Annotated in this window: 49 protein-coding genes, 2 pseudogenes and 2 riboswitches (1 of these 53 running past the window's edge); of the genes and pseudogenes, 17 read left to right on the top strand and 34 right to left on the bottom strand. The window is 64.9% G+C overall.

Translation table 11 applies throughout. From position 1 onward, the window contains the following. The 3 genes from AP428_RS31815 to AP428_RS31805 all read left to right on the top strand — a co-directional run. Positions 1-270 carry the end of a CaiB/BaiF CoA-transferase family protein gene (locus AP428_RS31815; protein WP_011549086.1) on the top strand. The gene continues 951 nt to the left of window position 1, outside the view, so the window shows 270 of its 1,221 coding nt (coding positions 952-1,221); its start codon lies beyond the left edge, outside the window; its stop codon occupies positions 268-270. Continuing rightward, positions 270-1,103: a shikimate dehydrogenase gene (aroE, locus tag AP428_RS31810; RefSeq protein WP_054928651.1), complete on the top strand. Its 834-nt coding sequence runs from the start codon at positions 270-272 to the stop codon at positions 1,101-1,103. Before AP428_RS31815 ends, aroE begins: the two co-directional genes overlap by 1 nt. A gap of 177 nt (positions 1,104-1,280) precedes the next feature. Further along, on the top strand, positions 1,281-2,513 hold the full coding sequence (locus tag AP428_RS31805; RefSeq protein ID WP_054928644.1) for an MFS transporter: 1,233 nt from the start codon (positions 1,281-1,283) through the stop codon (positions 2,511-2,513). Between the two features lie 113 nt (positions 2,514-2,626). On the opposite strand, the gene AP428_RS31800 is transcribed toward AP428_RS31805, so the two are convergent. The 3 genes from AP428_RS31800 to AP428_RS31790 all read right to left on the bottom strand — a co-directional run bounded on the left by AP428_RS31800 (position 2,627) and on the right by AP428_RS31790 (position 6,029). Then, a complete protein-coding gene (locus tag AP428_RS31800; RefSeq protein WP_231691725.1) occupies positions 2,627-3,553 on the bottom strand; it encodes a class I SAM-dependent methyltransferase in 927 nt (308 codons plus the stop codon). A gap of 187 nt (positions 3,554-3,740) precedes the next feature. Continuing rightward, positions 3,741-4,643, bottom strand: coding sequence for an NAD(P)-dependent oxidoreductase (locus AP428_RS31795; protein ID WP_011549090.1), 903 nt, complete (start codon positions 4,641-4,643; stop codon positions 3,741-3,743). 57 nt (positions 4,644-4,700) lie between these two features. Beyond that, positions 4,701-6,029 carry an MFS transporter gene (locus AP428_RS31790; RefSeq protein ID WP_011549091.1) on the bottom strand — a complete coding sequence of 443 codons (1,329 nt, stop codon included), beginning with the start codon at positions 6,027-6,029 and terminating at the stop codon, positions 4,701-4,703. Positions 6,030-6,424: 395 nt separating this feature from the next. Here AP428_RS31790 and AP428_RS31785 point away from each other — a divergent pair, with 395 nt between their 5' ends. From AP428_RS31785 to AP428_RS31775, 3 genes are all read left to right on the top strand, one after another. Continuing rightward, positions 6,425-7,345, top strand: a complete 921-nt coding sequence (locus AP428_RS31785) for a LysR family transcriptional regulator (protein ID WP_054928643.1) — start codon at positions 6,425-6,427, stop codon at positions 7,343-7,345. A 302-nt stretch (positions 7,346-7,647) separates the two neighbouring features. Next, positions 7,648-8,751, top strand: coding sequence for a tartrate dehydrogenase (locus AP428_RS31780; RefSeq protein ID WP_011549093.1), 1,104 nt, complete (start codon positions 7,648-7,650; stop codon positions 8,749-8,751). A 3-nt stretch (positions 8,752-8,754) separates the two neighbouring features. After that, a complete protein-coding gene (locus tag AP428_RS31775; protein WP_011549094.1) occupies positions 8,755-10,203 on the top strand; it encodes an aldehyde dehydrogenase family protein in 1,449 nt (482 codons plus the stop codon). Between the two features lie 279 nt (positions 10,204-10,482). On the opposite strand, the gene AP428_RS31770 is transcribed toward AP428_RS31775, so the two are convergent. The 3 genes from AP428_RS31770 to AP428_RS31760 form a co-directional block, all read right to left on the bottom strand. Beyond that, complete coding sequence (locus AP428_RS31770; protein WP_011549095.1) at positions 10,483-11,421, bottom strand: PLP-dependent cysteine synthase family protein; 939 nt, start codon at positions 11,419-11,421, stop codon at positions 10,483-10,485. Positions 11,422-11,467: 46 nt separating this feature from the next. Beyond that, the gene (locus tag AP428_RS31765) at positions 11,468-11,998 is read right to left on the bottom strand and encodes an MAPEG family protein (protein ID WP_226135358.1); all 531 of its coding nucleotides are present in this window, start codon (positions 11,996-11,998) and stop codon (positions 11,468-11,470) included. Positions 11,999-12,097: 99 nt separating this feature from the next. Continuing rightward, positions 12,098-12,964, bottom strand: coding sequence for an NmrA family NAD(P)-binding protein (locus tag AP428_RS31760; protein ID WP_011549097.1), 867 nt, complete (start codon positions 12,962-12,964; stop codon positions 12,098-12,100). A 210-nt stretch (positions 12,965-13,174) separates the two neighbouring features. Here AP428_RS31760 and AP428_RS31755 point away from each other — a divergent pair, with 210 nt between their 5' ends. Together AP428_RS31755 and AP428_RS31750 are read left to right on the top strand one after the other, a co-directional pair. Further along, on the top strand, positions 13,175-14,095 hold the full coding sequence (locus tag AP428_RS31755; protein ID WP_011694939.1) for a LysR family transcriptional regulator: 921 nt from the start codon (positions 13,175-13,177) through the stop codon (positions 14,093-14,095). Between the two features lie 61 nt (positions 14,096-14,156). Next, on the top strand, positions 14,157-15,209 hold the full coding sequence (locus AP428_RS31750; RefSeq protein WP_054928642.1) for an RNA-guided endonuclease TnpB family protein: 1,053 nt from the start codon (positions 14,157-14,159) through the stop codon (positions 15,207-15,209). A gap of 69 nt (positions 15,210-15,278) precedes the next feature. On the opposite strand, the gene AP428_RS31745 is transcribed toward AP428_RS31750, so the two are convergent. Next, positions 15,279-16,241 (bottom strand): GlxA family transcriptional regulator, encoded by a 963-nt coding sequence (locus tag AP428_RS31745; RefSeq protein ID WP_011549100.1) that lies wholly within the window; start codon positions 16,239-16,241, stop codon positions 15,279-15,281. A 77-nt stretch (positions 16,242-16,318) separates the two neighbouring features. Here AP428_RS31745 and AP428_RS31740 point away from each other — a divergent pair, with 77 nt between their 5' ends. Then, complete coding sequence (locus AP428_RS31740; protein WP_227745889.1) at positions 16,319-17,317, top strand: SDR family oxidoreductase; 999 nt, start codon at positions 16,319-16,321, stop codon at positions 17,315-17,317. 167 nt (positions 17,318-17,484) lie between these two features. Here the strand turns inward: AP428_RS31740 and AP428_RS31735 are convergent, their stop codons facing one another. From AP428_RS31735 to AP428_RS31720, 4 genes are all read right to left on the bottom strand, one after another. Continuing rightward, positions 17,485-18,225, bottom strand: a complete 741-nt coding sequence (locus AP428_RS31735) for a GntR family transcriptional regulator (protein ID WP_011549102.1) — start codon at positions 18,223-18,225, stop codon at positions 17,485-17,487. Further along, complete coding sequence (locus AP428_RS31730) at positions 18,222-19,604, bottom strand: aspartate aminotransferase family protein (RefSeq protein ID WP_011549103.1); 1,383 nt, start codon at positions 19,602-19,604, stop codon at positions 18,222-18,224. Before AP428_RS31730 ends, AP428_RS31735 begins: the two co-directional genes overlap by 4 nt. Before the next feature lie 10 nt (positions 19,605-19,614). Further along, positions 19,615-20,949 (bottom strand): glutamine synthetase family protein, encoded by a 1,335-nt coding sequence (locus tag AP428_RS31725; RefSeq protein ID WP_011694940.1) that lies wholly within the window; start codon positions 20,947-20,949, stop codon positions 19,615-19,617. 500 nt (positions 20,950-21,449) lie between these two features. Continuing rightward, entirely contained in the window at positions 21,450-22,214 is a 765-nt protein-coding gene (locus AP428_RS31720) for an SDR family NAD(P)-dependent oxidoreductase (protein ID WP_011549106.1), read from the bottom strand. Positions 22,215-22,355: 141 nt separating this feature from the next. Here AP428_RS31720 and AP428_RS31715 point away from each other — a divergent pair, with 141 nt between their 5' ends. Continuing rightward, positions 22,356-23,273, top strand: coding sequence for a LysR family transcriptional regulator (locus AP428_RS31715; protein ID WP_011549107.1), 918 nt, complete (start codon positions 22,356-22,358; stop codon positions 23,271-23,273). A gap of 134 nt (positions 23,274-23,407) precedes the next feature. Here AP428_RS31715 and AP428_RS31710 read toward each other — a convergent pair. The 8 genes and pseudogenes from AP428_RS31710 to AP428_RS31675 form a co-directional block, all read right to left on the bottom strand. Beyond that, positions 23,408-23,749, bottom strand: a pseudogene (locus AP428_RS31710) (LysR family transcriptional regulator); the annotation flags it as partial. A gap of 60 nt (positions 23,750-23,809) precedes the next feature. Then, positions 23,810-24,547: a transporter substrate-binding domain-containing protein gene (locus tag AP428_RS31705; RefSeq protein ID WP_011549109.1), complete on the bottom strand. Its 738-nt coding sequence runs from the start codon at positions 24,545-24,547 to the stop codon at positions 23,810-23,812. A 216-nt stretch (positions 24,548-24,763) separates the two neighbouring features. Further along, positions 24,764-25,675, bottom strand: coding sequence for an ABC transporter ATP-binding protein (locus AP428_RS31700; RefSeq protein WP_011694942.1), 912 nt, complete (start codon positions 25,673-25,675; stop codon positions 24,764-24,766). A 45-nt stretch (positions 25,676-25,720) separates the two neighbouring features. Next, positions 25,721-26,695, bottom strand: a complete 975-nt coding sequence (locus tag AP428_RS31695; RefSeq protein WP_011549111.1) for an ABC transporter permease — start codon at positions 26,693-26,695, stop codon at positions 25,721-25,723. 63 nt (positions 26,696-26,758) lie between these two features. Further along, on the bottom strand, positions 26,759-28,630 hold the full coding sequence (gene atzF / locus AP428_RS31690; RefSeq protein ID WP_011694943.1) for an allophanate hydrolase: 1,872 nt from the start codon (positions 28,628-28,630) through the stop codon (positions 26,759-26,761). Further along, positions 28,627-32,244 carry an urea carboxylase gene (gene uca, locus AP428_RS31685; RefSeq protein WP_011549112.1) on the bottom strand — a complete coding sequence of 1,206 codons (3,618 nt, stop codon included), beginning with the start codon at positions 32,242-32,244 and terminating at the stop codon, positions 28,627-28,629. Before uca ends, atzF begins: the two co-directional genes overlap by 4 nt. Before the next feature lie 88 nt (positions 32,245-32,332). Next, positions 32,333-32,989 carry an urea amidolyase associated protein UAAP2 gene (locus AP428_RS31680; RefSeq protein WP_011549113.1) on the bottom strand — a complete coding sequence of 219 codons (657 nt, stop codon included), beginning with the start codon at positions 32,987-32,989 and terminating at the stop codon, positions 32,333-32,335. An 11-nt stretch (positions 32,990-33,000) separates the two neighbouring features. Next, a complete protein-coding gene (locus AP428_RS31675) occupies positions 33,001-33,756 on the bottom strand; it encodes an urea amidolyase associated protein UAAP1 (RefSeq protein ID WP_011549114.1) in 756 nt (251 codons plus the stop codon). A gap of 57 nt (positions 33,757-33,813) precedes the next feature. Continuing rightward, positions 33,814-33,945: riboswitch (guanidine-I (ykkC/yxkD leader) on the bottom strand. Between the two features lie 432 nt (positions 33,946-34,377). Further along, positions 34,378-34,502: riboswitch (guanidine-I (ykkC/yxkD leader) on the top strand. Between the two features lie 139 nt (positions 34,503-34,641). On the opposite strand from AP428_RS31675, the gene AP428_RS31670 reads away from it, so the two are divergent. Beyond that, the gene (locus tag AP428_RS31670) at positions 34,642-35,664 is read left to right on the top strand and encodes an ABC transporter substrate-binding protein (protein ID WP_011549116.1); all 1,023 of its coding nucleotides are present in this window, start codon (positions 34,642-34,644) and stop codon (positions 35,662-35,664) included. Positions 35,665-35,811: 147 nt separating this feature from the next. Here AP428_RS31670 and AP428_RS31665 read toward each other — a convergent pair whose 3' ends face one another. The 7 genes from AP428_RS31665 to AP428_RS31650 all read right to left on the bottom strand — a co-directional run bounded on the left by AP428_RS31665 (position 35,812) and on the right by AP428_RS31650 (position 41,481). Next, positions 35,812-36,612 carry a phosphodiesterase gene (locus AP428_RS31665; protein ID WP_054928649.1) on the bottom strand — a complete coding sequence of 267 codons (801 nt, stop codon included), beginning with the start codon at positions 36,610-36,612 and terminating at the stop codon, positions 35,812-35,814. A 294-nt stretch (positions 36,613-36,906) separates the two neighbouring features. Further along, positions 36,907-37,482 carry a GNAT family N-acetyltransferase gene (locus AP428_RS36395; protein WP_011549118.1) on the bottom strand — a complete coding sequence of 192 codons (576 nt, stop codon included), beginning with the start codon at positions 37,480-37,482 and terminating at the stop codon, positions 36,907-36,909. 266 nt (positions 37,483-37,748) lie between these two features. Continuing rightward, positions 37,749-38,234, bottom strand: coding sequence for a GNAT family N-acetyltransferase (locus AP428_RS36390; RefSeq protein WP_227745890.1), 486 nt, complete (start codon positions 38,232-38,234; stop codon positions 37,749-37,751). 141 nt (positions 38,235-38,375) lie between these two features. After that, positions 38,376-38,807, bottom strand: coding sequence for an NUDIX domain-containing protein (locus AP428_RS36385; RefSeq protein ID WP_011694945.1), 432 nt, complete (start codon positions 38,805-38,807; stop codon positions 38,376-38,378). A 279-nt stretch (positions 38,808-39,086) separates the two neighbouring features. Beyond that, positions 39,087-39,614 (bottom strand): 2'-5' RNA ligase family protein, encoded by a 528-nt coding sequence (locus AP428_RS36380; RefSeq protein WP_078041965.1) that lies wholly within the window; start codon positions 39,612-39,614, stop codon positions 39,087-39,089. A gap of 79 nt (positions 39,615-39,693) precedes the next feature. Beyond that, positions 39,694-40,260 (bottom strand): nucleotidyltransferase family protein, encoded by a 567-nt coding sequence (locus AP428_RS36375; RefSeq protein WP_082409482.1) that lies wholly within the window; start codon positions 40,258-40,260, stop codon positions 39,694-39,696. Between the two features lie 258 nt (positions 40,261-40,518). Next, a complete protein-coding gene (locus AP428_RS31650) occupies positions 40,519-41,481 on the bottom strand; it encodes a LysR family transcriptional regulator (protein ID WP_011549123.1) in 963 nt (320 codons plus the stop codon). Positions 41,482-42,295: 814 nt separating this feature from the next. Between AP428_RS31650 and AP428_RS31645 the strand changes: the two genes are divergently transcribed. After that, positions 42,296-42,529: a hypothetical protein gene (locus AP428_RS31645; RefSeq protein ID WP_011549124.1), complete on the top strand. Its 234-nt coding sequence runs from the start codon at positions 42,296-42,298 to the stop codon at positions 42,527-42,529. 138 nt (positions 42,530-42,667) lie between these two features. Here the strand turns inward: AP428_RS31645 and AP428_RS31640 are convergent. Further along, positions 42,668-43,766 (bottom strand): annotated as a pseudogene (locus AP428_RS31640) (ATP-binding protein). 395 nt (positions 43,767-44,161) lie between these two features. Here AP428_RS31640 and AP428_RS31635 point away from each other — a divergent pair. Then, complete coding sequence (locus AP428_RS31635; RefSeq protein WP_041489517.1) at positions 44,162-45,277, top strand: alpha/beta fold hydrolase; 1,116 nt, start codon at positions 44,162-44,164, stop codon at positions 45,275-45,277. A gap of 47 nt (positions 45,278-45,324) precedes the next feature. Here the strand turns inward: AP428_RS31635 and AP428_RS31630 are convergent, their stop codons facing one another. The 6 genes from AP428_RS31630 to AP428_RS31605 all read right to left on the bottom strand — a co-directional run bounded on the left by AP428_RS31630 (position 45,325) and on the right by AP428_RS31605 (position 51,890). Beyond that, positions 45,325-47,094: a histidine kinase gene (locus tag AP428_RS31630; protein WP_054928641.1), complete on the bottom strand. Its 1,770-nt coding sequence runs from the start codon at positions 47,092-47,094 to the stop codon at positions 45,325-45,327. 83 nt (positions 47,095-47,177) lie between these two features. Further along, complete coding sequence (locus AP428_RS31625) at positions 47,178-48,596, bottom strand: HD domain-containing phosphohydrolase (protein ID WP_011549127.1); 1,419 nt, start codon at positions 48,594-48,596, stop codon at positions 47,178-47,180. A gap of 121 nt (positions 48,597-48,717) precedes the next feature. Then, on the bottom strand, positions 48,718-49,173 hold the full coding sequence (locus tag AP428_RS31620) for a GNAT family N-acetyltransferase (protein ID WP_011549128.1): 456 nt from the start codon (positions 49,171-49,173) through the stop codon (positions 48,718-48,720). 257 nt (positions 49,174-49,430) lie between these two features. Next, entirely contained in the window at positions 49,431-49,835 is a 405-nt protein-coding gene (locus AP428_RS31615) for a hypothetical protein (RefSeq protein ID WP_011549129.1), read from the bottom strand. A gap of 170 nt (positions 49,836-50,005) precedes the next feature. Continuing rightward, on the bottom strand, positions 50,006-51,244 hold the full coding sequence (locus AP428_RS31610) for a dicarboxylate/amino acid:cation symporter (RefSeq protein WP_063828185.1): 1,239 nt from the start codon (positions 51,242-51,244) through the stop codon (positions 50,006-50,008). Beyond that, positions 51,228-51,890, bottom strand: a complete 663-nt coding sequence (locus AP428_RS31605; RefSeq protein WP_011549131.1) for a GntR family transcriptional regulator — start codon at positions 51,888-51,890, stop codon at positions 51,228-51,230. The genes AP428_RS31610 and AP428_RS31605 overlap by 17 nt, the downstream gene beginning before the upstream one ends. A 150-nt stretch (positions 51,891-52,040) precedes the next feature. On the opposite strand from AP428_RS31605, the gene AP428_RS31600 reads away from it, so the two are divergent. Continuing rightward, complete coding sequence (locus AP428_RS31600; RefSeq protein ID WP_011549132.1) at positions 52,041-52,505, top strand: GNAT family N-acetyltransferase; 465 nt, start codon at positions 52,041-52,043, stop codon at positions 52,503-52,505. Positions 52,506-53,264: 759 nt separating this feature from the next. Beyond that, positions 53,265-54,431 carry a porin gene (locus AP428_RS31595; protein WP_011549134.1) on the top strand — a complete coding sequence of 389 codons (1,167 nt, stop codon included), beginning with the start codon at positions 53,265-53,267 and terminating at the stop codon, positions 54,429-54,431. 32 nt (positions 54,432-54,463) lie between these two features. Here the strand turns inward: AP428_RS31595 and gcvA are convergent, their stop codons facing one another. After that, a complete protein-coding gene (gcvA, locus tag AP428_RS31590; protein ID WP_172593409.1) occupies positions 54,464-55,408 on the bottom strand; it encodes a transcriptional regulator GcvA in 945 nt (314 codons plus the stop codon). Positions 55,409-55,546: 138 nt separating this feature from the next. Between gcvA and AP428_RS31585 the strand changes: the two genes are divergently transcribed. Both AP428_RS31585 and AP428_RS31580 read left to right on the top strand, forming a co-directional pair. After that, positions 55,547-56,767: an MFS transporter gene (locus AP428_RS31585; RefSeq protein ID WP_011549136.1), complete on the top strand. Its 1,221-nt coding sequence runs from the start codon at positions 55,547-55,549 to the stop codon at positions 56,765-56,767. Further along, entirely contained in the window at positions 56,764-57,660 is an 897-nt protein-coding gene (locus AP428_RS31580; protein WP_054928640.1) for an oxidoreductase, read from the top strand. The genes AP428_RS31585 and AP428_RS31580 overlap by 4 nt, the downstream gene beginning before the upstream one ends. The last annotated feature ends 11 nt before the right edge of the window (positions 57,661-57,671 follow it).

The following is a 57,671-nucleotide window of genomic DNA, read 5'->3' as shown; positions in this document are numbered from 1 at the left end:
TGCGCGAAGGTGCAGCGCATCGACGAGGTGTTGAACGATCCGCAGATCCAGGCCCGAGGCATGGTCGTCGAGCAGCAGCATCCACGCTACGGCACGCTGCGCCTGCCCAACCTGCCGTTCCGGTTTTCCGATTGCGATACGACGATTCGCGAGGTCGCGCCCGATCTCGGCCAGCACAACGCGGAAGTCGCACGGTCCCTCGGGTTCGATGCGGCCGAAATCGACGCGATGCAGGCCGACGGCGTCCTCTATTCAAAAGTGAGCCAATGATGACCGACCAATACGCGGTGATCGGCAATCCGATCGGACACACCAAATCCCCGCTGATTCACGGCCTCTTCGCGCAAGAGACGCAGCAGGACCTCCGCTACACGGCGATCGAGGGCCCGCTCGAGCCGGCAGGCGCTTTTGCTGCCACTGTTCGTGCGTTTTTCGACGGCGGCGGCAAGGGCATCAACGTCACCGCGCCGTTCAAGCTCGACGCATTCGCGATGTCGGACGAACGCAGCGAGCGGGCGCAGCTCGCGGGCGCGGCCAACGCGCTCAAGTTCGACGGCGGCCGCATCCTGGCGGACAACTTCGACGGCATCGGGCTGGTTCGCGATATCGAGGCGAACCTCAATCTGCCGATGGCCGGCAAGCGCGTGCTGGTGTTCGGTGCGGGCGGCGCAGCGCGCGGCGCGCTGCTGCCGTTTCTCGACGCCGGCCCGGCGGAACTCGTGATCGCGAATCGCGACGTCGACAAGGCGCGCTTGCTGGCCGCGCAGGTCGCCGGTCGCGGCCCTCTGGTTGCCGGCAGCTATGCCGACCTCGCGCGGATGGGACGTTTCGATCTGGTCGTCAACGCGACGTCGGCCAGTTTGACCGGCGATCTGCCGCCTGTCCCGCCGAGCGTGTTCAGTCCGACGGGAACCGCCTACGAACTCGCCTATGGCAAGCGGCTCACGCCGTTTCTCCGGCTCGCTAAAAACGCGGGCGTGCACGGGATCGCGGATGGTGTCGGCATGCTGGTCGAGCAGGCGGCCGAGGCGTTCGCATGGTGGCGCGGCGTGCGGCCCGCGACCAGCGCGGTGATCGACCGGCTGGCCGTGCCGTTCGACTGAACACGCGATGGGGATCGGCATGCAGGCGATCCCGATGCGCCAAGGCATCGATCGCGACAGTGTCGGCGGGCGCGATCCGGTAGACTCGGCGGGCGCGTCCATACGAACGAGCTGCGCCGAGCAATCTCGCATTACCGCTGTCCTCCGTCCACGCCCGATACCGTGCCGAACACCGTCATGCCGGACACCACGCGCCCCGCTCGCCTGAACTTCGCGCTCATGTTGCCGCTGCTGCTGGCGGCCCAGCCGGTGGCGACCGACAGTTATCTGCCGGCCCTGCCTGAAATCGCCGCGACACTGGGCTCCGCCAGCGTCAGTCTCACGGTTTTCGCATTGATATTCGGTGTCGGACAATTGCCGATGGGCGGTCTTTCCGACCGAATCGGCCGCCGCCCCGTCTTGCTGACCGGCCTTGCGCTCTATGCGCTGAGTGCATTGGCGGCGGCGCTCGCATCGAGCGCCGCGATGCTGGTGGCCGCGCGTGCGATGCAGGGCTTTGCGATGGCCGCGATCCTGGTATGCGCGCGTGCGACGGTACGCGACCGGTACTCGGCGGGCGACGGCCCGTACGTGATGGCGCGCGGTTTTATGGGAATGGGGATGATGGCGTTCCTTGCCCCGATTCTCGGCGCGTATGTCACGCAGCACGCGGGCTGGCGATGGGTACTCGCGGGGATGAGCCTGTATGCGTTCGGCTTGCTCGTCATGTGCTGGTACGGCTTCGAGGAAAGCGCCGCCAGAATCGCGCCGGGCCGGAACTCGACCGGGGACGTGCGCGAGATATTCGGCAATGCCCCGTTCAGGGTATGGACGCTGCTGGCCGCGTCGACGTACACCGGCATGTTCTGTTTTCTGCTGCTTTCTCCGACGATTTACATCCGGCAGCTCGGCATCTCGCCCCAGCGATACGGCTGGATTCCGGCGAGCGGGACGCTCGTCTATGTCCTCAGTACCGTTGGCTGCCGGCACTTGCTGCGACGTCAAAGCATGCTGCGAACGGTGCGGCAAGGCGCGACGCTGAGCCTGTCAGGCGCGGTGATCCAGGCATTGGGGTGCGCGCTGCTTCCCGGCAGCATCTGGCCGCTGCTCGTCGGGCACGGCGTGTATTGTCTCGGGCACGGAATCCATCAGCCATGCGGGCAGGCAGGCGCGGTCAGCGGCCTGCCTCATCTTGCCGGCCGCGCGGTATCGTGGTCCGGCTTCATCATGATGTTCTTCGCTTTCAGCGTGGGGCAGACGGCGGCGGTTTTCACCGATCCGCGCTATCAGTCGGGCGCGTGGCCAATGGTGGTGCCGATGCTTGGCGTCGGCGTTACGCTGGTTACGATCGCGTTTGTGTGGTTGCCGAGAATCGGTGGCGCGAATTTGGGCGCGGCAGCGGTTCCGGCGCGGGCGGTAGATGGTCGGTGAGTTGTGGTGGGAACTCGGTGGAAAGCGGCGGGATGGGTGTCCAGCGCGTCTCTTGTGACCGCCAAATGGACTTGGTGAACGTGATGCTCGACAAGGACGCTGCGAGCGAGCATCTAGGCAGCAGTGGCCTGAACAAGACGCAGGCCCCATCCAGTTTGCAACGTACCGTCTTCGCCTTGCAGGGGCGCGAACGCCGACAACAGTTCACTTTTGAACTGCGCGCGCGCCGCTTCCGACATCCGGTCGGCATCGTAGGTGTCCAGCATGTCCAACCACAGCTGCTCGGGTGTAGGTGTCCAGTCGATTTCGATGTCTTCAAAAGACACATCAACAAAATCGGGCTTGAGTAGTTCTTGCCACCCCGCTTCACTGCGCGTGCGCGCATCACCGAGTCGCAACTCTGTGAGCCGATCCTTCGCGATTGGCTTGAAGATGTCCAAAAAAACTTCGCCGACCTTGCCAGTCAAAAAGCTCCGTCCGACGATAGCGGAAAAGCTGCCGCCGTCACACAATACCCGGCGAATCTCTCGAACAACTTGTTCGATATCGTCCATCAACATGAGAGCCATGTGCGACAGCACGTAGTCTACTGAGCCGCTATCGAGTGACATTGCTTGTGCACGCTCGTTGAGCAATCGTATTTCGTGCGGCAATATTCCCCGAGCCACGCTTAACTCGCCATCGCTCATGTCTATGCCAATTAGCTTCGTTGCTGCATTCCCCCTGTCGTTCAGAATTTGCAGCAATGGCCCGTCACCGCATGCCAGATCGAGCACAGTCCGCGACATCGCATCGTTCGGTACACGATTCGCCAGTGCGTGATAGGAGGACGGGTATGCTGCCTGCGCAGATCGTGCAGGCCGATTACCGTAGGCTCGACGCGTTACTCCTGCCCGGCGGCGGTGAAAATCTTTCAAATATATTTCTGCGTACGAGGTCATTCTCGCGCCATTCGATTGTTCGCTAGTTGGGAGCACTTGTGACTCTCGAGCCTGAGCCCCGAGCGGATTGTCGACGAACCAGATCACGATGTCGAACATCTCAAAATGACCGGCAGCCACCACCGGCGCCGCTCGACCGACAACTTCGGACCGTGGCTATACGGCTCGGCGTCCAGCTGTGTGACGGGGCAGTCGATGTCGGCGGATGGCGTGCTCACCATGCGCTGAGCACGCTGCCCCCTCCCGACGTCGATCCAGCCCCACACGAACGGAGCCACACAACGCATCAACGCGACGTACCCTCGTCGCCCACGCCCCCCACCATCAGCACATCCGACAACTTCAACACCGGACAATGCGCTCCCGCGCCCGCAACGGCATCACGATACGTCTCCGTAACAGCCGCCGCGATCCCATGAGCCGCGTCGACACCTTCCGCCATCGCCGAGTAGTACGACAGGTCCTTGAGCGCGTTCGCCATATGGAACGGCAGCGCGGACGTGTCGCCGGTCTCCAGAAACGGACGCAGCCGGTTCAGCGCGGCGCCGCCGCCACCGCCGTTGGCGAGCACGTCGGCCAGCACCGCGACGTCCACGCCCGAGCGCTTCGCGCACGCGACGGCTTCCGACAGCAGCGCGATGGTCCCGAGCGAAACATAGTTGTGCAGCAGCTTCATGCTGTGGCCGGCCCCGACATCGCCGACACACGTGATGTTTTCCGCGAAGCACGCGAGCACCGGCCTGATCTCCGCGAACAACCCGGGCGGCGCACCGACCAGCAGGTTCAGCCGGCCCTCGTGCGCCTCCTTGGCGCCGCGCGTCATCGGCGCGTCGACGAAGCGCCCGCCTGCCGCTTCGACGAGCCGCGCCATTCTGACGGTCGATTCGGGAACGGCGGTCGAACAATCGACGACGATCGCGTTGTCCCTCAGGCCGGCCAACACGCCGTCGTCACCTGTGAGCACCGCTTCCACTTCGGGGGACCCCGTCACGCACAGGATGATGACGTCCGCTTGCGCAGCCAGTTCGCGCGCGGTCCGCACGGTCCGTACGCCGTCGCGCAGCAGCTCGTCGAGCGGCTGATTGCCCGGATGCTCGACGACCGTGAGCGGATAACCGTGCTTCAGCACGTTGCGCGCAATACCATGCCCCATCAAACCCACGCCGATCAGGCCAATCTGCTGTTTCATGTCGTTCCCGTCAAAAGATCGCAACGCGGTGCAGCACTGCGGCGAAATGGATAGTCGTTACCGGTCGACGAGCCGCGCCGGCAGCAGCATCGTGAGGACGATGCCCAGCAACAGGCACCCGACCATCACGAACAGCGGCGCGGCAAGACTGCCGGACGCCTGCTTCAGGTAGCCGACCGCATAGGGCCCGAAGAAGCCGCCGAGGTTCCCGAACGAGCTGATCACCGCGATGCCCATCGATACCGACGCGGTGCCGAGCGCCGCGGTCGGCATGCTCCAGAACAGCGGCGGAAACGAGATGAGCCCCGCGTTCGCGATGCAGAGGGCGAACATGCCGAGCCACAGCTGATCGTGCCAGACGACCGACAGCCCGAGCCCGGTCGCGCCCATCAGCAAAAGCGCGGCGACGTGCAGCCGCTGCCGGCCGCACCGGTCCGCGCTGCGTCCGAACAGGACCATCACGACCACGGCCACCGCATTCGGCAGCGCGGCGAGCAAGCCGATGACGAAATCGCTGCCGATGCCCATCTGCTTGATCATCGTCGGCGCCCAGAATGTATAGCCGTAAATCGCGAACACGTCGAGAAAGTAGATCACGCAGAACGCCCACACGAGCCAGTTCGAGAACAGGCCGCGGTGATTGACCGACTCGGTCGTCGCACGATCCTCCGCCAGCACGCGTGCCAGGACGGCGCGCTCCGCTTGCGAGAAACGCTCGCTGCGCGTGACGTCGTCGTCGAGGCCCTTCCATACATACAGCGCAGCCACGAATGCGGGCAGCGACTCGAGAATGAAGATCCATTTCCAGCCCGGGATCTGCATCGCCCCGTCGAAATACTGCAGGATGAAGCCGGTCAACGGCGAGCCGATCAACCCGGCCAGCGCGAGCGCCGCATAAAACATCGACAGGATTCGCGCGCGCCGCCGCCCCGGGAACGAACGGGCCATGTAGAGCACGATGGCCGGGATGAAGCCGGCCTCGGCGACGCCGAGCAGAAAGCGCATCACGTAGAACTGCATCGGCGTGGACACGAACGCCGTCAATCCCGACACGACGCCCCACGACACGACGATCCGCGTGATCCAGCGGCGCGGCCCGACGCGCACCAGCAGCATGTTGCTCGGCACCTCGAAGATCACGTAACCGAGAAAGAATATCCCTGCACCGAAGCCGAACACCGCGTCCGAAAAGCCCAGATGCTCGCTCATCTGCAATTTGGCGAAGCTGACGTTCACGCGATCGATGTACGACGTGACGTACGCGAACATCAGGATCGGGAGAATTTGCACGGCGAGCCGACGAAAGATCCGGTCCTCCTGGGCGAGATCGTGCGCCGATGCCGGGGCCGCGAGGTCGCCCGGGTTGCAGGCCGCGTCGATTTCCACGTTTGTCTCCGAAAGTTCATGGATGCCCCGCGTGCATGCTTGCGTCGTCACGCGTACAGTCGCTGTCGATATAGATGTGTGCGACAGGGGACGGTTCGAATCTACCGGCCGCCCCGCCCACCCGATATGCGAAATCCTTCAAGTGGCACTTCGAATATCTCGAACGCACGCGCGGGCCGCCATCGTACGGTGCAATGCACAAGCCAACGGAAAACGGATTCCGGCCGCCGATCGCGCGCACGGCACGGGCCTTCGCGGCGCGACGGCGGCGTTGCGGTGTGCGGCGCACCATTCGCGGCCGATCAGAGCGAGTCAGGGTTAGCACCACTTCGCCCAATACCGTCGCGCGCAGCGATGAATGACATACTTGCCGCAGTTTCAATCGGAGCCCGCGCTTGTTCGATCTCACGTCCCTCGCCCTGTTCGTCCGTGCAGCCGAGCTGGGCAGCCTGTCGCGCGCCGCGCAGCAGTCCCACATGTCGCTCTCCACCGCGAGCCGCCGGATCGCGCTGCTCGAGCATCATTTTCGCGTGGTGCTGCTGAACCGCACGGTGGCCGGCGTCGAACTCACACCCGCCGGCGAAGCGCTGTTGCGCCACGCGACCGACCTGCTGCTGCGCACCGATGCGATCTACAGCGAACTGTCCGACTATACGAAAGGCGCGGTCGGCCGCGTCCGCGTGTTCGCGAACATCTCGGCGATCAGCCAGGATCTGCCCGATCAGTTGCGCACCTTTTCGCAACGCTATCGCGACATCAAGCTGCAGATCAGCGAGCTGAGAAGTTCCGACATCCTGCAGGCACTGCGCGAAGGCCGCGCGGACGTCGGCATCGTCACGTCGCGCACCGCGCCCGAGGGCATCCACCTCGCGCCTTACTGCATGGATCGGGCCAGCGTGGTCGTCCCCGACGACTACCCACTCACCGGCGATTCGATCGATTTCAGCGCGTTGCTCGACCACGATCTGGTCGCGCTCGACGACCGCTCGGAACTCACGCGTGCGCTCGTCAGGGAAGCGGCGCTGCTCGGCAAGTCGGTCCGCTTCCGCGTGCAGGTGCAGAGCTTCGAAGCCATGTGCCGGCTGATCGCGGCAGGGCAAGGCATCGGTATCCTGCCCGAGCGCGCGGTCGCGCTGTTTCGCGAACCGATGCGCCTGCGCTTCATTCGCCTCAACGTTCCGTGGGCCAATCGCGTCATGTCGGTCGGCATTCGCGCCGGCGCCGTGCCGCTGCCGACGCGCAAGCTGTTCGAGTTTCTCGCCTCGTTCGCACCGCCTTCGCTCGTCTCCGGTGAAGCCGGGCAATCGAACGACTGACTGCGCCGCCACGCGTGTGTGCGCGCCGGCGTGTTGCAGATTTTCGAAGGTCCCGTTCACGAATCCGCACTTCCTGCCGATGCCGGCGACGCAGTAGATTCGACGGACAGATTCAATAGTCCGCCGGTTACCGCAACGGAAGAGACACGGGAGACATGCCGACGCGATCCGAGGGGAATCGGATGCAGCGTTGCGTATCAAAGGCCGCCGCGCAGCAGTTCGACGCGGCCCGGCTCGCGCAGCTCCCCGTGTCTGCCCCTCCCGTGCGGGACGCCAGCTTCATCATGGAGGCTTCCCGCAACATGAAGAACCCGCACCGCATCGCGGTCATCGCCGGCGACGGCATCGGCAAGGAAGTGATGCCCGAAGGCCTGCGCGTGCTGCGCGCCGCCGCGGCCCGCTTCGACATTCCGCTGGCGTTCGACGAGTTCGGCGACTGGTGTACCGATCACTACGTTCGCCACGGCACGATGATGCCGGCCGACTGGGCACGGCAGATCGGCGCGCACGACGCCATTTTCTTCGGGGCCGTCGGCGCGCCCGATATCGTACCGGACCACGTCGCCGTGTGGGAATCGCTGATCAAGATCCGGCGCGAGTTCGATCAATACGTGAACCTGCGCCCGGTGCGCCTGATGCCGGGCGTGCCCGCGCCGCTCGCCGGGCGCCAACCGGGCGACATCGACTTCATCGTCGTGCGCGAGAACACGGAAGGCGAGTATTCGTCGGTGGGCGGCCGGATGTTCACCGGAACCGACCGCGAGATCGCCGTGCAGCAGTCGGTTTTCTCGCGCGTCGGCGTCGACCGCGTGCTCAGGTTCGCATTCGAACTCGCCCGCTCGCGCCCGCGCAAGCAGCTGACGGCGGCGACGAAATCCAACGGCATCTCGATCACCATGCCGTTCTGGGACGAACGCCTCGCGGAAATGGCCCGGTCGTTCCCGGACATCGAAACGCGCAAATATCACATCGACATACTGTGCGCGCACTTCGTCCAGAATCCGGATCGCTTCGACGTCGTCGTCGCCTCGAACCTGTTCGGCGACATCCTGTCCGACCTCGGCCCCGCGTGTACCGGCACGATCGGCATCGCGCCGTCGGCGAACCTGAACCCGGAGCGGCGCTTCCCTTCGCTGTTCGAGCCGGTGCACGGCTCGGCGCCCGACATCGCGGGCCGCGGCATCGCGAACCCGATCGGCCAGATCTGGTCGGCCGCGTTGCTGCTTCAACACCTCGGTCGCGGCGAATCGCGCTACGAAGCCGCGGCCGCCGAAATCGTCGCGGCGATCGAATCCGTGCTCATCGCCGGCCCGCGCACCCGCGACATGGGCGGCACGGCCAGCACCGAAGAACTGGGCGCCGCGATTGCACACACCATCGCGAATCCCGCATCGATCGAGGAATGACCCATGCAATTTGATCACTACATCGGCAACGCCCGCGTCGTACCGAATACCGGCGAGCGGATCGACGTCGTCGACCCGAGCACCGGCGAACCGTTCGCGACGATCGCGCGCGGCGATGCGACCGACGTGCAGCGCGCCGTTTCCGCCGCACAGCGCGCGATGGGCGACACGCTCGACGGCCCGTGGGCGAAGCTGTCGCCGGTCGAACGCAGCAACCTGCTGTTCGCGTACGCCGCGGCCGTCTCGCAGCATGCGGACGAACTCGCGCAGCTCGAAGCGCGCGACACGGGCAAGGCGCTGAACACCGCCCGTACCGATGCCGCGGTGCTCGCGCGCTACCTCCAGTACTACGCCGGATGCGTCGACAAGCTGCACGGCGACACACTGCCCTACACCGCCGGGTTCACGGTATTGACGGTGCGCGAACCGATCGGCGTGACCGGCCACATCATTCCGTGGAATTACCCGATGCAGATCTACGGTCGCTCGGTCGGCGCGTCGCTCGCCGCCGGCAATGCGTGCGTGGTCAAGCCGGCGGAGGACGCGAGCCTGTCCATTCTGCGGCTGGCGGAAATCGCGGCCGAGGTCGGCTTTCCGGCCGGCACCGTCAACGTCGTCACGGGGCTGGGCGGCGAAGCCGGCGCGGCCCTATCGGCCCATCCCGGCATTCGTCACATCTCGTTTACCGGATCGACGGGAACGGGCGCGCTGGTCGGCCGCGCGGCCGCCGAGCGTCACTGCCCGGCAGTGCTCGAGCTGGGCGGCAAGTCGCCGCAATTGCTGTTCGACGATGCCGATCTCGATCAGGCGCTGCCCGTCATCGTCAACGCGATCGTGCAGAACGCGGGGCAGACCTGCTCGGCCGGCAGCCGCCTGCTCGTCCAGCGCACCGTCTACGAACGCGTGCTCGATCGTCTCGCGCAGCAATTCGAGCGGCTGCGTTCGGGGCCGCCGTCGATGAATCTGGAGATGGGGCCGCTCGTCAATGCAAAGCAGCATGCACGGGTGCGGGCCATCGTCGAGCGCGCGCAGGCCGACGGCATTCGCGTGGCGGCGCGCGGCACCATCGCGGCCGGCGCATCGGGCGCAGGCTACTACCAGGAAGCGGTGCTGTTCCGCGACGTGCCGCCCGACAGCGAGCTCGCGCAGGAAGAGGTATTCGGCCCGGTGCTCGCGGCCATGCCGTTCGACGACGAAGACGCGGCGGTCGCCCTCGCGAACGGCACGCAGTATGGCCTCGTCGCGGGTGTCTGGACCCGCGACGGCGCCCGCGCGCTGCGGCTCGCGCGCAAGCTGCAGGCCGGACAGGTCTTCATCAACAACTACGGCGCGGGCGGCGGCGTGGAACTGCCGTTCGGCGGCGTGAAGGCAAGCGGGTATGGCCGCGAGAAAGGCTTCGAGGCATTGCTCGGCTTTACCGCGCTGAAGACCATCGCGATCCGGCACGATTGATCGCGGCCACGCTGCGACGGCCGTTCGGGCCGTCGCCGGAGAATCGCCATGTCCCGACTGACCATCGTGGGCGCCGGCCGCGTCGGCCAGACGCTCGGCAACCTGATCGTCGCGAACCGTGTCGTCGACGTGGGGCAAATCTACGCTCGTGACATCGCGCGCGCCGCCGTGGCATTCGTCGGCGCCGGCCGACCGGTCGATGATCTTGATCGGGCCGAGCCCGCCGACATCTGGCTGCTGTCCGTACCGGACACCCGGATACGATCCCCCCAAAAGCCATCAGCCCATCGTCTGCGCGAACGACTTCAGATACTTCATGCCCGTGTCGCACATGATCGTCACGATCGTGGCGTCCGGGCCGAGCCGTTCGGCGAGTCGCAATGCGCCGGTTACGTTGGCGCCGGTCGACGTACCGCAGAACAGCCCCTCCTCCGCGGCCAGTCGGAACGCCATGGCTCTTGCGTCCTCCGTCGAGACGCGCTCGAGTTCGTCGGCGATGCCGTCGCGCCAAAGCGGCACGACATAGCCCGCGCCGATCCCGTCGATCTTGTGCGCGCCGGTCGATCCACCCGACAGCACCGCCGATTCGGCCGGCTCGACACCGGCGATCCGGATGCGTGCGTCATGCTCGCGCAAGCGCCGCGAAATCCCGCGCAGCGACGCAGCCGTGCCGACGCTCTGGACGAAACCGTCGAGACGGCCGCCGGTCTGCTCCCAGATTTCGTCGGCCATCTTCGTATAGGCGTCGAGCTGATCGGTGTTTTCCATCTGCGCGGTGATGTATGCGCCCGTCTCGCCGGCAATCCGATGCGCCTCGCGAATCATGTCCTTCGTCAGCTTCCCGGTTTGCTTGCCGTTGTCGCTCGGGACGAGCGTCAGCTCCGCGCCAAGCAGGCGCATGTGATCGAGCTTCTCCTTCGAGAACGCATCCGACGAGACCAGATGCAGCGGATGCCGCTTGACGGCGCACACCAGCGCGAGCGACACGCCCGTGCTGCCACCGGTGTACTCGACCACCGCGCCGCCGGGCTTCAGACGCCCATCGCGCTCGGGCGCTTCGATCATCGCGAGCGCGATCCGGTCTTTCATGCTGCCGGTCGGATTCTGACTTTCGAGCTTGACGAACAGACGCGCGCCGTTCTTCGGGACAACGTGTCGTAACGGGACGAGCGACGTGTTGCCGATCGTGTCGAGGATGCTGCCGGGAGTCGATTTCATGTGGACCTCTGAAGTGAGCGAACGGGCAAGACCCGGCGGGTAGCCGTCAGGTCGCATGACCGAGCAGCGCGACAGCGAACGTGAGCGTTGCCGCGAAGCCGGTCAGGAAAGCGATCGTGCGAACAACCGGAATGCCAGCGGCGTAGACGACGTAGTGAACCAGCCGCGCCCCGAGATAGAGCCTGGCCGAGAACACCGTCGCCGGGCTGCTCGCACCCGTCATTGCGCACATCAATACGAGCGGGGCGAACACGGCAAGATTCTCGATCGCGTTCGCATGCGCACGCCGTGCGCGCTCCGCCCACGGTGGATCGGGCGGATGGGACGGATCGGGATTGCTCAAGGCCGCCATCAGGCCGCGTGTCATGATTCTGGCCAGCATGTAAGGAATCCACATCAGCAGCGTCGCGATCGCGGTCAGCGTCAGCAGGTGAAGTTCTGGCGAAAATGTCATCGGATTGGCCTCTGTCGGACTGAGCCGCAGGCGGGATCTGCGGATGCCGGAAATGCTTCGCAGTCTAGACTCGGGACGAGGCCGCTCGCCATAGTCATAAATGACATTAATAGCGACATTCACGACAGCCATTCGACATGAAAGCCACTATCCGTCCGACCGGAAAATCCGATGCATGGGCGGGGTAGCGCAAGCGCGCCACGCGCCGCCCGCTGCATTCAATCAGACCGTACGCGACACGAGCTCGCCCAGAACCGTGTCCAGTGCGACATGGCCGTGCAGGATTTCTTCAGGATCACTTTCGAAATCGATCCAGCCTTCGTTGAAGCCGTCCAGCATGCGCATGCGGGGGAGCGGATGCTTCATGCCCTGCGCGCGAAACAGCGCTTCCCACGTTCGTCTGTCGACGGCTTCCGCGCGCACGTCCCGGCCCAACACGCGAGCGAAGGCCAGCGCGAGATCGTTGGGGCTCACCCGGCACGGGCCTTCGAGCTCGACGACACGCACACCGTGCCACGTCTGCTGGAGCAGTTGCGCCGCCACGCGGCCGACGTCCGCGGTGGCGACCATCGGCACAGGCTTGTCGAGCGGCTGCAGGTAACTGGCGACGACGCCCTCGTCGCGCGCGGACGCGACATCCCACGCGGCGTTCTCCATGAACCAGCCGGGCCGCAGGAACGTCACCGGCATCGGCATCTCGCGCAGCGCCTGCTCCATCAGCGCGAGTTGCGTGAGCAGATTGGGCTCGTCGGCCTGCGCGCCGATCGTCGACAGGCACACGACCCTGTCGGGGCGCGCCTTCAGCAGCGCGGCGGACACGGCCTCGATCACTTTCCGCGCTTCGGGAAACCCCGGCGCCGGATCGAACACCGGCGGCAGCAGGATGAAAACGCCCGTCGCGCCGGCGAATGCGTCGGCGAGCAACGCCGGGGCTTCCATGAAAGCCGTTGCGATCTCGCACCCGCGCGCCGCCCATGCCGCTGCCCGCGTCGCGTCGCGCACGACCGCGCGCACGGGCCGACCCGAGGCCAGCAGTTCACGGGCCAGTGCGCCGCCGACCTTGCCGGTAATTCCTGTGATTGCATACATTGCTCGTTCTCCATGTGTGAATACGTGGGTCGCATTCTGGACAAACGCCGACCAAAACAAAACGACATGGATGGCATCAGATAAGTGACAACGCGTCATCAATTCGGCATGATCGACACGGACGCCCGGCGTGGCTACGCTGTGCGGCGTCGGCGTGTCGGCCTTCAGTGGGTCGTGCGCGATCCGCCACCCGTATTCAGTCGAACCACCATGAGATCCAGTAGCGAGAAGCTGTCAGGCAGCATCAGCGTGTTCGCCGCCGTCGTCGATGCCGGGACGTTTTCGGCTGCCGCCGACGTCATCGGCATGACGCCGCCGGGCGTCAGTCGAGCGATCGCGCGGCTGGAAAAAAGGCTGAACATCCGGCTGTTCAACCGAACGACGCGGTCGGTGTCGCTGACCGAAGAGGGCCGCCGCTTTTACGAGCAGGTCATGCCCCATCTCGCCGGGCTGGAGGAAGCCGCCGCGGCGGCCGCGGGCGGCGCCTCCGCGGTGCGCGGCAAGCTGCGAATCAATCTGGATCCGGTCGTCTACCGCGCCATTCTCGGGCCACGGCTCGATGCGTTCATGGACGCGCATCCCGAACTCGAAATCGAGCTCATCGCGCGAGACAGCCTGGGCGACCTCGTGATGGACGGCTTCGACCTCGCCGTGCGCTTCGGCGAACCGCGGGCATCCAGCCTGATCGCGAGAAAGCTGCTCGATACCGGCGTCGTGACGGTCGCGGCGCCCTCGTACATCGCGCGCCGGGGACGGCCGGCCAAACCCGAGGACCTCGAAGACCGGCACCACCGCTGCCTGGAATTTCGCAATCCGGAGACCGGCAAGCCGTTCGCGTGGGAATTCCATCGCAAGCGCAAACGCATCGTGGTCGACACTCGCGGACGCCTCACGGTCAACGATCCGGGCGCGCTGCTCAACGCGTGCCTCGCCGGCTCCGGCATTGCGCAGATGCTGCTGCTCGGTGCCGAGCCGCTGATCGCCGACGGCCGGTTGATCAACCTCTTTCCCGAATGGGCCGACGAGCGGTATCCGCTATACGCGTATTACCCGTCCCGGCATCACGTGCCGGCCAAGACCCGCGCATTCCTGGATTTCATCAGAATTTGCTCCGAGAAACCCCGCCATTGATGCCGGGAAGGAAAGGAGTGCTGTTGACAGACAGCTTCTTCCACGGGTTAGGATCACCTGCATGATCCTCGTCTACCGCTACCGCGTGAAGTCGCTCAACGGACTGCTTAACAAGCAGAGCCGCGCGGTGAACTACGTCTGGAACTTCTGCAACGACACGCAGAAGCACGCGCTCAAGTGGAGCAAGAAATGGCCGACCGGATTCAACCTGAACGTGCTGGCGACCGGCAGCAGCAAGGAACTCGGTATTCACTCCGGCACGGTCAACGCGACGTGCGAGCAATATGCGAAGTCGCGCAGTCAGCGCCGTCGGCCCTACCTGCGCTATCGCGGCAGGAAATCGTTGGGCTGGGTGCCGCTGAAGGGGCGTGACCTGAAGCGCGAGGGTGACGCGTTCCGTTTCGCCGGCAACACGTTTCGGGTGTTCAACAGTCGACCGCTTCCCGAAGGCAAGATCAAGGACGGCACCAACTTTGCGCAGGATGCACGCGGCAACTGGTTTCTCAACATCGTGATCGAGATGCCCGATGTGCAGGCCCGCCCGATCCGTTCCGGCGTCGGTATTGATCTCGGCCTGAAAGACTTCGCCACACTTTCGACCGGCGAGAAGCTGCCCAATGACCAGTTCGGTCGACGAGCGGCGGAAAAGCTGGCGAAAGCGCAACGGGCGCGAAAGCACAAGCGGCATATCGCGAAGCTGCACGCCAAGGTCGCGAATGCGCGTGCCGATTTCCAACACAAGCTCGCGCTCGATCTGGTGCGGCGCTTCGATTACATCGCGGTCGGCAACGTGTCGGCTGTCAAACTCGCCAGAACCAGGATGGCGAAGAGCGTCTACGACGCGTCCTGGTCGTCCTTCCGAAACAAACTCCGTTACAAAGCGGTCGCGCACGGGGCCACGTTCGAGGAAGTGGACGAAAGCGGTTCCACCCAGTCCTGTTCGTCGTGCGGGTCGAAAGACAGCGCGACGCGGCCGAAAGGTATCGCGGGACTGCGAGTAAGAGAATGGGCCTGCAGTGACTGTGGTGCCGAGCATGATCGTGATATCAACGCTGCGCTGAACATTCTCCGATGCGGACGTGCATCGCCAGGTGTGGGAATCCGCCGCCTTTAGGCGGTGGAGGACGTCAAGGTCGAACTGACGGGTATTCACGGGGGCGTCGGCGCACGCTAGTGGTGTTCGCTACCGATTGTCGGCACGCAACTCCCGCACCCCACGGCCGAGCCTGCGGCGCAACAAGGCCCGCAACGTCGCCGAATCCGCGTAACCCACTTCGCTTGCGATCGTCTCCAGGTCGTAACCCATCGACACGAGGTTCTGCGCCCGTTCGATTCGGAGATCCTGGAAGAACGCCAAGGGCGACTTCCCGAGTACCGCCTCGGTACGGCGCTGCAACGTGCGTGGTCCCACGGCCAATGCAGCCGCCGCTGTCTGAAGCGAGAAACCGAGGGAAAGATGCTCGCGGGCCCAGCGCTCGAATCGCGCGATCAATGGATCGGCGTGTGCAAGGTAATCCGGAATGATGTATTCGGCCTGCGACGAACGCTTGTCGATCAGCATGAAGCGGGCCACGAGCGTGGCCAGTTCGGGACTGGCCTGACGTAGCAACCACAGCGCCAGGTCGAGATGGCCCATGGCCGATCCTGCCGTGACCACGCGATCCGCGGCGACGACCATGCGCGAATCGTTCAGATCGACTGCCGGATAACGTTGACGGAAGAAAGGCGACAGCGACCAGGTGGTCGTCGCCTCGCGATGATCCAGCAGCCCGGCTTCGGCCAGCAAGAACGTACCGATACAAGCGGCGGCGACGCCGACGCCGTCGGCATGCCACGCACGAAGGTGCGCCATCGCATCGCACACGTCCCGACGCTGCAGCGTCTCGATCAGGCGCTCCGGCTCCCTGATACCGGGCGCGGGCACGGCCACCCAGTCCGGGCGACGCACGCTGCTGGCCGGTTCCACCAGCATCGACAGTCCATGCGCAGTGCGAACGCGTTTGCGCACGCCCGCCACCGTCACGTCGAAGGGCGGCGCGGCGAAGCCTTGGGCAGCAGCTAGTTCGTTGGCCATCGCGAAGGTATCCAGCAGTACCGTCAGCCCGGTGTCGAACAGACCCTCGAGGGCCAGGATCGTCAATCTCATGTCGTAAACATCTCTATTAATGTCATTTACGACTATAGCCCGGTTTCGGGGCAAAGCCTAGACTGCGTGGCAACGTGGTGAAGACATCAGCTGCCTCGGTTTTCAATGACATCACACGTTTCATCTCGACCGCATCGGAGCCGCACGTACGGATGCGGTTGCGGTCCTCTAACCTCATTGGCTGGGAAACACTCAACATGTCCAGAACCATTCTGATCACCGGCGCCAGCAGCGGCTTCGGCCGCGACACCGCGGAAACACTCTCACGTGCCGGGCACCGGGTATTCGCGTCGATGCGTGACGTCGCCGGCCGCAACCGGCCGCATGCCGATGCGCTGCGGGCGAGCGGCGTGCAGGTCGTCGAACTCGATGTGACGGACGATGCGTCCGTCGAGCGCGGCGTCGCCTCCGTGCTGGAACATGCCGGGCGTCTCGATGTCCTGATCAATAACGCTGGTATCGGGTCGGCCGGCGTTTCCGAGGCGTTCACGACGAAGCAGGTACAGGCACTCTTCGACGTGAATGTATTCGGCATCCAGCGCATGTCGAGAGCGGTATTGCCGACCTTCAGAAAGCAGGGCGAAGGCCTGATCGTGAACGTCGGCTCGATACTCGGCCGCGTGACGTTTCCGTTCTTCGGTCTCTATGGCGCATCGAAGTTCGCGATCGAAGCGTTGACCGACAGCTACCGCTACGAATTGTCGACGTTGGGCATCGACGTCGTTCTCGTTCAACCGAGCAACTATCCGACGAATATCTTCGGCAGCGCGCAGCGGCCCGCCGACGCCGCGCGCGTGCCCGGCTACGGTGAAGCCGGTGCGATTCCGGACAAGATGGTCGAGACGTTGATGACGTTGTTCGCGAGCGACCACGCGCCGGACCCGCACGACGTCGCCGAAGCCATCGCTCAACTCGTCGAGCAAGCACCGGGCACGCGCCCCGCGCGTTGGGTCGTGGGTCAGTCATTCGGCGCCGACGCCCTCAACGCTCAAGCAGCAGCGATTCAGGCGCAGACACTGGAGAGTCTCGGGCTCGCGCACCTCGCCGGGCCGCAAGGACAATCCGCGGCGGCGTGAAGATACGTTCGCGGCAGAAAACGTCCGTCGACGCGATGGTCCACCGACTACGCGTCGGACAACGATGACGGTGAACCGCACATCCGCGAACGCTCGCTGAGCAGCGTATCGCGGTCTCTCCCATACGACGCCCTATGCGCCGACCATGCCGACCGTCACACCCGTGGTCAATCGCGTTTCAGTGTCGACCTCAGAAACTGTCCCGCCACGAAGATGTCGCGCTCCACTGCGCGTCGCGCCGCGGCGGCATCCCGCCTGTCCAGCGCATCCATCAGGTCTTCGTGGGCGTCGTTCAACACGGCGGAGGCTTCGGACGTGTCGAAGAGGCGGTTCGAGATCGGGCCGGCCTTCAGCCACAGCGTATCGATCAGCTCGAACAGCAACGGCGAGCCGGCCGCCTTGTAGAGCAGGACATGGAAGTCTTCGTTGGCGGCGAGGTAATCGGTGGCTTGGTCGGCCTTCAACGAAACCGCGGGCTGCTTCAGCGTTGGTTTGTCTCCCGCGGACTTCCTGGCGCGAGCCGGCTGATCCGCAGGGTGTTTCAACGCCTTCGCCATGCGCTGGCAAAGCTTGCGCAGCGTGGCGAGTTCGGCCGGCTCCAGCCTCAGGCAGCCGCGCTCGGCGGCCTCGCCTTCGAGCAGCATGCGCATTTGCAGCAGGTCGTCGAACTCGGGCACCGTCAGCCTGGGGACGATCGTTCCGGCGTTGGGCACGTTCACCAGCGCACCTTCGGCAGCCAGACGCTGCAGCGCGGCGCGCACCGGCATCTGCCCCACCCCCATCTCGGCTGCCACGTTGCGGATCTTCAAGCGCTCGCCGGGAAGGAAGCGGCCTACGGTGACCCATTGCCGCAACGTGGCGTAGATCGTGTCTTGCTGAGTGGTGGTGGGTTCGATGTCGTGACTCATGAATCGGCAGCGGCGGTGAGCGAAGCCAGCACGGTGTCGAATGCGGCGAGCAGGCGCTGCACGTGCATCCGGGTCGTGTCAGGGCAGACGAGCATCATATTGTGAAAAGGCGTGATGAGTACGCCGCGGTTCAGCAACGCCAGATGCAGCGCGTGCTCCAGCTCGGCATCCATCACCGCCTCGGCCTGGCTGCCGTTGCGCGGCGGCTGCGGGCAGAACTGGAACTCCACCCGGGCGCCCACCTGGGTGACGCACCAGGGCAGGCCGTGGCGGGCGATGATCGTGCGCAGCCCGGCGGCCAGTTGCTCGGCCAGCGCGTGCATCGGGGCGAAGACCTCGGGCGTCATCAGATGCGTGAGCGTGGCGCGCATCGCCGCCATGGCCAGCAGGTTGGCGGTCAGCGTGGTGCCGATGCCCGAGTGGCCCGGCGGTGCCGTGCGCTTGGCGGCCTCGGCGCGCTCGGCCAGTGCGGCGCTGAAACCATAGGCTGCGCACGGCATGCCGCCGCCCAGTGCCTTGCCCACCACCACGGCATCGGGCTGCAGGCCGTGAGCGCACGCATAGCCGCCGGGGCCGCTGCTGAGCGTGTGGGTCTCGTCCAGTACCAGCAGGCTGCCGTGGCGGCGGATGAGGTCTTGCGCCTGCGCCCAGTAGCCCGGTTCGGGCAGCACCATGCCGATGTTGGTCATCACTGGCTCGGCCAGGACGCAGGCCACGTCGCCCGGGGCCAACGCGGCTTCCAGCGCGGCCAGGTCGTTGAATTCCACCACGCGCGTGGTGATGGTGAGATCGTGCACCTGGCCCAGCAGGCTGGCGCGTTGCGTGGGTTGGCCGTCCACCAGGTCGACGAAGACGTCATCGACCGTGCCGTGGTAGCAGCCGTTGAACACCAGCAAGGTACGCCGCCCGGTGGCGGCACGTACCCAGCGCAGCAAGAAACGGTTGGCGTCGCTGGCCGTCATCGCGAACTGCCATTTCGGCAGACCGAAATGCCGAGCCAGCAATTCACCCACGACGGATGCGTCCTCGTTGGGCAGCATGGTGGTGAGGCCCTGCCGTGCCTGGGTCGCCAGTGCCTCGGTCACGACGGCGGGCGAATGGCCGAACATGGCGCCCGTGTCACCCAGGCAGAAGTCGGCCAGCGTGTGACCGTCCACATCGGTGAGTTGTGCCCCCTGGGCCTGGGCCACGTGCAGCGCGAAAGGCGTCGACCAGTCGTTCATCCAGTGCAGCGGCACGCCGAACATCAGCTGCGGCGCGGCGCGTGCGGACATCACCTGCGACTTCGGGTTGCGTTGCGCGTACTCGGCGCGCTCATGGGCGAGCAAGGCCTGTACGCGTTCGTGCTCGATGCCGGTATGTGGAAGCGTGTGGTTCATGACGGACTCCTCAAACCAGCAGTAACAGGTGCTCTCGTTCCCACGAACTGATCACCCGGTTGTAGGTGGAAAATTCCAGTTCCTTCACCGCGCAGAACGCGTCGACGAAGGTTTCGCCCAGTACCTCCTTCATCGCATCGCAGGCACGCATGGCCTCGATGGCGTTTTCGAGATGGCGCGGCAGTTCGTGGGCGACGTTCCACGCGCTGCCTTCGGTGGGCTCGCTGGGGTGCAGCCGGTCGCGCATGCCGATGTAGCCGCAGGCCAGCGTGGCGGCCATGGCCAGATAGGGATTGGCGTCGACGCCGGGCACGCGGTTTTCAACCCGGCGGGCGCCGGGGCCGGACTTGGGGACGCGGATACCGCAAGTGCGGTTGTCCTGGCCCCAGCGCACGTTGATGGGTGCCGACATGTAGGGCGCCAGCCGCCGGTATGAATTGACGTAGGGCGCCAGCATCGGCATCACCTGCGGGATGTAGGTTTGCAGTCCGCCGATGAAGTGGTGGAAGTGTTCGCTGGCGGTGCCGTCGGTATTGCTGAAGATGTTGCGGCCTTCGCCGTCGTTGATGCTCTGATGAATGTGCATCGCGCTGCCGGGTTCGCCCTCCATGGGTTTGGCCATGAAAGTGGCAAATACGCCGTGACGCAGCGCCGTCTCGCGCACCGTGCGCTTGAACAGGAAAACGCGGTCGGCCAGGTCGAGCGGTTCGCCGTGGCTGAAGTTGATCTCCATCTGCCCCGGGCCGGCCTCGTGGATAAGCGTTTCCACGCCTAGCTGGTGCTGGTCGCAGAAGGCGGACAGTTCCATGAAGAAGGGATCGAAATCGTTCACCGCGTCGATGGAGTAGCTCTGCCGCCCCACCTCGGGCTTTCCGGTGCGCCCCAGCGGCGGCTGCAGCGGCTCGTGCGGGTTCTGATTGCGCGCCACCAGGTAGAACTCCATCTCGGGTGCCACGACGGGCTGCCAGCCGCGTGCTTCGTACAGCGCCAGCACGCGGCGTAGTACGGCGCGGGGCGACAGTTGCACCGGCTGGCCGTCCCATTCCAGGCAGTCGTGGATGACCACGGCCACCGGTTCGGCTGCCCAGGGCACGATGCGCACGGTGGCGGCGTCGGGCTTGCAGACCATGTCGGGGTCGGTGTCGCCGACGAAGGGGCTGTTGTCGGGCTGTTGCCCGTTCACGGTGTTGAGCAGCACGCTCTTGGGGATGCGCATCTCGCCCGACGCCGTGAACAGATCGCGCGGCAGGATCTTGCCGCGCGCGATGCCCGTCATGTCGGGGATGACACACTCCACCTCGCGGATGCGGTGCCGGGTCAGGAAGTCGCTCAAAGCGTCGTTCATCGCATGTCACTCATGATGTGATCACAACATTGTGTGTTTATCGATGATATCTCGAAAATAATCATGTTTGTGATCACAAATTCATCCCAATGAACTACAGGACAACTCGCGACAGCGCGAACACCTCCGGTCGCAGGTCCATGAGCATCCCTTGGGTACGGTTGTGCTGACCGACCCTCTCCAGCCGTTTTCAGCGTCGAATAGCAAATGGCCGGTCTGAATGCAGAGCCGGCCATTGCTTTTTATCGGCCATTGATTGCCAAGGCCGAGGTCCGGAAAGGGACCTACCGTCGGATTTCCGAGTGGAGCAGTCGTTTGGCCGTCAGTTTCGGAGATGGAACTGCCGGCTGCTTCCGGCCGGCAACCGCCAGTCGATCCCCCCGCCGCTTCGCCGCCGAGCACGGTCGGCGGCACCGCGACGACACACACCGACGCGCTCGTGCCGGCACTGAAGGCGATCGACGCGACCGCATGTCCCCCGTCGCGCCGATCACCCCCGCTCAGATCTGCTGCTGGCCGCCATCGACGAACAATTCGATGCCGTTCACGAAGCTCGCGTCGTCCGACGCCAGGAACAGCGCCGCGCCCGCAATCTCGCCCGGCTCGCCGAGGCGCCCCATCGGAATCTGCGCCGCCAGATAATCGGCAAGCCCCTGCCGCTGACCCGCATCGTCGCCGGCGAGATCGAGCAGGCCGGGCGTGCGGGTCGCGCCCGGGCTGATCGTGTTCACGCGGATGCGTCGGTCCTTGAGGTCGAGAATCCAGCTACGCGCAAACGCACGCACCGCCGCCTTCGAAGCCGAATACACGCTGAACGCAGCGGTGCCCGCGCTACCCGCCGTCGAGCCGGTCAGGATCACCGATGCGCCATCGGCCAGCAGCGGCAGCGCCTTCTGCACGGTGAACAGCACGCCCTTCACGTTGCGGTCGAAGGTGTCGTCGTAGTGCGCTTCGGTGATGCTGCCCAGCGGCAGCATCGAACCGCCGCCGGCGTTCACGAACAGCACGTCCAGGCGCCCCTGTTCTTCCTTGATTTGCGCATACAGCGCGTCGAGCTCATCGAGCTTCGTGGAATCGGAACGCACGCCGGTGGCCGTGCCGCCGGCTTCACGGATACCCGCCACGGCGGCATCGAGTTCGGCCTGACGGCGGCCCGTGAGATAGACGTGCGCCCCTTCAGCGGCGAAGCGTTGGGCGGTGGCCAGGCCGATGCCGCTGGTGGCGCCGGTGACGAGTGCGATCTTGTTGTCGAGCTTGCGTGCCATGGTATTGCTCCTTTCGTTTGATCAGTGGGTGTTTCGGTTGGGTGTTACGTGCTGCGATGTGAGGAGAATATCGACGGCTCGATCTTTTCGAAATAGAATCAATCGAAATCCAACGTTGCATAAATGAAAAGATGAGGGGAAATGGCGCACCTGCCTGATTTCGAAGGGTTGGCGATGTTCGCGAAGGTGGCCGAGCACGGGTCGTTTGCCGCTGCGGCGCGCTCGACCGGCGTGTCGGTCGCCACCGTCTCCCGCGGGGTGGCACGTCTGGAGGACCGGCTCGGCGCGCGGCTGTTCAATCGCACGTCGCGGCAGCTCTCGCTGACCGAGTTCGGCCGGACGATCAGCGAGAAGGCCGGCGAGATCTACCGTCAGGCCGAGGAAGCGGAAAGCTCGGCGCGCGAGATGTCGGTGCAGCCGCGCGGGCTGGTGCGTCTGGCCGTGCCGATGTCGTTCGGGCTGCGCTGGGTCGCGCCGCTACTGCCGGGCTTTTTTCGCGCGTATCCGGAGGTGTCGATCGACCTGCATTTATCGGATGCGTCGGTCGATCTGATTGCCGATGGGTTCGACGCGGCGCTGCGTATCGCCGCGCTGCCGGATTCGTCGCTGGTCGCGCGTCGGCTGTGTGCGGTCACGCAATTCGTGGTGGCGGCGCCGGAATATCTGAGGCGCGAAGGGCGCCCCACGCATCCGCTCGAATTGGCGGATCGCCCTTGCCTCCCGTACGCGTATCGCGCGCGGAGTGCCGTATGGCGCTTCACGAACGACGCAGGCGATGAGGAGTCGGTGATGCCGACGGGCCCGCTACGCGTCACCAACGCCGATGCGCTGTTGCCGACGCTGCTCGATGGGCTTGCGATCGCCGAACTGCCGGAGTTCATCGCGGGCGAATATCTGGCTGATGGCCGTCTCGAAGCCATTCTCCCCGACTGGTCGCTGACGACGGGCGGGCTTTATTTCGTTACGCCGTCGGCGCGGGCGCGACCCGCGAAGGTGACGGCGTTGTCCGACTACTTCGCCGAACATCTGGGCAATCCCGTCTGGCGATGGCCAAAATGATGTTTCGGTGAGCGGTCGAATCAAGCACTCTCGTGCCCTATGACGACGCTGCCCCCCCGGATGCCCTTGCCTCTCTCCATCAGACCGCGACCGCCCGATAAACGATCGCCGCCACTCCCGAACGCGGCCGCACGTTACGTCGACTTCCCTCTTCGCACCCTGTGCGAAGGACACTGGCCAAGGAGTTCGACCAGCCGCGTCTCGCATCCGGAAAACGCGTATCCGCGCCGCTGCGAGACCATGAACGTGAGGGGCCGCATGTGCCACGCGCGCCGCTGGAGCTCGACGAGCGTGCCCTTCGCGAGGTCCGCGTCGACCATATGGCGCGGCATGCGCCCCCAGCACAGGCTCCCCCTGAGCAGGTCGTGCTTCGCGCCGAGATCGTCCACCCACCACTGGCGCTCACTGGCGACCCCTTGCTGGGTCTTTTCCGCATCGGGCTGATTGTCGGTGACGACGAGCTGGATGTGCCGGCCCACATACGGTCACCATTTGCGAGTCGAATGGACGGTTGCCGTTCCCAGCCGGGCGGCGACCTATCCTGTCGGCGAGACGGCTGGATCGATCTCGCGATCGGTCAGCCCGAATCTCGCCATGCGCGCGCGATGGTCCGGCGAGCCGACATACGCGCGCAGTTGCCGATTGAACGCCGTCAGGAGATCCCGGTTTTCCCGGTTGAATGAAAACGCGCCCAGCGGAGGCGTCCGCTGGCTGCCGTCGCCATCCGGCTCGTGCGCGACGGCCTCGATCATCGCGCTGCCTATGCGGCCCGCCACGATGCGATTCCCCAAAGCGGTGCTCGCATAGGCGTCGATCACGCCGGAGAGCACGGCCGCGATCGCGTCGGCTTGCTGTTCGAAGACGACGATTTGCCGCCGGCTCACGCCTGCCGCCATCGCGGAATCATGCTGTACCTGTCCGGCGATGATGCCGAGGCGCGCATCGGGACGTTCGGCGATCGACGCATAACGCCTGAGCGCCTTCGGGTTGCCGGGCCGCACCAGGAAACCGTCCTCGATTCCCCACACCGGCACGCTGAACGCAACGGTATGGGCCCGCTGCGGTGTCACGAAGAGCGGCACGTTCATGTCCCAGTGCCCCGATGCGACGCCGGGCAGCAATTCGCTGAACGTCGTCGGGCAATACTCGACGCGGGTGACGCCTATCTGCCGGAGGATCGTCGCCGCGAGCTCGAGATCGGCACCTCTCGCGGTGCCATCCGCTTCGGTCCATCCAAACGGAGGTTCCTCGATGTACGCAATGGTTACCTTCATCGCTTTCTCTCGCAAGCCGAAGAATCGATCAGGAATGCATCAGCTTACCGTGGGAAGTCGAGGTCCACTACGAATGGACAAAATTAATCCGGGTGTAATCAAGTTGACGACATTATTTTGGTGCGGCTGTCAGTGAAGTCGTCAACTCGAGCAGCAGGGTCCGGTACGACATGGATCGCGGCGTGACGGAATGAATCGGCTCCACGCTATTCGACGCTATTCGACGTTATCAGCCACGTCCGTCATCCGGATCATGTGCGGCTTGATGCCGTCGTCCTCGGCAGTCGCGGCCTCCTTCGGGTGAATCAGCGCTTCGAGACGCGCCTTCGTCGCGACGAACTCCGGCGTATTGACCTGCGAATAATCGCGCGGCCGCGGCACCGGCACCTCGATCAGCTCCTGCACCCCGCCCGGGTTCGCCTTCAGCACCAGAATCCGGTCGGCCAGAAAGATCGCCTCGTCGAGGTCGTGCGTGATGAACAGGATCGTCACGTCGATGTTGCGCCAGATGTCGAGCAGATGCGTCTGCATCCTGGCCCGCGTCTGGGCGTCCAGCGCGCCGAACGGTTCGTCCATCAGCAGGATGCGCGGACGGTTCGCGAGCGCGCGGGCAATCGCCACGCGCTGCTTCATGCCGCCCGACAGCTGGTGCGGATACACGTCGGCGAAACGCGTCAGCCCGACGAGATCGAGCCACTGCAGCGCCTCACGCTCGGCCACGCCGCTGCTGCTGCCGTTCATGCGCAGGCCGAACATCACGTTCTTCTTCACCGTGAGCCACGGAAACAGCGTATAGCCCTGGAACACCATTCCGCGATCGGCGCCCGGCCCGTCGACCGGCTTGCCGTCCAGCAGCACGTCGCCGCTCGTCTGCGCGTCGAGCCCGGCGAGAATCCGGATCAACGTCGACTTGCCGCAGCCGGACGGGCCGATCACGCACACGAACTCGCGCCGGTGCGTGCGGAAACTGATGTCGTCGAGCGCGACGCACTCGCCCTGCGGCGTCGTGAAACGCTTGCCGACGTGTCGCACGTCGAGTATCACGTCGCGGGCCTTCAGCCGCGCGAAGCGCTCGCGCACCGCGTCGGATTGAATCAGGTAATCGGGAACGGCTTGCGGGTTCTGCATGATGCCCTCTGCGGAAATCGGTCGATGGGGACGTGCGGGCGGCGCTCACGCTTTCAGCGTGCGGTCCCACGGAAAGAGCCGGCGGCCGAGCAGCCCGAGCACGATGTCGGTGCCGAGGCCGATGATCCCGATCATCAGGATCGCCGCATATACGTTGTCGAAATGCTGATAGCGCGCCTGCTGGCTGATGTACCACGTGATGCCCGAGCTCGTGCCGACCAGCTCGGCGACGATCAGGTAAGTCCACGCCCAGCCGAGCAGGATGCGCTGATCGCGATACAGGTCCGGCAGCACGCCCGGAATCACGACGTGCGTGAGCAGCTTCAGCTTCTTCGTGCCGAGCGTCATCGCGGCCTCGAACAGCCCGTATTCGAGCTTGCGCGTGGTGTTCGCGATGATCAGCACCTGCTGGAACAGCGTACCGATCACGATGATCGCGATCTTCGGCGCGTCATAGATGCCGAGAATCGCGACCATCAGCGCGCCGAACGCCGGCGCCGGCAGGTAGCGGAAGAACTCCAGGAACGGCTCCTGCAGCCGCGCGAGCGCACTGAAGGTGCCGCAGACGATGCCGAGCGGCACGCCGATCGCGGACGAAATCACGAAGCCCCAGAAGATGATGCGGATGCTGTGCCACAGGCTTTCGTGCAGCCACACGCCATCGCGCGACGCGGGCGGTGTCGTGAACGCCGTGTAGAACGCGCGCAAGACCTGGTGCGGCGCCGGCAGGTAGACCGGATTCGCGCGCTCGCCCTCGGGCACCGCCGCGTGCGTCGCACGCGCATGCGCGAGCTCGTCGTCGAACACGTCGCGGTCGATCTGCATCCCGGTCTGGAAATAGTCGACGCTGCCCGGGTTCGTGATGCGCATCTGCGGATGCCAGACGAACGGCACATAACTGATCAGGCACCAGACGGCGAACGGCAGCAGGAAGGACGCCAGCGCGAGCGTCCATTTGCCGCGCGTCGTCAGCTCGCGGCGCACGGCGAGCCAGCCGGTCGTGTTGCGGGTCGTTGTCATCGGAATCTCCGTATCGTTTCAGGTGCCGGTCGCGCGATGCCGCGGCATCGCGCGACCGTGCGTTCATTGCAATGCGCCGCTGGCGGCCTGCGCGCGGTAAGCGCGCCAGCCGCCGAAGCGCGTGATGTCCTGCGCATCGTCGAGCGCCACGCTTTCGCACAGGAAGCCCTGCACGCGCGCACCGTCGGCGAGGGTCAGCGTGCCGATGCCGAGCGGCGCCGCGATACCGGCGACGAAGCTGCCGTACGCGTCGACCGGCATCTCCCAGACCTCGACCGCGATCGGCGCGCCATCGTTCGGCACACGCACGAGCCCCGGTTTGGCGACACCGCCGCTTGCTTCCGCGGACAGCGCGTAGAGGCGATAGGCCGGCGCGGTGGTGGTCGCGGTGACGAATCGCGCGCCGCGCTGCGTGAGCTGCCCGTTCAACGGTTCGCCGCGCAGATGCGCGCCGACGACGGCCACGCGCACGACCCCCGCGGCGGCGGCACGCGCCGACATCGCGGCCGCGGGCGGCCGAACGTCGTCGACGGCGGCGGCGCCATCGCCCCACGCCTGTGCGAGATCCAGCAGCCGCGCATCGTCGTGCGCACGCCCGACGAACGTGATCCCGAACGGCAAGCCCGCATGCGGCCCGGTCGAGCACGTGCCCGCCGGCACCGCGATCGCTGACAGGTCGAGCAGGTTCACGAAGTTCGTGTAGTAGCCGAAGCGCGAATTGATCGCGATCGGATCGGCTTCGAGCGCATCGACGGTCGCGGTCGTCGCCGAGGTCGGCATCACGATCGCGTCGAGGCCGTCCCACGCGCGGGCCGCGTCGACGCGCAGCGCCGCCAGCCGGTCGAAGGCGGCGAACGCGTCGGCGGCGCTGAAGCGCGACGCCCCCCCGACGATTTCGCGGATCACCGGATGCAGCGCATCGGGCTCGCGCGCGGCGAATGCGCCGATCGCGGCCAGCCGCTCGGCGACCCACGGGCCGTCGTACAGCAGCCGCGCGGCGGCCAGGAACGGTTCGAAGTCGATCTCGACGACCTGCGCGCCGGTCGCGCGCAGCCGTTCGAGCGCCGCGCCCCAGGCCGCGCGATACGATGCGTCGCCGAAGAATTCGAGCTGATCGGCACGCGGCGTGCCGAAGCGCAATTGCGCGAGCGGGCGTGCCGGCTGCACACGCAATCCGTCCGCACCCAACAGCGGCTGCCAGGCCCGCCCGTACGGATCGCCGTCCATCACGCCGTGCGCGGCGGCGAACACGGTGCGCGCGTCGTCCGCCGAACGCGCGAACACCGACACGCAATCGAGCGACCGGCAGGCCGGCACCACGCCGAGCGTGCTGAGCACGCCGCGTGTCGGCTTGAGCCCGACGAGCCCGTGGAATGCGGCCGGCACGCGCCCGGAGCCGGCCGTATCGGTGCCGAGCGAGAACGTCGCGACGCCGAGCGCGACGGCCACCGCCGACCCGGAACTCGAGCCACCCGACGCATAGCGCGAGTCGAGCGCATTGCGGCACGCACCGTAAGGCGAGCGCTGCCCCGAGAGCCCGGTCGCGAACTGGTCGAGATTGGTCTTGCCGACGGGAATCGCGCCGGCCGCGATCAACCGCTCGATCACCGGCGCGCTGCGTGCCGGCGTGTATGCGTAGGCGGGGCAGCCTGCCGTCGTCGGGATGCCGGCGAGGTCGATGTTGTCCTTGATCGCGAACGGCACGCCGTACAGCGGCAACGACGCGATGTCGCGTCCGGCCAGCGCGTCGGCATACGACATCATCTCGTCGCGCGTCAGCGGCCTGATCCACGCATGGTGCGGGTCGCCCGCGTCGAAATGCGCGGCGATCGCGTCGACGAGCGCATGCGGCGTCAGGTCGCCCGCCGCATAGCGGGCACGCAGCGCGGCAATCGAGCGCAGCCCGGGCAGAACCGGGCGGTCCGTCGTGCTCATGCGACCTCCTCGGCGGCGCCCGCCTTCATCACCATCAGCCGCTGGCCGGCCACCACCGCCGCGCCTGGCGCGCAATCGATCGTCTCGATCGTGCCGTCTTCCGTTGCCGTCACCGCCACCTCCATCTTCATCGATTCGACGATCGCGACGACCTGCCCTTCGGTCACGCGCTCGCCGGCGTCCACCAGCACCTTCCATACGCTGCCCGACACGTCGGCGGCAATCGCCCGCTGCGTGTCGTCGAGCGCGCCCGCTACCCGGTCCGCTTGCGCGTCGCCCGGCTCCGCGTCGCCGACGTATTCCGCGTGGCCCGCCGCGCGCCAGCGCTCGCGCTCCGCGTCGAACGCGGCCTGCTGCGTCGCCTTGAACGCGGCGATCGACTCCGCCTCGTCGTGCAGGAAGCGGTTGTAGGCGCGCAGATCGAACACCGATTCCTCGATCTTCAGCGTCGCGCGACCCGCGATGAAATCCGCACGCAACGCAGTCAGTTCGGCCTCGCTGACTTCATAGAAGCGGATCTCGTCGAAGAAGCGCAGCAGCCACGGCTTGCCGGCCTCGAATTCACGCGTGGTGCGGTGGCGGTTCCACATCTGCACGGTACGGCCGACGAACTGATAGCCGCCCGGCCCTTCCATCCCGTACACGCACAGGTACGCGCCGCCGATGCCGACCGCGTTCTCCGGCGTCCAGGTGCGCGCGGGGTTGTATTTCGTCGTCACGAGCCGGTGCCGCGGATCGAGCGGCGTCGCGACGGGCGCGCCGAGGTAGACGTCGCCGAGGCCCATCACCAGATAGCGCGCGTCGAACACGATGCGCTTCACGTCGTCGATGCTCGCCAGGCCGTTGATGCGCCGGATGAACTCGATATTGCTCGGGCACCACGGCGCATCGGGCCGCACCGACTGCATGTAGCGCTCGATCGCGACGCGCGTCGACGGGTCGTCCCACGACAGCGGCAGATGCACGATGCGGTTCGGCACACGCAGGTCCGCCACGTCGGCCAGTTCGCGCTCGGCGGCCTGCAGATGCGCGAGCAGCGCGTCGAGCGGCAGCGTCCGCGCGTCGAACTGCACCTGGAGCGAGCGGATGCCAGGCGTCAGGTCGAGCATGCCGGGCAACCGGTGCGCGTCGAGCCAGCCCATCAGGGCGTGCACGCGAAAGCGCAGGTTCAGGTCAAGCACGAGCGGCCCGTATTCGACCAGCACGTTGCGGTCGCCCGAGCGCCGGTAGACGACGCCGATGCCGCCGCCGGCCGACGGGTCGCGATGCAGCACGCAATCGTCGAAGGAGGCGGATGCGCCGGATGCGGCAGCGGCAACGTCACGCGTCGCATCCACGACCGCAGCAGTCGATACCCCGGCCGACACGCCCGCGCGCACGAACTGCACGGTATCGCCCGGCCGCAACTGCCCGAGCTTCCACAACTCGTCGCGCACGACCGTCACCGGGCACACGAAGCCGCCGAGGCTCGGCCCGTCCGGGCCGAGAATCACCGGCATGTCGCCGGTGAAATCGACGGCGCCGATCGCATACGCGTTGTCGTGGATGTTCGATGGATGCAGGCCCGCCTCGCCACCGTCCGCACGCGCCCATTGCGGCTTCGGGCCGATCAGCCGCACGCCGGTGCGGCTGGAGTTGTAATGGACGGTCCACTGTGTGCCGTAGAGCATCGCGATGTCGTCCGGCGTGAAGAAATCCGGTGCGCCATGCGGACCGTCGAGCACGCCGAGCGTCCATGCATGCGTCAGCGCGGGAATCTCGGCCGCGGCCAGCATCGCACCGGCGTCGCCGCGCCCGGCGTCCGCGTGCAGATGCAGCACGTCGCCCTTGCGCAGCGCGCGGCCGGCATGGCCGCCGAACTGGCCGAGCGTGAAGGTCGCCTTGCTGCCGAGATAGTCGGGCACCTGCAGCCCACCCTTGACGGCGAGACACGCGCGCACGCCCGCGCCGGTCACGCCGCCCAGTTTCAATACTGCGCCCGGTCGGGCTCGCACGACCTGCCAGAACGGCACCGCTTCACCGTCGAGCGTGGCCGCGAGCGGCGCGCCGCCGAGCACGAACAGCGTCGCGGTATTGAAGCGCAGCGTCGCGCCGACCATCGTGAATTCCAGCCCGGCCGCGTCGCGCGCGTTGCCGAGCAGCGCGTTCGCGAGATCGAATGCGCGATCGTCCATCGGCCCCGACGGCGGCACGCCGACGCTCCAGTAGCCGACGCGCCCGGGCGCCTGCTGCACGGTGGTCTGCACGCCGCCGTCGAGCACGTCGATCGTGTGCGGCGCGAACGCGAAGCGCGACAGGAAGGCAGTGGTCGGCGCGCCGCGCGCGAACGTGTCGGAGCCGACGACGGCACGCAGGTAGTCGAGGTTGGTCTCGATCCCGTACAGCTCGGTCTGGTCGAGCGCGGCCCGCAGCGCGGCCAGCGCGTCGCGCCGCGTGTCGCCGCGCACGATCAGCTTCGCGAGCAGCGGATCGTAATGCGCGCTGATCTCCGTGCCTGCCTCGATCCAGCCGTCGACCCGCACGTCGTCGGGAAACGCAACGTGCGTGAGCAGCCCGGCGCTCGGCTGGAACTGCTTGTTCGGGTCCTCCGCATAGAGCCGCACCTGGATGCTCGCGCCGCGCGGTACGACGGCGAGCGTGTCGAGCGGCGGCAGGTCGCCTTCGGCCTGCAGGATCATCCATTCCACGAGATCGACGCCCGTCACGGCCTCGGTCACGCAATGCTCGACCTGCAGCCGCGTGTTCACCTCGAGGAAATAGAATTGCCGCGTGCTCGCGTCGAACACGAATTCGACCGTGCCGGCCGACGCGTAGCCCACCGCGCGCGCGAGCCGCACCGCGCTCGCGTGCAGCGCGTCGCGCTCGGCGGCGCTCAGGTCGGGCGCGGGCGTTTCCTCGATCACCTTCTGGTTACGCCGCTGCACCGAGCAATCGCGTTCGCCGAGCGCGATCGCGCCGCCGCGGCCGTCGCCGAAGATCTGCACTTCGATGTGCCGCGCGTGTTCGACGAACTTCTCGAGATAGACACCCGCATGCGCGAAGTTCGCGGCGCCGAGCCGCACGACGGATTCGAACGCTGCGCCGAGCTGCGCCGCATCGCGGCACAGCGACATGCCGATGCCGCCGCCGCCCGCGGTGCTTTTCAGCATCACCGGATAGCCGATCGCGTCGGCTTCGGCGAGCGCCGTCGCGACGTCGTCGAGCAGCCCGGTGCCGGGCAGCAGCGCGACGCCGTGCGCGGCCGCGAGTTCGCGCGCGGTGTGCTTGAGGCCGAACGCGCGCATGTGATCGCCGCGCGGCCCGATGAAGCGCAGGCCCGCCGCTTCGCACGCGTCGGCGAAGCCAGCGTGCTCGGACAGGAAACCGTAGCCGGGATGCACGGCCTGCGCGCCGGTTTCGCGCGCGGCGGCGAGGATCGCCGCGACGTTCAGATAGCTGTCGGCCGCCGGGGCGGGCCCGACCCGCACGGCTTCATCGGCGAGCGCTACGTGGCGCGCGTCGCGGTCGGCATCCGAATAGATCGCGACCGACGCGATGCCGAGGCGCTTCAGCGTGCGGATCACGCGGCACGCAATTTCGCCGCGGTTCGCGACGAGGACTTTGGCGAATCTCATGTTGCCTCCCGCAGCGAACGTGTCGGCCCGGAGTAGCGCTTCAGCGCGTACTCCGGCCCCATGCAAAGCAAGCGAGCGTGGAGGCCGTTCATTCCGCCTCCCAGATCATGAGGCGCACGGGCGTCGGGTTGTAGCCGTTGCACGGATTGTTGAGTTGCGGGCAGTTCGAGATCAGCACCGTGACGTCCATCTCCGCACGCATCTCGACGTACTTGCCGGGCGCCGAGATGCCGTCCTCGAACGTGAGCCCGCCGAGCGGCGTGACGGGCACGTTCATGAAGAAGTTGACGTTGCCGACCAGGTCGCGCTTGGTAAGCCGCGCGCCGGCGCCGCACGTGCAGTGCGAGATCGCGTTGAGGAAGCTGTCGCGGCAGTTGTGCATGTAGCGCTTGTCGAGCGCATAGCGCACCGTGTTGCTCTCGGCCGCGCACGCGCCGCCGAGCGTGTCGTGACGGCCGCACGTATCGGCGACGATCGTCGCCATCGGGTTGCCGCGGCTCGACATGAGCACGCTGCCGGCGCTCAGGTACAGGTTGCGCTGCGAGCGGATCGTGTCCTGCGCGCTGTAGCGCTCTTCGGGATCGTCGGTGCGGTAGAACAGCGTGTCGACGGCCTGGTTGCCTTCGAGGTCGAGAATGCGGAAGGTCTGCCCGCGCTTCAGGTCGTGCAGCCACGGGTCGCCCGCGCTCAGCGTGACGTCGTGGATCGCGTCGCGCGGGTCGAGACGGCTTTCGATGATCGGCATGGTCTCGCTCCTCATGCGAACAGACGGTCGGTGTTGGCGAAGCCGCGCATGTTCTCCGCGCATGCGCGCCGGCACGGGTCGTCGTCGGGCGCCGCGCCGTCGGCCGGATACGCGCGGTACGCGATCAGCTTCACGGCTTTCGGCGCATAGTCCGGGCGCGGATCGAGCGGATGCGGCGCGGTCGAGAACGCCGCGAGCGTGTTCATCTCGAAGCGCAGGTCGAACGCGCTGCCGGCCGGCGAATGTCCGGCGACGAACTCGAGCGCGCCGTCGTCGCGTGCATCCAGCTTGCTGAAGAAGTTGACGTTCGCGGCGAGGTCGCGCGCCGACAGTCCGTATTTGGCGAGTTCGAGCACGAGGCTGTCGCGGCCGTTGCGGATCATTGCGTTGCGATCGGCCTGGTACGACGACGTGCCGTACTTGTGCGCGAACAGCCGCGCATCGCCGACGCCGCCGAGCGGGTCGTGCCAGCCGAGCGTGTCGGCCGTGATCGACGCGATCACGCGGCCCATGTCCGTATACAGCGCATGGCCGCGCGTCAGATGCGCGGTGTGCTGCGCCTTCAGCGTGTCGGCCATGTTGTAGCGTTCGAGCAGGTCTTCCTGGCGATGAAAGACAGCGGACAGGTTCGCGCCGCCGTCGACGTCGACGATGCGCAGCGCGAGGCCGCGGCGCAGGATGCCGGACCAGTGGGTTCCGGCGGGAATCAGCGTTTCCCACGCGACGTGCGGCGGCGGGGCAAGAATGGCTTGGGGGCTCGGCGACATGGCGGCTCCGGGATCGGTTGGACAAAAGGCGTGAGAGGGCGACCGAACGACATCGCGACCTCCCGGGCTTTTATCCCTCCGTGGAGCCTCGCCGTTTCCTCTCGTCGAGGCGAAGGCAAGACCGGATTGCTCTCGGACCAGGCATCGCGCGGCACACGCCGCACGACCGGAACCCTAGCGATCCTGAAGATGATGCAAATTGCTTCGCACCTCTCGGGCATCGAATAAGCGAGTTGCGTGCCAGCCGCCGCTCGATGACCGCACGACGCGGCCCGGCGGCGCGATGCCGCGCGACATCCGAATGACCGACGCATTCGCTTGCCCTCGCGGCGGGCGCGCGGCGCACCATGCGCACGCAAGCGCGCACCGGTGCAGTGCGCGTCGCGTGCTCGCCCACCGGCCGATGCGTGATGGCATGGGCATTGCTGAACCCATGCACCGTCACCTCATATCCGATCCTTCATGAACAAGCTCGACCTGCTCCGGCGCGTACTGCACGCGCTGTTCGCCGCCCGCTTCATCGAACTTCAGCGCGCCACCCGCCGCCGTTGAATCGCCTTGCCGCGCGCCGTTGGCACGCTTCTCGCTCGGCATGACGCCGAGAGGTGCGGCGGCGTCGCATCTTAGGGGTGCTAGGGTTCCGGTTCATCATCGAACGTCTGGTCCAAGAGCAGCCCGGCGCGAGTTCGTCCGGTCGCAAGACCGGATGCACGCGTGCTACACGGCGGGACAAAAGCCCGGGAGATTGGCGATGGCAACGGCCGTCGCGCCTCTCCGTGGCCGCTCGTCCGTTCCGCATCCGCAGGAACCGGTCACGCAGCCGGACCATGTGCTCGCGCACGGTCCGTATCGACGATCCCGATCCCGGTCTCCTGGAGAACAACGATGACCCGTCCCGCCCCGGCGCTTCGCCACCTGCCGTCCTTCCGTTTCATCCGTCATGCATTGGGCGCCGCCGTCGCGGCCGCCACGCTATGGGCGGCGCCTGCCGTGCACGCTGCCGCACCGCTGAAGATCGGCTACAGCGACTGGCCCGGCTGGGTCGCGTTCCAGGTCGCGCTCGACAAGGGCTGGTTCAAGGAGGCCGGCGTCGACGTCGATTTCGAATGGTTCGATTATTCGGCGTCGCTCGACGCGTTTTCCGCGGGCAAGCTCGATGCGGTCGCGGCGACCAACGGCGATGCGCTGGTAACGGGCGCGTCCGGCGCGAAGAACGTGATGATCCTGCTGACCGACTACTCGGCCGGCAACGACATGATCGTCGCGAAGCCGCCGCTGCGCACCGTCGAGGCGCTGAAGGGCAAGAAAATCGGCGTCGAGCTCGGCCTGGTCGACCATCTGCTGCTCGAAACCGCGCTGCAGAAGCACGGACTCAAGGACGGCGACGTCACGCTCGTGAATGCGAAAACCAACGAGCTGCCGCAGGTACTCGGTTCGTCGGCCGACATCGCCGCGGTGGCCGCATGGCAGCCGAACGCCGGCGAGGCGTTGAAGCGCGCGCCGGGCGCACGGGCGATCTTCACGTCGGCGGATGCGCCGGGGCTGATCTACGATGCGATCACTGTCGCGCCGGCGAGTCTCGCCGCGCGTCGCGCCGACTGGGCGAAGGTGATCAAGGTCTGGTATCGCTGCGTCGCGTACATCAACGATCCGAAGACGCAGGCCGATGCGGTCAAGATCATGTCGGCGCGTGTCGGGCTCGCGCCGGCGCAATATCTTCCGCTGCTGAAGGGCACGCATCTGCTCGACGAGGCGGCCGCGAAGCGTGCGTTCCGCAAGGGCGACGGGCTCGATTCGATCTACGGCTCGACGCGCAACGCGAATGCGTTCAACGTGCGTAACGCCGTGTACAAGCAGTCGCAGGACGTCGACGCGTATATCGATCCGCGGCTCGTCGATGCGCATTGAGGGCGGAAAGCCTGCCGGCGCGGCAATGCGCTGCGCCGGTGGGCGACTCTGATGAGCTCACGTGCTCCGAGGTCGCAAGCGGTCATTGCCCGTCCATGCCGTGCCGATGCCTCGTACGTCATCGACCGCCATGTGTTGACGGGGCGCTTACGCGAAAGGGAACGGGCCCTCGAAGTGCCCCACGTAACACAAGTGGGAAACCGCTGGCTGACCTCGACCTGCCCAGCGATGCAGCATGTATGCAGGGGGTTCGAGAAAGGAAGCGGGCTGCGCGTCCGCTTCAACGCGCAGCGCAATCTGAGTGGTCGTGCTCGGGCAGGTGAGTACCGGAACGCGTCCAAGACGTGTCTGCATCGACCGGTGGACGTGCCCGGCAAGAATGCGATCTACGTTGTCGTGGCGCGCCAGAACCGCGGCAAAGGCCTCGGCATTTCGCAATCCGTAGATGTCCAGATAAGGAATGCCGGTCATGAACGGTGGATGGTGCATGACGATAACCACGGTCCGATTGCGATGCTCGGCAAGTTCAGTGTCGAGCCACGCCAGGGTTTCGGCGTCCAGGTCACCGTGATGTAGCCCTGGAACGGAGGTGTCCAACGCCACGAGGCGTAGTTCGCCCACGTCCAGCGCGAACGAGAGTGCGCCCTCGTCCGGAAGCCACGCGTGATCCGGGAACGCGGCTCGCAGATTGCCACGGTCGTCGTGATTGCCCGGCAGAACCACGAACGGTCGCCTCAACTCCACGAGCAGTTCACGAAGTTTTCGATACTCGTCTTCGGTGCCCTCGTCCGTCAGGTCGCCGGAGATGACGACCAGGTCTGGCTCAGGTCGAATGCGGTTCAGCGAATCGACGGCCGCCGAAAACATGACGCTGGAATCCACGGCGTCTTGATACAGGACGCCGTGAGGCCGGACATGAATATCGGAAAGTTGTGCGATGACCGTCACTCGGCGCTCCATCGGTTTTGACCCGCCCGTACATCGATCGAGAGGATTTTAGGCCGGACAAAATTCGCCCATCGACAGAAGCTTTCGGTGACAACGGTCGGGCGCCATGCGCGCTCAATCGTGCGTCAGCGTGGCTGATTCGGGATGACAAGTAGACGCACACGCCGGGTGGCGAAGCACGAAAGGCGGCTTCTGGCCGAACGCGGCCGGCCGCCGCCCCGTGACGCGCGACCGGCGCAGATCGACCCGGTACGGTCAGCTCATGCGGCGAAGCTGAGGGCTTTGACCAGCTCGTTAGCCACGACGTAGGCAATCAGAACGTAACAACGAAAACTGCAGGAGATCATGATAGGCACCACGCCAGTACCCGGCTTGACGCTGATACCCTTCACGGACAAAGCCCAGCGTCTCCAGCACTTGTATAGAGGATGCGTTCTGAGGGTGGACCTGGGCTTCGATACGGTTTATCTGCATCGTGTCGAAACCGTAATCGATCGCGGCAGAAAGCGCTTCGTTCATGTATCCCTTGCCACGCGCAAACGTAGCTAGCTCATAGCCAACGGCGCAGCTTCGCCAATTTCGATTCCATCGGAAGAGGCCGCACGTACCAAGTAAATGGCCGTCCGAAAGTCTCTCGACAGCCCAACGGACGCCAGAGCCACTGCGCCGCCAGTCGGCAAATACCTGAATCAACTTGTCAGCCTCGCCTATATCGGTCATCGGATCGGTACCGAACCAGCGCATACCCTCAGCGTCACCGTGCATCGCGAACAGCGATGGTGCGTCGCTGGGCAAAAGCTCCCGCAATGACAGCCGGGAAGTTGTCAGCGTTGGGAAGGTGCTTTCCGTTTCGCCCCGATTGATGGACACCAGCGCCCCCTGTGTCGATGTTTCACTTGGTTTCAATAGATTGTCGCCGATTCAGTCCCGCCGATCCAATGTCCGGTGTTGGGTGCGGATTCAACTCGACGCGATGGGCTACCGCCGACCCACACGAGACAGTCACATGGTCCGAAAGCGGCCCCTCATGAAGGTGGCAACGTCCGCATCCTGATGCCCGAAGCTTCGCGGAAGTTGTTCGGGTACTCGGGGCACTCGCTTGTGGTTGCGCCTGTGAATACGCGTGGCCCTGAGCGCTAGTCCGAACGGGATGTCGCCCTGGCGGTAGCACGCCGCACCGCCGGTTTCGTGGCGAGTTCATCCAGTGTGGTGGAGAATTCGAAGCCCTTTTCGTTTTCACGAGTCACCACAAACCCAAGCTTGCGATGGAACGCGATAGACAACCGGTTGGTCTTGTAGACATGGCTTCGTAGCTCACCGATCCGTCGTTCGCTCGCCAGCGTCGCAATCTTCGCGAACAGTTCATTTACTACGGTATACGTCCGATGCAAGGGATGAGTACCAAACGCACCAACGAACCAGCACGCTCCTGCTTCCGGCCGAAGCATTGCATAAGCCACGAGTTTGCCGTCCCGTCGCACGTAGCACAGCTCATTGATCTCCAAGGATTTGCACAATTTCGCCCGATGCTCGTCTACGTCGAAGGCGTCGCCGGCTCGCTCAGTGTGCTCACGTAACGTCAGTACATCAAGTGCGAGAAGTTCGTCAACAGAAGGTGACATAGGTGGAGGTAAGGACGATGGAGAAGCGCACTGCAACAATACTTCGGATCAAAACTTTCGCGAATTCATACTGCCTCGCTGACTGACCGCTTCTGGCCGAATCTGGCAGCACGTGAAACCGCAACGGCATCCGCTGTGATCTTAGAAAGGGAGAAACAAGTCGTCCTTCGGATACGGGAGCGCCAGTTCCGGCATGTCATGCCTTCCAAAATATCGAGTTGACGTGGTTTCAGGATCGCTTGGTATCCCTGAGCCATCAATGATTTTGCATTGGAACAAAGTCACTACGTATTCGACGCGGTCGCCACTTGGATACGTGTATCGAAACAGTCGTCCGCCAAACACGCCGAGAATGCCGTGAATGCGGATTACATATCCGGTTTCCTCCATGACCTCGCGGAAGATGGCCTCTTGCGGGCTTTCGCCCAGTTCAACTCCACCAGCGGGAAGACTCCACGCCTCTCCAGACGACTTCTCCTGAAGCAGCAATTTGCCTTCATGGTCGTGAATCACAGCTGCAACGGACGGACTCAAAATCAGATCGCTTCCAACCTTCTTTCTCAGCCGACTCATGTAGCTTTCGTTATCGATCTGCAGTGACACCTTCCCCCCACAATGAGATTGGGCCGGTCCGATTGTCTGGGATCCCAGCAACTTTGTCGAATGTCTCAAAATGGCCGCCTCGCGCCCGACGCATGAGCGCGACGAACATCGCTGGGCGGCCGCGCGATGCAACAGGCGTAACACGACCCGGAGCGGACGGTCGGTTTTCTAGAAAGCGGCCATTCGTTTCAGGTGGGCCAGACGCCTAGTGCCATGGAACTGTCCATACCGGACTGCGGTCGATCGTCACTATACGCAGACATTTGGAAGATCAATCAGGTGCATCTTCCTCCAGCGACCCGACGAGTTTTCCAGCAGAGCGACCGAGCTACAGCACGTCCGAATCGCGTCCCGCGCAGACAGACGATGCTCGAGCTCGACGGCAGCCAAATGCGCTGTCGCAGCATCGCCATGCGCGACAGTCAGATGCGGAACGATGCCATCGTGTGCGCCACCATAGGGACGAAACATGGGGAAGCGCTCGACCAACGCAGCCGTCAAGGCGACGAACGGTTCTGGCGGATCGGGAGCAAGATAAGTGGTGACCGCAAACCGCTCGACCTTCCTCAACATAAATTCGAACGGTTGCACAACACTCAACGCGCTTTGCGCCTGACGAAGGACATCGGGCGTAATTTCGTCAGGCGGCATGAAGGGAAACAGAACCGTGATATGCGCCGGCACGCCGAGATCAGAGGTAGCATCAAACCGGCTCCGAAGGTCGGCTACTGTTGATTCGGCTGCGGGAACATCAACGACGAACGCTGTTGTGGGCATTCGGGAATCCTCTCGCGTCGATTGACCATCTATGGTCGATTTCCGTCGGTAACACGCCCCTTGACTGCCTGCGGCATTTCTAAACGATGATGGTCACACGGGGCCAGCGGTCCTTGTATCTTTTCTGCTGGATTCGCCGAAGATAGGTATCAATGCTGACACGCGCAGGATTGCGTCGTACCACCATGGAAAAAAGGTCGTCGAGTCCGTATGGTGCGCAGACATCAATTGTCCCGTCACCGAGCAAAGTCAATCCTACCGTCGTCGCGTACTCCGGCCACGACGCAACGGCTTGGGTCAGTGAACTGAAGGGGGGCACCGGATGCCCAAAGGCGCTCTCGAACCAGAGATGAACAGCGGCCTGATTCGTGACCTCCCACGGAATTTCGGGACATTGCGCCGTGAGGCTGTGCTGGATTTCGGCATCGCGAATCGACGACAAATCGGACGGGTCGAAATAGGCCAAATCGACGTCGGCTGGGCGTGTCGGAGTCACATATCCGTGAAGCGAGCCCCAGACCAAATTACGAATGGCCCCTGCGCCAATGCACCAGGATTTCAGGCCCATTGCACGTGCGGCCGACAGCGCAGACATACACCAAGACGACTGGCGGGCTATTTCGACTAATCTTTCGTTGAGATTCATCGCGGGTCTACGTGCCTAAACGAGCAGAACGGCTGATTGTCACCAAATCCGGCCGCACCGTCGAGTGACCGAAACTGGCCGAACATGGCCGGCCAATGCTCTGCAATGTGCGACCATCGCAGTTCGATCCGCTGCAGCCATTGGATGCCTCGGCAACTCAACGGCAAGGTTCAGTGCCAAGCTGATCTTCGGCTGTCCAACTGCATGCACCGGCGAAGATCCTCGGACATTAGCACTGATGGGCTGTTACGCCGCGCTTTAGTAACGGACTGCGCAAGTGGCCGTCCCGGGCTGCCCTTTACTCTCTTGACGCGGCGTCAAGAGCCGTTCAAGCAGATCGGTGCTGTCTAGTTGCGCAATCCACCAGTTTAAAGCGTTCCCTACCTTGTCCTCGCGCCAAGCGAGGTAGCCATTCGTGAACTCGCGCACACCCACAATGCGACGCGCGACCAGCCTGCCTTCGTGTATCGGTTCTTTCGCTACGAAATCAGGCAGCATCCCGACAGCGATACCTTCACACAGTGCTTGCAGTTTAGCTGCGAGCGTCGGCACGATGACCAGTGGCTGTCCGTCACGGGTGGCCACAGATTGCCGTTGCAGTTCGCGAGAAGTGTCACTGATGACAACACCTCGATATCCTGCGATCGTTTCGCTCTCCAACGGCTCGGGGATGCGGGCGAGTGGATGGTCCGGAGCCACGACAAAAACGTGCCGGAGGGTTCCGATTGGCCGGGCCGCAATATTGGCGGCATGCGGCGGCTCGCCGAACGCCCCTATCGCGAGATCGGCACGCCGCGTAACCAGGGCATCCCACACGCCCCCAAGCACCTCGGTGGAAAGACTTAGCTGGGTATTCATCTCCAGGTCGTAGAAGGCATGGACATACGGCCACAAGGACTGGATTGGCAAGATTGCATCGACGCATAGTCGAAGCTCCGATTCCCAACTGTCTCGAATGCCTTTTGCTTTGGCCTCCAGGTGTCGAGCCGCGTCTAAAAGTCGACGCCCATCTTCCACAACAGCACGACCCGCTTCCGTGAGTCTCGTCCGTCTGCCGCTGCGATCGAACAGTTCGACATCCATGTCGCTTTCCAGCTTTTGCACAAGGTAAGTGAGCGTGGACGGAACTCTATGCAACAACTCGGCCGCCTCGGCGAATGTACCGGTCCGGTCAATTGCATCCAAAACTTCGAGAACTTCAAATGACAGCTTGGTCGCCATACAGCATCCTTGGATACTTCTATCGTTCACAGGCTTCACCGCGACGGCCGAGCGGCTTTGCCGCAGCAACGCTTCCATGCGGTTGCCCAACCTTTCGGGACTCGCTCGGATGCTGATCAAATGGACAAAGGCGATGTCGTCCCTGACTCGGATGCTCTCGTTGACCGCCTCCGGCCACTCGATGGTCATTGCGGCAAGAGTCTAGGGTACACGCTGCCGTTTGTCTGCTCGTGGCGTGACGCACAGTCAGCCAGGCGCATGATTCTGCTCGCGTCAATTTAGTTGTCGCCCGCCAGCGCAGCCACGGGCCGTTTATCGGTAGCGGCGAGCGGCGACCGAGTCGCATTCCGGGTCAAGCGCCACGGCATCGACCGGTGTCCGGTGTGCGTGTCCCAAGACGATCGGACACGCCCATATTCGCGCCTTCGCGTTCAGGGCGTGGCGTGCCGCGACGGATACGATTGGCACGCGTGTGTCCTTTGGCAAGGTACAGTCGACGTTCGAATGGCTGCTTGAGAGCGATTGCCTACGACTGTCGAGGCCGACTGCTGCCCGACATGGGCGGCAACAGCCGACCCAGGACGGCCCTTCAGACTTATCCAAAGCGGCCAATCGTTGTGACCTGCGGCGGGATTTTATAGCCTCGCTCGATGAGTATCTTGGCCTCGGCGCGACTGCGGAATCATTCCCGATTAAATCGCTTCTCCCGCAGCGTGCCGTTGGAACCTTCAACGGAGTCGTTCTGCCAAGGGCGGCAAGAACGGACACAGCGTGTACGATCTGGTCTTCAAGAAAACCATCCAAGGAGAGAGGAATGAATCCGGAACAGGCCCGAGCCGAAGAAACCCAGGCGATGGAGCGCATGGTGGCCGCCACGCTGCGCGTGCAGAGTACGTTCGCCTCGATGCAGAAGCAATTTCCGCCGCAAGGCAGCGGCGAGCCTTCGCCGTTCGCGCTGCAAACCTTTGATGCCGCCCTGCAGGAACTTGAAGACGCACAGGCCGCGTTCGATGCGCTGCTGAACGATCTGATCGACGGTAACCGCTAAAGGCTACGCCCTTATCCGCACCGATTGCCGACGATCTAAAAAGCTGTGTCGGACGGCCGTTCGTGGCCGGTAGCGGCCTCTCGCCACCGCCGACCGCAAGCCCGACGGCGAATCATCCCCCGGCCCGCGCTCCCCGCTTCATACACCTCTCGGCAGCCGCACCGCGAACACGGTTTCCGTCTGATCGGACCGCGCGTCGATCCGGCCGCGATGCGCCTTGGCGATTTCCCGCGCGATGAACAAGCCGAGCCCCAAGCCGGCATCGTCACCCTTCCTTCCCTGACGCGCTTCCCCGCGCTCGAGCGGATCGAAAATGCGGTCGAGCGTGCGCGGATCGATCGCTGGCCCGCTGTTGCCGACCTCGACGAACACTTCATCGCCGGTCGTCGTGGCCACCACCCGCACCGGTGTATCGCGCGCGCCATACTTGATGGCATTGCTCAGCAACTGCTGCATTCGCTGGTCGTCCCACTCACCCCGGAGATCGCCGCGCATATCGACGGTAATTTCGCGATCCGGATGACCGGCCCGCAACTCGTCCACCACATTGTCGAGCACATGTGCGAGATCGATATTGCGGGGAACGACGTTGATGCCCAGCCCGAGCTGGGTGCGATTGAAATCGCAGAGGTCATCGAGAAGGCCCTGCATGCGGCCGCCGCTTCTGATCAGCCGAGCGGCGGCCTCCGATACTTCCTCACCCGCATTGAGGGCGGCAAGATACGACGCCGTGAGCTGGATGGTCTGCAGCGGCGTGCGCATGTCGTGACTCAGCATGCCGAGAAGCAGGTTGCGCGCCTGTTCGACCTGTTCGGTAAAAAAAGAGACTGATTCGGCCAGCGCTTGATCGATCGCTTCGTTGAACCGGATCATGTCGTCCATGTCAGGCGCCCCCGGCTGACACGCGTCGATCCACAGCCGCAGCACACTGGCACGCAGCGCCCGATACTCGGCTGCCAGCTGGTTGATGTTGAAGCCCCGCCGGGCGCGCAGAACGGCATGCGTCTGGGCGGCCGTCTCGCTGGCGTTCGCCGGCTCGGGGGCGCGCCCCAGCGATTTTTCGTGTTGCGCTTCCCGCGTTTGCGGGGTCGCGATGTCCTTGGCGACGGCGGTCAGGATCTCGCGCGCGTGGTCGCGTAGCCCCTGCGAGTTCATGTGCCTCGCGGCCGGTAACAACGGCTTCCCACTGCACCAGGATCGTTTCCATGTTCCGTACGATGAAATCAGCAAGACGCATATCGCCCCTCACAACGGAATGAACGTTGGACGCTTCTGTCGAACCGCACGATATCACTGAATAACGGCGTTATCCGACGATTCGATCGCCGCCGTCGTCATTTCCGACTGCGCGGGCGGTGAACGCCCGGCGGCCAGGGCCCGGCGGACCGGACGATTCCGGATGCACCATGGTCCTTTTCAGGGCCGAAGTAGGCTTCGATTCGCACGCCCGTCACGTCGGGCGGCTAGCATCGCCGATAATCGATGCGCGTCACCCCCGTTCCGCCGGGCGCCGCCTTTCGGTTGCCGCGGCACCGGCAGCACGAACCTTGCTTCGCGCCCGTTCGACTTCCATCCGACGGTGGAGTCGGCCGCCTCTTCCCGTCACGGCCGGCCGCCGGCACGAAACTGCACATGCCCAGGAAGAAATCCAGCCTCTGGCTGCGGCATCTCGAACTGTTTTCCATCGCGACCGGTGCGCGGCCGAAGAAGCGCGCCGGCAAGCCGCGACCGGCCGCCCCAAAAGCCGCCAAGAAGGTCGTTCAACGCACCATCAAGCCGGCCGTCGCCGCCCCTGCCGCCAAACGAACGGGCGCCGCGCCCGCCGCACGCGCGCCATCGGTCGAGCCGCCCGGCACCTGGCTGCGCTCGTTTCATTCCGCCGGCCCGAGCGCCGGCCGGCTCGTGAACCATCTTGCGTACGCGCTGTATCTTCCCGCCGCACCTGCCAAAACAGCGGGCATGCCGGCGGTCGTCATGCTGCACGGCTGCAAGCAGACCGCCGAATCGTTCGCCGCGGGCACGCGCATCTGCCGTCTGGCCGAGCGCGCGGGGTTCGCCGTGCTGTTTCCCGAACAGGCCAAGACGACCCATGCGCACCGCTGCTGGCACTGGCATGGCGACGCGACCGAGTCCGAAGCCGCGGCCGTCGCGTCGCTGGTCGACGCCATCGTGCGGCGCCACGGCTTCGATCGCGACCGGATCTACGTGGCCGGCCTGTCCGCCGGCGCCGGGCTCGCCGCGGCGCTGGCGCTCCGGTATCCCGACCGTTTCGCGGCCGTCGGCCTGCACTCCGGCCCGGCCATCGCGCCGCCGTCGTCGACGATGGCCGCGATGAGCCTGATGCGTCGCGGGCTCCGCGACGATCCGGTCGCCGCGCTCGACGCGTGCGCCGACGTCGCGTCCTATCCCGGCATGCCGGCCCTCGTCATCCATGGCGCGCTCGATACGGTCGTGACCGACCGGAACGCGACGCAGCTCGGCATCGCGTTCGCGCGGCTCAACCGGCTCGTCGACGAACACGGGGCGATCCGCATCGGCGAGCAACGCAGCTACGCGCAGGACGATGCGGACTACATCGATTATCTGAAGGGCGGCCGGCTGGTCGTCAGGGTGTGCATCGTCCGCCGGCTGCCGCATGCGTGGAGCGGCGGAGACCCGAGCGAGCCGTTCCATTCCGCCAAGGGGCCGGACGCGACCGCGATGTTCTGGCATTTCTTTCGTCGTCAGCGCCGCAAGCGATTGGCGTGACGCACGACGCTCGCAGCGGCCGCTCGCGAGCGTCCGCCGTCATGACGTCATGCCCGCTGCTCCAGCGCTGCCGCGCTCGCGCGGTCGCCGGCACGCCGAACCGGCAACCGTATCCGGAAGGTCGTGCCGCGCCCCGGCTCGCTGGTCACGTCGATGGTGCCGCGATGACGCTCGACGATGCCGTGCGATACCGACAGCCCGAGCCCCGTGCCCTGCCCGACCGGTTTCGTCGTGAAGAACGGATCGAAGATCCGCCGGACGACGTCGGGCGTCATGCCGGCGCCGGTATCGCTGATCGCGATCGACACCTGATCGCCGTCGCTCGACGTACGGATCGTGATCACGCCGCGCTCCGGAATCGCCTGCGCCGCGTTGACCAGCAGGTTCATGAAGACCTGGTTCAATTGCGACGGCAGGCATTCGACGTGCGGGACGTCGCCGTAATCGCGCACGATGTCGGCCTTGTACTTGAGCTCGTTGTGGACGACGTTGAGCGTGCTCTGGAGGCCCGCATGCAGATCGACCACGCTCCATTCGTCGCTGGCCGGGCGGGAAAAATCGCGCAGGTCCTGCACGATGCGCCGCACGCGCAGCGCGCCGTCGATCGACTCGTCGATCAGCATCGCGATCTCGTCGCGGACGTAGTCGAGATCCACCGCGCGGTGCACGGCCGTCAACGCGTCGCGGGTGGCCGGATCGAGCTGCGGCAGCGCGGCTTCATGCGCGGCGACCACGTCGAGCAGGCTGCGCACCCACGTCTTCAACGTATTGAGGTTCGCGCTGACGAAGCCGATCGGATTGTTGATCTCGTGCGCGACGCCGGCGGCGAGCTGGCCGATCGACGCGAGTTTTTCCGACTGCAGCAACTGCTCGTGGGTTTCCTCGAGCGCATGCAGCAGGCGCCGCTGTTCGTCCTTCTCCTGTTCGAGCAGCGCGTGCGCGGCCTTGCGCTCGTCGATCTCGGCCGCCATGTTCTCGCGCGTGCGTTGCAGCATCCGTGTCGTTTGCTCGTAGCTGTACAGCGCGCGTTCGAGTTCGCCGGTTCGCACCCGCACGAGCCGTTCGAGCGTGTCGGTCATCCCGCGCAGGAAAGTTGTGCGCGCATCGAAACGGCACACCAGCAGCGTGACGACCAGCGTCGCCATCGTAAACAACGCGACGGTGGTCGCGAGCCACGGCGCGTCGACGCCGTTCGCGGCGCCGCACCGCGCATCCGGCGCGAAATGCGCGGCCGCCATCGCCGTGTAGTGCATGCCGGTAATCGCGAGGCCCATGATGACGGCCGCGCCGATACGTTGCGCGGTCGCGTGGCGCGCCTGCTGCATGCGCAACGCCTGTGCAATCCACAACGCGGCCGTCGATGCGATCACCGCGATGCCGATCGACGCGGCGAACAGCGCGGCATCGTAGCGAATGCCGGGCTGCATGTGCATCGCGGCCATCCCCGTGTAGTGCATGCCGGCGATCCCGCCGCCCATCAGCACACCGCCCATGCACAGCCGCCGCCAGCCCAGCCGTGCGCGCGTGACGACGTTCAGCGCGAAATACGATACGAGCACCGCGATCGCCAGCGACGCGCCCGTTTCCTGCCACGCATAGCCGAGCGGCACCGGCAACGAAAACGCGAGCATGCCGACGAAATGCATCGACCAGATTCCGGTGCCCATCGCCGCCGCGCCGCCGCCGAGCCACGCGCGCTTGAGCTTCGGATCGTCGAGCAGCGAGATGAACGCGGCGAGGTCGAGCGTCGTATACGACGCCAGCGTCGCGATCGCGAGCGACAGCACGACGAGCGGAAGGTTGTAGATGCCATGCATGATCGGGCGCCCGCAACGGGTTGAGTGCATCGCCGCGGCGGGGGCAAGCGCCCGTCCCGCGGCCATCAGGCCGACGTTCGATGTCAGGCCGGCGGCACGCCTGCGTTGGGTGCATGCGCCTGTGCAGCCGGCCCGGCCAGCACGAGAATGTCGAACGGCGTGCCCTCCCGCGTTTCGAAGCGACGCACGAGCTCGATCTGATGCGCGGACATCACGCTGCCTTTCGTCATCAGCAACACGCCGCGATGCGTGCGCAGATCGTCGGCAAGCTCCATCCCTTCGCGCAGTTGCGCCGACCGGATTTCCGCGACGGACGCCGCGATGCCGAGGCTCGCCGGGTCCCGCATCAACTCGATGAAGCCTGCAACCAGTTGCGGGTCGTAACGCACGCTCGCCTGCGAGCGCAACACGTCGATCGCCTGCTCGATCGAATGCGGCGCACCGATTTCGCCGTGGCGCAACCCTTCGAAGTCGCGCGCGATCGCGACGATCCGCGACCCGATCGGGATCGCATCGCCGACCAGCCCGTCCGGCGTGCCGCGGCCGTTGAAGCGCTCGTACTGGTGCAGCACGATCGATGCAACCTTGTGCAACTGGGCGACCGGCGTCAGCACCATCTGCGCACGCAACGGATGCTCCTGAAACACGCGATGCTCGTCCGTCGTCATCCGCGCGAGCGGCTTGTGCAGCAATTCGTCCGGCAGCGACAGCTTGCCGATGCCGTGCAACAGCCCCGCGAAGTAGACGTCCTGCGCATGCAGTTCGCTCATCCCCGACGCCAGCGCGAGCCGGCGCGCGATCTCGCCCACCCGCATCGCGTGCCCGCTCGCGGCCCCGCAGCGCAGCTCGATCATGCTTGCGCACACCTGAACCATCGCCGTGAAACTACTTTTCAGGTCGCTTTGCGCCGCTTCGAGAAACATCACCGTCTGGCCGAGTTCCTCGGTGCGTGCGCGAACCTGCGTTTCGAGGTCCGTATTGAAACGGCGCAGTGCTTCGTTCTGCGCCTCCGTCAGCGCCGCCAGCCGGGCCGCTTCGCGACGCAGACGGCGCTGTTCCAGCGCCTGCTCGATGGTCAGCAGCAGGTCGTGATCGTCCCACGGCTTGTTCAGGTAGCGATACACGCCGCCTTCGTTGACGGCCTGCACGACCGACGCGAGCTCCGCATAGCCGGTCAGCAAGATGCGCATCGTGTCCGGGTACAGCGCCCGTGCACGCGCCAGGAATTCCGCGCCGCTCATGTGCGGCATCCGCATGTCGGACACGATCAGGTCGATGTCGGTCGACGCCAGGATCTCGAGCGCCGTCTCGCCACTGTCGGCAGTCACGATGTCGTAGCCGGCGGGCCGGAATACGCGCCGGAGCGCCGACACCACGTTCGGTTCGTCGTCGACCAGCAGGATCGACGGGACGCGGGGCACTTCAACGGATGCGGATGCGGCTGCGGTGTCGGACGTTTCGGGCGCCACGGCATTCACGCCGTTTGTTGCAGATGTCGTCATAATCGGCCTCGGATCAATTATTTACGCCCTCTCTGCAACATCGGCCGACGCCGCGTTTTCCACATGGGTGAAAACGCTAATACGTGCGTGCCGATTTCAACCGGAATGCATCACGCGAACGCTACGTCGCTGCCGTGCCCGGTTCGCGCCGATAGTAGATGTCCCATTCCGCTTCATCGGTTCGCACGAAGCCGTGCCGTTCGTAGAAGCGGTTCGAGTCGCTGCCGCGCAATGCGCCGACGCGAACGGGCATCCGTCGTTCGTCGGCGGCAGCAAATATCTCGCGCAGCACGGCGGCGCCAATACCCTTGCCCTGATGCGCGGGCACGATATACAGGTGGTCGAGCAACCAGTGATCCGCCATCGGGCGGAGCGTATAGAAACCCGCACGCGAATGGCCGGCTTCGATGAAGCGGCAGAGCGCCGGGTCGAACGACGCGAGAAACCGGTCGCGCGCACGCTGCGGATCGAAACGGCCGATGCGCTCGAGGCTGTCGCGCATCGCGGCGATGCGGATCGCGACGAGGGCGTCGGCGTCGGCTTGCGTGACGGGGAGGAAGGTCAGGGTCGTTGTCATCGAGCGGCGGGATTCGTGCGGGAGCGCGTACCCGGCGTGGCGCGGCGGCGCCAGCCGGGTTTCGACGGGGACTTCGGTGCAGCACGTCACGCCCCCGATCCGTGAGCATGACGCAAGCGAGCCGATGCAATCGGCTCAAGGAATAAAAAGCGCTGGCCGATGCCCTGGCCAGCAAAACGGTTCTGGCGATCCGAGGTTGGTGTGTGCCAGAACCACATGCATTGAACGGCGTACGCCCGACAATCTGTGATCGCAGTTTAGGCCAGGCTAAGCGATGCGATCAGGTCTGCGCCCGCGCCCGTCGACCTGAACGCATCGTCGGGCTTCGGTACTTCCCATGTTGCGATCATCTCGTCAGTCGGAAGATAGTCGGGATCGGCCGACGCGACGCCAACCCACACGCCTTGGGATACCTGCCTGCCATGGAGATAAAAGTGCAGCTCCCGGCCAGCGCGTTCGCACGTACACCTGATTCGCTCCACCGACTGACCCAGTCTTCTGATCCGCGCGACCTGGTTGCGATCCAGTTCGAACATGGCACTCATCACGCCGTCGCAATCGCCGATGCCGAGCATGTTGCTGTCGTCAGTGAATGCCCACGAAGGATGCGGCGTGCCTAGGCGCAGCATGAAAAAAGCTGCGGACTCTGAACCAATCATCATGTTTCTCCGGCAAAAAATACGTCGCTCCACCCACTGAAACTTGATAAGAACGTACGTTCATCCCATCCTGCTTTTCCCGCCTGCCTCAAGGTTCGAATAGACGTACGCCAGCGCCTGATAATGGGCAGGCGCGACATTGAAACGCGCACCGCCCGTCGCTTCCGAAGCCCCTACACGCTTGCCTGCCGGGGTACGGTTTCCGCGGCGATACTGTCTGAACCGGACAGCCTCACCGCAACTGCGGCGGCGGCCGTGCTCCCGTAGACGTTCAGGGCGGTCCGCCCCATGTCGAAAAAGGCATCGACGCCCAGCAGCAGCAGCACCGCATCGGCCGGCAACCCGATCGACGTGAGAACGATGGTGATGGCGACGATCGCCCCGGAGGGCACATTGGCCGCGCCGTCGATGGTGATGATCGTCAAGATCAGGATCGTGATCACCAGCGGCCAGGACCAGACGAGATGATAGGCATCGGCCAGGTAGCCGACCGCAAGGGCCGTGTAAAGTACCGCGCCGTCGCGATTGAAAATGTAGGCCAGCGGCAAGATCGTGGACGCCACGCCGTAGGGCACGCCCAATTCAACCAGCTTCTTCAGGTGCAACGGGTAGGTAATTTCGGACGAACGCGTCGTGAAACCCAGGATCAGCGGCTCCTTCACCTTCCTGAGAACGGCGAGCGGCGACTGACCGGCGACGCGAATGACGATGGTGAGGACGACCGCCAGAATCGCCATGCCGAGATAGGCGACGCCCAGAAGCTCGACAAGCGAGTGCGCGCCGGTGAACCCCTTGGCCGACAACAGCTGCGCGATCGCGGCAAAGATCGCGAGCGGCGACCATGCGATCACCCACTGGACCATCTTGAACAATCCCGACAGCAGCGCCTCGAAAACGGCAATCGCGGGCTCGGCACGCTCCGGCGCGGCCGCCAGGGCCGCCCCGAAAATCACCCCGAAAACCAGCACGGGGAGCGAATTCCCCGCGGCGAGCGCAGCGACGATGTTGGCGGGGATCAGATCGACGAGGAATTTCGTCCAGTCGATACTGGACGCAAGCGCGGCGGGCATCGATCCGGACTGAACCATGCTCGCCCCGAGACCCGGTCGAAATGCAAAGTTGAGCAGCAGGCCAAGCGAGGCGGCCAGACCCGTCATCAACACGAAGAAGCCGATACTCGACAGTGCGACCTTGCCGAGCCGCTCGCGAAGCCGGCCCGCACGAAAGACCCCGACCGTGACCGACAGGAAAATCAGCGGCATGACGACCATCTTGATCGCGTGGCCGAACATCGCGCTCAGAAAGCCCAGCTTCGCGGCAAAGCCTGGAGCAAATACGCCGCAAGCGGCGCCCAGGACAAGCCCGCCAAGCATTTGCATCGGGAGGGAAAGCCCTTTATTTTTCGTGTTCATGCCGTGCCTTTAGCAGTTTGATCCGTGCCGGCGTACCGTCAACGATGTGATTCCACATATGCTGACGCGCCAGCTCGCCGTCGTTCGCTTCGATTGCGTGAAAGATGTGCAGGTGTTCGATCGTGCCGCGCCGAACGGTTTCAGCGTCGCCACGCGGGAGTTCGTTCAGGGCCAGGGTCTGGGCTCGCAATAGACCATACGCCGATGAGATACGCACGTTCCGTGCGGCGGCGAACAACTCCTGATGAAACACCCAGCCGATACGTTGCTCGAGCATGATGTCCGCGACGTCCCGGTCAAGCAGTTCCTGCATTTTTGCTGCCGCGTCGCGAAGGCCTGCCGTCACGCCCGACCTCGCTGCAAGAAACGCCGCGGTACTCTCCAGGGCCAGCCGCATTTCGAAAATTTCGCGGAGATCGCTGGTAGTCGGCGACGCAACATAGGTGCCACTCTTTTCGATGACGACGACCAACCCTTCGGATTCGAGCAAATGCAATGCGCTGCGCACGGGCATTTGGCCGAAGCCGAGTTCGTCGGACAGGCCCCGGTGGGATACTTTCTGCCCGGGCGCAAAGCGGCCGTCAAAGATCCTCGCTCGGATCTCCTCGTAGGCAAGCTCTGCATCTGTCGAGACTTTCGACGTCATCTGTGATCGCAGTTAGCGTATGATTGTAAAAGAAGTGACGGATAGGAAATTACCCTTACTGGTAACGCACGGCAACTGCTAATTTTGCGAGTGGGTATACCGAAAGAAAACTGGAAGAAAATCTGCGTCACGAAGAGAGCCGATAATTATATGACTTCACAAGGTGTGCGCTTTACCATCTGTGCCGTCCGTGCGGAAGAAACCTATCCCCTCAGGGCCGCGATCCTGATGGCGGGAGATGAAGAGGGAAGCGCTTTACACGGAGATCACGCGCCAACCACCCTGCATTTTGCCGTTCGTGACAACGACACTATTGTCGCCGTGGCATCCGTATGTAAAGAAGGACAATCCGGCGTGCCGAACGCGGAAGCCTGGCGCCTGCGCGGCATGGCCGTCCATCCGTCGGTCCGCGGTCTGGGGTTCGGCCGTCTGCTGGTCAATCTGTCCATTCGCCACGTGCGCGAACAGCGCGGCACGCTGCTGTGGTGCACGGCACGCGAGTCGGCCTACCAGTTCTATGAAATGCTCGGCTTTAATCGCGATCCGATTCCGATTTCGCTGCATGGCCGCGACGACATGAAATTCTATCTAATGCAGCGCCCGATCGAATGCTGAGTTTCGTCCACGACTGACGTTCGTTCGAACGCAATTCGGGGGCCGATGTCACGCAGTTGGCTACCGGCCCGAAAAACCCGTTCAACCGGCGCCCGCCTGAGCCGGTTCGCCCGCGCGAAGATCGAGATCGCTTGCGGCGCCTTTTCCCCACAGAAGAATCACCCGAAGCTATCCGCCGCTGTATCACATGCGGAAAGCGCTTACGACTTATACGGTCACGCATTAATCAATCGCGCCTTTCATTTCGATTATCGCAATCCGAAAGCAAATGGAACGGTAACCACCGGTACTGCCGGATTGTTGCTCGCGATGGCTGTTCCGTGCAGTCGATTGTCGTCCCCGCACGACCCCACCTGAATTCGCTTGGCGACGTCGGGCGCATCAGCGTGATGACGCGGACTTCGATAACACATCGCCTACGTGCGGGTTCTTATAGGGGAAACCCCGTAAAGCGCGCGGCTATCAAACGAGATTAACTTATACCAAACAAATTTTGACGGGAATTTATGTTCCTGATATGGTTTTTGCACCTGCAAAGTGCGGCCACGCAGGGGGTGCAGAACAGATCGAGCAGTACGACGTTCCCCATACAAAATTGTAAGGATCACGAAATGAGCGAAGCCGGCATGCCGATGTGGCAAATATGACGCCGGCCGCTGCGACCGTGACGATGCGCAGGCCGCGCGCCGTCACCTGCATTCGAATACGACACAAGCCGTTTCAACCCATCCCGAAACCACTCCTGACAGTGAAATGCAGATGAAAAACAAGAAGATCAACATCAGCGTTATCGCTGTTGCCGCCTTCGCAGCATCCTCGGCAGCAATGGCACAGTCGTCGGTCACCCTGTATGGCATGCTCGATGCGGGCATCGGCTATACGTCGAACATCAATGGCCACAGCCGGTTCGGCCTCGATGGCGGCGCCGCGGGCTCGAACAAGTGGGGCCTTCGAGGGCAAGAGGACCTCGGTGGCGGCCTCCAGGCGGTATTCAAGATCGAGAATGGTTTCAACATCGCGACAGGCGGCATCGGCGGCCAAGGGCCGATCGGTACCACGCGTTCGCTGTTCAACCGTCAGGCCTACGTGGGTCTCGCATCCAGTCAGTACGGCGCGTTGCGCATGGGGCGCCAGCTCGACGCCGTGACGGAAATGGTTCAGGTCCTGACGGGTGACGCCATTTCCGCGTCGACCTTCTCGACGCCGGGTGACGTCGACAACAACGACAACACGACGAACCAGAACAACGCGGTGAAGTACATCTCGCCGATCATCCACGGCTTCCAGGCTGAAGCCGCGTACTCGTTCGGCGGCGTGGCCGGTTCAACGGGGTCGGGTCAATCGTGGTCGGCGGCCGCGACCTACGCTCAAGGCGGCCTGACGGTCGCCGGCGGCTACTTCCGTGCGGCCAACCAGGGCGAGAACGGATGGACGAACGCAACGGCGCAACCGAGCTTCGGCGGCGCACTGGGCTATCCGAGTTCGGGCTACAACGGCGGCAATGCGTTCAAGAGCGCGGGCATCGCGCAAGTCGCCGCGCAATACGAGGTGGGGCCGTACACGGCCGGCTTGCGCTACTCGAACGCCCAGTACAAGGGTAACGACGGCCAGCCGTCGATCCACTTCAACGTGCTGGGTGCGCTCCTGCAGTACCGGGTCACGCCGGCACTGTCGCTGGCGACGGGTTACACGTACGTCTACGGCTCCGCGGCCACGCCCACGCAAGCAGCCGAAGGACGCACGATGGCCTCGATCAACCAGGTGTCGCTGGGTGCGACGTACTCGCTGTCGAAGAGTACCGCGCTGTACGCGATGGGTGCCTACGTGCATGCCAAGGGCGCGCAGGCTTCGGCTGCCGACTTCGGCAACACCTCGTCGGGCGGCAACCAGGTTCAGGTCAACATCGGCATGTTCCACGGCTTCTGATCGCCGACTCGCAAGCCGGGGTAGTGTCCGCACTACTCCGGCGTCGTGCCGCCCTGCCGGCTCGCCATGCCTTCCATCCATTCCTCGAACGCGGACACCGCGGCATCGTCGGCACGATCGGCGTTCGTCACCAGCATGTAGTCGTCAGCGCGCCATACGGGCGATGCGATGGGACACACGAGGCGCCCCTCGGCGAGATCGCGCCCGATCAGCGGCAGCGACGCCAGCGCGACGCCAAGCCCCTCGATGGCCGCGCCAAGCTGAAGATTCACGTGATCGAATTCGACATGGCGCGCGGCCCGCAGATCGGACGCGCCCGCCTCCTTCAACCAGTGCGACCAGGCAGAGCGCGTCGTGGCCGAATGCAGCAGCGTGTGATGGCGCAGGTCGGCCACGCTCTGGATCGGATGCTGGCGCAGCAACGCGGGATTGCAGGCCGGCACGCGCAGGTCGGGCATCAACGGGCGCGAGACGACGCCCGCGCCTTGCTCGGGACCGGAGCGGACACCGATATCGAAAGCGTCGGCGACATAGCGCAGCTTGCGCGATGTCGTCGACACCCTGACGTCGATGTCGGGGTACCGCGAATGGAAATCGGCGAGCCGCGGCAGCAGCCAGCAAAACGCAAAGCTCATCGGCACGTTCACCCGCACGACGCCTGAGATCCGGTGCGTGAACGTGTTGTGGCGCAGCCGCACCACCGCAGTACCGAGGCGCTCGAACGCGTGGCTGACGTCGTTCAGCAACGCCGCCCCTTCGTCGGTCAACGCGACACCGCGCGGACGACGGTCGAACAACGGCAGGCCGAACCAGTCCTCCAGCAACCTGATCTGCTTTCCGACGGCCCAGTGGGTCACATGCAGCTCGGCCGCGGCACCCGCGAAGCTGCCGTGTCGCGCGACCGCATCGAACGCGCGCAGCGCATTGAGCGGGGGTAACTCGCCCCGGTGCTTCGCAACATCCCGGCTTTCGCTCATGACGTGACTTTTTCTCTCCATTGATGCGATTTTAGCTCAATTGAAATGACGATCCTCTCAGCCATAAAATCGACACATCGAGGCTGAAAGCGATACCACGAGCGGCTTCCCTTCACCGCTCGCACGGAGCGAATAACGATGCGCCTGCCGGTTTTTTCCCCTCCCGTCACGCGGGAAACCGCGCCACCCCGACGGCGCGCGCTGTGGCTATCGTGCGTTGCACACGCCATGCACGATGGCTACACGGACATGATCTACGCGTTGCTACCCGTGTGGCAGTCGGAATTCGGGCTCGACTTCGCAGCCCTGGCCATCCTGCGCGGCGTCTATGCCGGCACGATGGCGACGCTGCAGTTGTCCGCCGGGCGTCTCGCGCAACGCCTGGGCAGCCGCGCGACGCTCGCACTCGGTACGCTGCTCGCCGCGCTCGGCTATGCGCTCGCGGGCATGTCGGGTGGCCTGCTCGGGTTGGGCGTCGCGCTGGCGATTTCGGGCGGCGGCTCCAGCACGCAGCATCCGATCGCATCGGGCGCCGTCTCCCGCTTCTATGGGCGCGACGCAAGAGGCCCGCTGAGCATCTACAACTTTTCCGGCGACCTCGGGAAATCGGCGCTGCCGGCCGCCATTTCGCTGCTCGTGACCCTGATGCCATGGCGTCATGCGCTATGGATCGTCGCCGGGCTGGGCTGCGTCGTGGCCGCCGTCATCGCGCTCTGGTTTCCCGCCGTGCCGCGCGGCGGCGCGAACACGACGGCGAAAGAGCATGCGTCCGCGCAACGCGGCGGCACGGGAAAAAGCGGATTCTCCGCGCTGTTCTCCATCGGCGTGCTCGATACGGCCGTACGCATGGGACTGCTTACCTTTCTGCCTTTCCTGCTGAAGGCAAAGGGCGTCTCGCCTCAACTGCTGGGAACGGCCCTCGCACTCGTTTTCATTGGCGGTGCGGCCGGCAAGTTCATGTGCGGCTGGCTCGGCGCGCGCCTGGGTATGGTGAGGACGGTGCTGCTCACGGAGGGCGGGACAGCAGCGTGCATCATCGCGGTGATGTATCTCCCGTTGGCGCCGAGCATGGTGCTGCTGCCGATTCTGGGTATGATGCTCAACGGCACTTCGTCGGTGCTGTACGGAACCGTCCCCGAGCTGTCCGCACCCGAGCGCACCGAGCGCGCATTCGCGATTTTCTATACGGGGACGATCGCATCGGGCGCGCTATCGCCCGTTCTCTACGGTTTCCTGGGCGACCGGATCGGTGTGCACGGCGCCACCTATGCGACCGCGTTGACCGCCCTCGCGATTTTTCCGCTCGCCCTCGCACTGCGCCCGCATCTGGCGGATGACCCGACAGGAGGAACACCATGACGAAATCCGGCTACCCGTCCGTCGCGCTCGTCGGTCCGGGCGCAATCGGCACGACCGTCGCCGCGGCCCTTCACGAAGCCGGCCGCACGCCGGTGATCTGCGGCCGCTCGGCGCACGCGGAATTGAAATTGCGCTTCGATGGCGGCGAGATCGTCGTGCCCGGGCCGGTCCTGACCGACCCGCAAGCGGTCAAGGAAACGGTCGATCTCGTGTTCGTTGCGGTCAAGTCGACGCAGACGGCGAGCGCGGCACCGTGGGTCGCCGCGCTATGCGATGCGAATACCGTCATCTGCGTGCTGCAAAACGGCGTCGAGCAAAAAGCCGCCTTCGCACCGTATGCGGCCGGCGCCGCGATCGTACCGTCGGTCGTCTGGTTTCCGGCGCAACGCGAATCGGGCGCGTCGGTGTGGCTGCGGGCCAAGCCTCGCCTCACCCTGCCCGATACGCCGGCGAGCAACGTGGTGGTCTCGGCCTTGCGCGGCACGCGCTGCGCGCCCGAGGTGGCGGAGGATTTCATCTCGCTCGCATGGCGCAAGCTGTTGCAGAACGCCGTGGCCGGGCTCATGGTGCTGACCGGTCGTCGCGCCGGCATGTTCTCGCGAAGCGACATCACCGAGCTGTCGCTCGCCTACCTGAAGGAATGTCTCGAGGTCGCGCGTGCGGAAGGCGCGAAGCTCGGCGATGAAGTGCCGCAGGAGATCGTCGATGGATTCCACGGCTTTCCGCCGGATTTGGGTACGTCGATTCTTGCCGACCGGCAGGGCAACCATCCGCTCGAATGGGACTGCCGGAATGGCGTCGTGCAGCGATACGGACGAAAGCATGGCATTCCGACGCCGATCAGCGATCTGGTCGTGCCGCTGCTCGCGGCAGCGAGCGACGGGCCGGGCTAATGCGGGACAGG

It is taken from the genome of Burkholderia sp. E168m22, assembly GCF_001319805.1.
Taxonomy (GTDB): Bacteria; Pseudomonadota; Gammaproteobacteria; order Burkholderiales; family Burkholderiaceae; genus Burkholderia; species Burkholderia orbicola.
The sequence above is the reverse complement of the archived record's forward strand: the minus strand, read 5'-3'. Positions and strand labels throughout refer to the sequence as shown.

Coding starts and splice junctions, on each gene's coding strand:
- aroE (WP_054928651.1), top strand. CDS start 270: ATGACCGACCAATACGCGGTGATCGGCAATCCGATCGGACACACCAAA.
- AP428_RS31805 (WP_054928644.1), top strand. CDS start 1,281: ATGCCGGACACCACGCGCCCCGCTCGCCTGAACTTCGCGCTCATGTTG.
- AP428_RS31800 (WP_231691725.1), bottom strand. CDS start 3,553: ATGTTCGACATCGTGATCTGGTTCGTCGACAATCCGCTCGGGGCTCAG.
- AP428_RS31795 (WP_011549090.1), bottom strand. CDS start 4,643: ATGAAACAGCAGATTGGCCTGATCGGCGTGGGTTTGATGGGGCATGGT.
- AP428_RS31780 (WP_011549093.1), top strand. CDS start 7,648: ATGAAGAACCCGCACCGCATCGCGGTCATCGCCGGCGACGGCATCGGC.
- AP428_RS31775 (WP_011549094.1), top strand. CDS start 8,755: ATGCAATTTGATCACTACATCGGCAACGCCCGCGTCGTACCGAATACC.
- AP428_RS31770 (WP_011549095.1), bottom strand. CDS start 11,421: ATGAAATCGACTCCCGGCAGCATCCTCGACACGATCGGCAACACGTCG.
- AP428_RS31760 (WP_011549097.1), bottom strand. CDS start 12,964: ATGTATGCAATCACAGGAATTACCGGCAAGGTCGGCGGCGCACTGGCC.
- AP428_RS31755 (WP_011694939.1), top strand. CDS start 13,175: ATGAGATCCAGTAGCGAGAAGCTGTCAGGCAGCATCAGCGTGTTCGCC.
- AP428_RS31750 (WP_054928642.1), top strand. CDS start 14,157: ATGATCCTCGTCTACCGCTACCGCGTGAAGTCGCTCAACGGACTGCTT.
- AP428_RS31745 (WP_011549100.1), bottom strand. CDS start 16,241: ATGAGATTGACGATCCTGGCCCTCGAGGGTCTGTTCGACACCGGGCTG.
- AP428_RS31735 (WP_011549102.1), bottom strand. CDS start 18,225: ATGAGTCACGACATCGAACCCACCACCACTCAGCAAGACACGATCTAC.
- AP428_RS31730 (WP_011549103.1), bottom strand. CDS start 19,604: ATGAACCACACGCTTCCACATACCGGCATCGAGCACGAACGCGTACAG.
- AP428_RS31725 (WP_011694940.1), bottom strand. CDS start 20,949: ATGAACGACGCTTTGAGCGACTTCCTGACCCGGCACCGCATCCGCGAG.
- AP428_RS31720 (WP_011549106.1), bottom strand. CDS start 22,214: ATGGCACGCAAGCTCGACAACAAGATCGCACTCGTCACCGGCGCCACC.
- AP428_RS31715 (WP_011549107.1), top strand. CDS start 22,356: ATGGCGCACCTGCCTGATTTCGAAGGGTTGGCGATGTTCGCGAAGGTG.
- AP428_RS31705 (WP_011549109.1), bottom strand. CDS start 24,547: ATGAAGGTAACCATTGCGTACATCGAGGAACCTCCGTTTGGATGGACC.
- AP428_RS31700 (WP_011694942.1), bottom strand. CDS start 25,675: ATGCAGAACCCGCAAGCCGTTCCCGATTACCTGATTCAATCCGACGCG.
- AP428_RS31695 (WP_011549111.1), bottom strand. CDS start 26,695: ATGACAACGACCCGCAACACGACCGGCTGGCTCGCCGTGCGCCGCGAG.
- atzF (WP_011694943.1), bottom strand. CDS start 28,630: ATGAGCACGACGGACCGCCCGGTTCTGCCCGGGCTGCGCTCGATTGCC.
- uca (WP_011549112.1), bottom strand. CDS start 32,244: ATGAGATTCGCCAAAGTCCTCGTCGCGAACCGCGGCGAAATTGCGTGC.
- AP428_RS31680 (WP_011549113.1), bottom strand. CDS start 32,989: ATGCCGATCATCGAAAGCCGTCTCGACCCGCGCGACGCGATCCACGAC.
- AP428_RS31675 (WP_011549114.1), bottom strand. CDS start 33,756: ATGTCGCCGAGCCCCCAAGCCATTCTTGCCCCGCCGCCGCACGTCGCG.
- AP428_RS31670 (WP_011549116.1), top strand. CDS start 34,642: ATGACCCGTCCCGCCCCGGCGCTTCGCCACCTGCCGTCCTTCCGTTTC.
- AP428_RS36390 (WP_227745890.1), bottom strand. CDS start 38,234: ATGTCACCTTCTGTTGACGAACTTCTCGCACTTGATGTACTGACGTTA.
- AP428_RS36385 (WP_011694945.1), bottom strand. CDS start 38,807: ATGAGTCGGCTGAGAAAGAAGGTTGGAAGCGATCTGATTTTGAGTCCG.
- AP428_RS36380 (WP_078041965.1), bottom strand. CDS start 39,614: ATGCCCACAACAGCGTTCGTCGTTGATGTTCCCGCAGCCGAATCAACA.
- AP428_RS36375 (WP_082409482.1), bottom strand. CDS start 40,260: ATGAATCTCAACGAAAGATTAGTCGAAATAGCCCGCCAGTCGTCTTGG.
- AP428_RS31650 (WP_011549123.1), bottom strand. CDS start 41,481: ATGGCGACCAAGCTGTCATTTGAAGTTCTCGAAGTTTTGGATGCAATT.
- AP428_RS31645 (WP_011549124.1), top strand. CDS start 42,296: ATGAATCCGGAACAGGCCCGAGCCGAAGAAACCCAGGCGATGGAGCGC.
- AP428_RS31635 (WP_041489517.1), top strand. CDS start 44,162: ATGCCCAGGAAGAAATCCAGCCTCTGGCTGCGGCATCTCGAACTGTTT.
- AP428_RS31630 (WP_054928641.1), bottom strand. CDS start 47,094: ATGCATGGCATCTACAACCTTCCGCTCGTCGTGCTGTCGCTCGCGATC.
- AP428_RS31625 (WP_011549127.1), bottom strand. CDS start 48,596: ATGACGACATCTGCAACAAACGGCGTGAATGCCGTGGCGCCCGAAACG.
- AP428_RS31620 (WP_011549128.1), bottom strand. CDS start 49,173: ATGACAACGACCCTGACCTTCCTCCCCGTCACGCAAGCCGACGCCGAC.
- AP428_RS31615 (WP_011549129.1), bottom strand. CDS start 49,835: ATGATGATTGGTTCAGAGTCCGCAGCTTTTTTCATGCTGCGCCTAGGC.
- AP428_RS31610 (WP_063828185.1), bottom strand. CDS start 51,244: ATGAACACGAAAAATAAAGGGCTTTCCCTCCCGATGCAAATGCTTGGC.
- AP428_RS31605 (WP_011549131.1), bottom strand. CDS start 51,890: ATGACGTCGAAAGTCTCGACAGATGCAGAGCTTGCCTACGAGGAGATC.
- AP428_RS31600 (WP_011549132.1), top strand. CDS start 52,041: ATGACTTCACAAGGTGTGCGCTTTACCATCTGTGCCGTCCGTGCGGAA.
- AP428_RS31595 (WP_011549134.1), top strand. CDS start 53,265: ATGAAAAACAAGAAGATCAACATCAGCGTTATCGCTGTTGCCGCCTTC.
- gcvA (WP_172593409.1), bottom strand. CDS start 55,408: ATGAGCGAAAGCCGGGATGTTGCGAAGCACCGGGGCGAGTTACCCCCG.
- AP428_RS31585 (WP_011549136.1), top strand. CDS start 55,547: ATGCGCCTGCCGGTTTTTTCCCCTCCCGTCACGCGGGAAACCGCGCCA.
- AP428_RS31580 (WP_054928640.1), top strand. CDS start 56,764: ATGACGAAATCCGGCTACCCGTCCGTCGCGCTCGTCGGTCCGGGCGCA.